This window comes from Haloferax sulfurifontis (assembly GCF_014635105.1).
Taxonomy (GTDB): Archaea; Halobacteriota; Halobacteria; order Halobacteriales; family Haloferacaceae; genus Haloferax; species Haloferax denitrificans.
Map to the genome: position 1 here is coordinate 109,304 of NZ_BMCI01000001.1, position 52,719 is coordinate 162,022.

General features: G+C 68.0%; 64 protein-coding genes and 2 tRNA genes (2 of these 66 only partly in view). 41 read left to right on the forward strand and 25 right to left on the reverse strand.

Going from position 1 to position 52,719, the window contains the following annotated elements; all coding sequences use genetic code 11:
* Both IEV64_RS00565 and IEV64_RS00570 read left to right on the forward strand, forming a co-directional pair.
* Positions 1 to 374, forward strand: partial view of a universal stress protein gene (locus IEV64_RS00565; protein ID WP_188422891.1) — the end only. It extends 535 nt beyond the left edge of the window; only the last 374 of its 909 coding nucleotides appear in the window; its start codon lies off the left edge, out of view; its stop codon occupies positions 372 to 374.
* A 191-nt stretch (positions 375 to 565) separates the two neighbouring features.
* On the forward strand, positions 566 to 1,024 hold the full coding sequence (locus tag IEV64_RS00570) for a zinc ribbon domain-containing protein (RefSeq protein ID WP_007273246.1): 459 nt from the start codon (positions 566 to 568) through the stop codon (positions 1,022 to 1,024).
* A 68-nt stretch (positions 1,025 to 1,092) separates the two neighbouring features.
* Here the strand turns inward: IEV64_RS00570 and IEV64_RS00575 are convergent, their stop codons facing one another.
* A complete protein-coding gene (locus IEV64_RS00575; RefSeq protein WP_007273245.1) occupies positions 1,093 to 1,440 on the reverse strand; it encodes a thioredoxin family protein in 348 nt (115 codons plus the stop codon).
* A 204-nt stretch (positions 1,441 to 1,644) separates the two neighbouring features.
* Here IEV64_RS00575 and IEV64_RS00580 point away from each other — a divergent pair.
* From IEV64_RS00580 to IEV64_RS00645, 14 genes are all read left to right on the forward strand, one after another.
* Positions 1,645 to 1,729 (forward strand) — tRNA-Ser (locus IEV64_RS00580).
* A gap of 23 nt (positions 1,730 to 1,752) precedes the next feature.
* Positions 1,753 to 2,256: a 30S ribosomal protein S13 gene (locus IEV64_RS00585; protein WP_004969358.1), complete on the forward strand. Its 504-nt coding sequence runs from the start codon at positions 1,753 to 1,755 to the stop codon at positions 2,254 to 2,256.
* Positions 2,253 to 2,780, forward strand: a complete 528-nt coding sequence (locus tag IEV64_RS00590) for a 30S ribosomal protein S4 (RefSeq protein ID WP_007273243.1) — start codon at positions 2,253 to 2,255, stop codon at positions 2,778 to 2,780. Before IEV64_RS00585 ends, IEV64_RS00590 begins: the two co-directional genes overlap by 4 nt.
* A complete protein-coding gene (locus tag IEV64_RS00595; RefSeq protein WP_004043027.1) occupies positions 2,777 to 3,169 on the forward strand; it encodes a 30S ribosomal protein S11 in 393 nt (130 codons plus the stop codon). The genes IEV64_RS00590 and IEV64_RS00595 overlap by 4 nt, the downstream gene beginning before the upstream one ends.
* Positions 3,170 to 3,175: 6 nt before the next feature.
* A complete protein-coding gene (locus IEV64_RS00600; protein ID WP_004061327.1) occupies positions 3,176 to 3,955 on the forward strand; it encodes a DNA-directed RNA polymerase subunit D in 780 nt (259 codons plus the stop codon).
* A gap of 144 nt (positions 3,956 to 4,099) precedes the next feature.
* Positions 4,100 to 4,184: transfer RNA gene (locus tag IEV64_RS00605), tRNA-Leu, on the forward strand.
* Between the two features lie 26 nt (positions 4,185 to 4,210).
* Positions 4,211 to 4,561, forward strand: coding sequence for a 50S ribosomal protein L18e (locus IEV64_RS00610; RefSeq protein ID WP_004043025.1), 351 nt, complete (start codon positions 4,211 to 4,213; stop codon positions 4,559 to 4,561).
* Complete coding sequence (locus tag IEV64_RS00615; protein WP_004061328.1) at positions 4,558 to 4,995, forward strand: 50S ribosomal protein L13; 438 nt, start codon at positions 4,558 to 4,560, stop codon at positions 4,993 to 4,995. Before IEV64_RS00610 ends, IEV64_RS00615 begins: the two co-directional genes overlap by 4 nt.
* A complete protein-coding gene (locus tag IEV64_RS00620; RefSeq protein WP_004969360.1) occupies positions 4,989 to 5,387 on the forward strand; it encodes a 30S ribosomal protein S9 in 399 nt (132 codons plus the stop codon). Before IEV64_RS00615 ends, IEV64_RS00620 begins: the two co-directional genes overlap by 7 nt.
* Positions 5,388 to 5,399: 12 nt before the next feature.
* Positions 5,400 to 5,594, forward strand: coding sequence for a DNA-directed RNA polymerase subunit N (locus IEV64_RS00625; protein ID WP_004061330.1), 195 nt, complete (start codon positions 5,400 to 5,402; stop codon positions 5,592 to 5,594).
* Positions 5,591 to 5,767: a DNA-directed RNA polymerase subunit K gene (locus IEV64_RS00630; RefSeq protein WP_004043021.1), complete on the forward strand. Its 177-nt coding sequence runs from the start codon at positions 5,591 to 5,593 to the stop codon at positions 5,765 to 5,767. Before IEV64_RS00625 ends, IEV64_RS00630 begins: the two co-directional genes overlap by 4 nt.
* Positions 5,768 to 5,771: 4 nt before the next feature.
* The gene (gene eno / locus IEV64_RS00635) at positions 5,772 to 6,971 is read left to right on the forward strand and encodes a phosphopyruvate hydratase (RefSeq protein WP_188422892.1); all 1,200 of its coding nucleotides are present in this window, start codon (positions 5,772 to 5,774) and stop codon (positions 6,969 to 6,971) included.
* Positions 6,968 to 7,753: a 30S ribosomal protein S2 gene (gene rpsB / locus IEV64_RS00640; RefSeq protein ID WP_004969362.1), complete on the forward strand. Its 786-nt coding sequence runs from the start codon at positions 6,968 to 6,970 to the stop codon at positions 7,751 to 7,753. Before eno ends, rpsB begins: the two co-directional genes overlap by 4 nt.
* 177 nt (positions 7,754 to 7,930) lie before the next feature.
* Entirely contained in the window at positions 7,931 to 9,091 is a 1,161-nt protein-coding gene (locus tag IEV64_RS00645) for an MBL fold metallo-hydrolase (protein WP_188422893.1), read from the forward strand.
* Between the two features lie 27 nt (positions 9,092 to 9,118).
* On the opposite strand, the gene IEV64_RS00650 is transcribed toward IEV64_RS00645, so the two are convergent.
* Entirely contained in the window at positions 9,119 to 9,937 is an 819-nt protein-coding gene (locus tag IEV64_RS00650; RefSeq protein ID WP_007273241.1) for a VOC family protein, read from the reverse strand.
* A gap of 110 nt (positions 9,938 to 10,047) precedes the next feature.
* Here IEV64_RS00650 and IEV64_RS00655 point away from each other — a divergent pair, with 110 nt between their 5' ends.
* Complete coding sequence (locus IEV64_RS00655; RefSeq protein ID WP_007273240.1) at positions 10,048 to 11,010, forward strand: zinc-dependent metalloprotease; 963 nt, start codon at positions 10,048 to 10,050, stop codon at positions 11,008 to 11,010.
* Positions 11,011 to 11,020: 10 nt separating this feature from the next.
* Here IEV64_RS00655 and IEV64_RS00660 read toward each other — a convergent pair whose 3' ends face one another.
* A complete protein-coding gene (locus IEV64_RS00660) occupies positions 11,021 to 11,248 on the reverse strand; it encodes a hypothetical protein (protein ID WP_007273239.1) in 228 nt (75 codons plus the stop codon).
* Positions 11,249 to 11,351: 103 nt separating this feature from the next.
* Positions 11,352 to 11,924 (reverse strand): hypothetical protein, encoded by a 573-nt coding sequence (locus IEV64_RS00665; protein WP_007273238.1) that lies wholly within the window; start codon positions 11,922 to 11,924, stop codon positions 11,352 to 11,354.
* Positions 11,925 to 12,046: 122 nt separating this feature from the next.
* Between IEV64_RS00665 and IEV64_RS00670 the strand changes: the two genes are divergently transcribed.
* Complete coding sequence (locus tag IEV64_RS00670) at positions 12,047 to 14,746, forward strand: AAA domain-containing protein (protein WP_188422894.1); 2,700 nt, start codon at positions 12,047 to 12,049, stop codon at positions 14,744 to 14,746.
* Between the two features lie 48 nt (positions 14,747 to 14,794).
* Here IEV64_RS00670 and IEV64_RS00675 read toward each other — a convergent pair whose 3' ends face one another.
* On the reverse strand, positions 14,795 to 17,551 hold the full coding sequence (locus tag IEV64_RS00675; protein ID WP_188422895.1) for an ATP-dependent helicase: 2,757 nt from the start codon (positions 17,549 to 17,551) through the stop codon (positions 14,795 to 14,797).
* 103 nt (positions 17,552 to 17,654) lie between these two features.
* Between IEV64_RS00675 and IEV64_RS00680 the strand changes: the two genes are divergently transcribed.
* A complete protein-coding gene (locus IEV64_RS00680; RefSeq protein ID WP_004969370.1) occupies positions 17,655 to 18,401 on the forward strand; it encodes an MBL fold metallo-hydrolase in 747 nt (248 codons plus the stop codon).
* Positions 18,402 to 18,449: 48 nt separating this feature from the next.
* On the opposite strand, the gene IEV64_RS00685 is transcribed toward IEV64_RS00680, so the two are convergent.
* From IEV64_RS00685 to IEV64_RS00695, 3 genes are all read right to left on the reverse strand, one after another.
* The gene (locus IEV64_RS00685; RefSeq protein ID WP_188422896.1) at positions 18,450 to 19,196 is read right to left on the reverse strand and encodes an isopentenyl phosphate kinase; all 747 of its coding nucleotides are present in this window, start codon (positions 19,194 to 19,196) and stop codon (positions 18,450 to 18,452) included.
* Entirely contained in the window at positions 19,193 to 20,281 is a 1,089-nt protein-coding gene (gene mvk / locus IEV64_RS00690; protein ID WP_007273234.1) for a mevalonate kinase, read from the reverse strand. Before mvk ends, IEV64_RS00685 begins: the two co-directional genes overlap by 4 nt.
* Before the next feature lie 133 nt (positions 20,282 to 20,414).
* A complete protein-coding gene (locus tag IEV64_RS00695; RefSeq protein WP_007273233.1) occupies positions 20,415 to 20,768 on the reverse strand; it encodes a hypothetical protein in 354 nt (117 codons plus the stop codon).
* Between the two features lie 152 nt (positions 20,769 to 20,920).
* Here IEV64_RS00695 and IEV64_RS00700 point away from each other — a divergent pair, with 152 nt between their 5' ends.
* The 8 genes from IEV64_RS00700 to IEV64_RS00735 all read left to right on the forward strand — a co-directional run bounded on the left by IEV64_RS00700 (position 20,921) and on the right by IEV64_RS00735 (position 26,901).
* Positions 20,921 to 21,985, forward strand: a complete 1,065-nt coding sequence (locus tag IEV64_RS00700; protein ID WP_007273232.1) for a zinc-binding metallopeptidase family protein — start codon at positions 20,921 to 20,923, stop codon at positions 21,983 to 21,985.
* 96 nt (positions 21,986 to 22,081) lie between these two features.
* On the forward strand, positions 22,082 to 22,561 hold the full coding sequence (locus IEV64_RS00705; RefSeq protein WP_188422897.1) for a 50S ribosomal protein L11: 480 nt from the start codon (positions 22,082 to 22,084) through the stop codon (positions 22,559 to 22,561).
* Between the two features lie 289 nt (positions 22,562 to 22,850).
* A complete protein-coding gene (locus tag IEV64_RS00710) occupies positions 22,851 to 23,489 on the forward strand; it encodes a 50S ribosomal protein L1 (protein WP_004969375.1) in 639 nt (212 codons plus the stop codon).
* Positions 23,486 to 24,535: a 50S ribosomal protein L10 gene (locus IEV64_RS00715; RefSeq protein ID WP_007273231.1), complete on the forward strand. Its 1,050-nt coding sequence runs from the start codon at positions 23,486 to 23,488 to the stop codon at positions 24,533 to 24,535. The genes IEV64_RS00710 and IEV64_RS00715 overlap by 4 nt, the downstream gene beginning before the upstream one ends.
* A 21-nt stretch (positions 24,536 to 24,556) precedes the next feature.
* A complete protein-coding gene (gene rpl12p, locus IEV64_RS00720; RefSeq protein WP_007273230.1) occupies positions 24,557 to 24,898 on the forward strand; it encodes a 50S ribosomal protein P1 in 342 nt (113 codons plus the stop codon).
* A 187-nt stretch (positions 24,899 to 25,085) separates the two neighbouring features.
* Entirely contained in the window at positions 25,086 to 26,369 is a 1,284-nt protein-coding gene (locus tag IEV64_RS00725) for a tripartite tricarboxylate transporter permease (RefSeq protein WP_188422898.1), read from the forward strand.
* An 83-nt stretch (positions 26,370 to 26,452) separates the two neighbouring features.
* The gene (locus IEV64_RS00730) at positions 26,453 to 26,632 is read left to right on the forward strand and encodes an HVO_2753 family zinc finger protein (protein ID WP_004042997.1); all 180 of its coding nucleotides are present in this window, start codon (positions 26,453 to 26,455) and stop codon (positions 26,630 to 26,632) included.
* A gap of 2 nt (positions 26,633 to 26,634) precedes the next feature.
* Positions 26,635 to 26,901: an elongation factor 1-beta gene (locus tag IEV64_RS00735; RefSeq protein ID WP_004969379.1), complete on the forward strand. Its 267-nt coding sequence runs from the start codon at positions 26,635 to 26,637 to the stop codon at positions 26,899 to 26,901.
* Positions 26,902 to 26,958: 57 nt separating this feature from the next.
* Here the strand turns inward: IEV64_RS00735 and IEV64_RS00740 are convergent, their stop codons facing one another.
* Together IEV64_RS00740 and IEV64_RS00745 are read right to left on the reverse strand one after the other, a co-directional pair.
* Positions 26,959 to 27,216 (reverse strand): glycine zipper domain-containing protein, encoded by a 258-nt coding sequence (locus IEV64_RS00740; protein ID WP_004969380.1) that lies wholly within the window; start codon positions 27,214 to 27,216, stop codon positions 26,959 to 26,961.
* A 119-nt stretch (positions 27,217 to 27,335) separates the two neighbouring features.
* Positions 27,336 to 28,496: a cystathionine gamma-synthase gene (locus IEV64_RS00745; protein ID WP_188422899.1), complete on the reverse strand. Its 1,161-nt coding sequence runs from the start codon at positions 28,494 to 28,496 to the stop codon at positions 27,336 to 27,338.
* Between the two features lie 123 nt (positions 28,497 to 28,619).
* Here IEV64_RS00745 and IEV64_RS00750 point away from each other — a divergent pair, with 123 nt between their 5' ends.
* The 8 genes from IEV64_RS00750 to IEV64_RS00785 are packed head-to-tail and all read left to right on the forward strand — an operon-like array spanning position 28,620 to position 34,756.
* The gene (locus tag IEV64_RS00750) at positions 28,620 to 28,910 is read left to right on the forward strand and encodes a 50S ribosomal protein L21e (protein ID WP_004061361.1); all 291 of its coding nucleotides are present in this window, start codon (positions 28,620 to 28,622) and stop codon (positions 28,908 to 28,910) included.
* 3 nt (positions 28,911 to 28,913) lie between these two features.
* Positions 28,914 to 29,270, forward strand: a complete 357-nt coding sequence (locus IEV64_RS00755) for an RNA polymerase Rpb4 family protein (RefSeq protein ID WP_004042989.1) — start codon at positions 28,914 to 28,916, stop codon at positions 29,268 to 29,270.
* A gap of 53 nt (positions 29,271 to 29,323) precedes the next feature.
* Positions 29,324 to 29,917 (forward strand): DUF655 domain-containing protein, encoded by a 594-nt coding sequence (locus tag IEV64_RS00760; RefSeq protein WP_007275170.1) that lies wholly within the window; start codon positions 29,324 to 29,326, stop codon positions 29,915 to 29,917.
* A 42-nt stretch (positions 29,918 to 29,959) separates the two neighbouring features.
* On the forward strand, positions 29,960 to 30,823 hold the full coding sequence (locus IEV64_RS00765) for a 16S ribosomal RNA methyltransferase A (protein WP_007275171.1): 864 nt from the start codon (positions 29,960 to 29,962) through the stop codon (positions 30,821 to 30,823).
* A 3-nt stretch (positions 30,824 to 30,826) separates the two neighbouring features.
* On the forward strand, positions 30,827 to 32,026 hold the full coding sequence (locus IEV64_RS00770) for a mechanosensitive ion channel family protein (RefSeq protein ID WP_188422900.1): 1,200 nt from the start codon (positions 30,827 to 30,829) through the stop codon (positions 32,024 to 32,026).
* The gene (locus IEV64_RS00775) at positions 32,023 to 32,619 is read left to right on the forward strand and encodes a HemK2/MTQ2 family protein methyltransferase (protein ID WP_188422901.1); all 597 of its coding nucleotides are present in this window, start codon (positions 32,023 to 32,025) and stop codon (positions 32,617 to 32,619) included. The genes IEV64_RS00770 and IEV64_RS00775 overlap by 4 nt, the downstream gene beginning before the upstream one ends.
* A 59-nt stretch (positions 32,620 to 32,678) precedes the next feature.
* Positions 32,679 to 33,686 carry a vitamin-B12 independent methionine synthase gene (locus tag IEV64_RS00780; RefSeq protein WP_007275174.1) on the forward strand — a complete coding sequence of 336 codons (1,008 nt, stop codon included), beginning with the start codon at positions 32,679 to 32,681 and terminating at the stop codon, positions 33,684 to 33,686.
* Positions 33,683 to 34,756, forward strand: a complete 1,074-nt coding sequence (locus IEV64_RS00785) for a methionine synthase (RefSeq protein ID WP_007275175.1) — start codon at positions 33,683 to 33,685, stop codon at positions 34,754 to 34,756. The genes IEV64_RS00780 and IEV64_RS00785 overlap by 4 nt, the downstream gene beginning before the upstream one ends.
* Positions 34,757 to 34,904: 148 nt before the next feature.
* Here IEV64_RS00785 and IEV64_RS00790 read toward each other — a convergent pair whose 3' ends face one another.
* The 5 genes from IEV64_RS00790 to rpl7ae form a co-directional block, all read right to left on the reverse strand.
* Positions 34,905 to 35,471 carry a hypothetical protein gene (locus IEV64_RS00790; protein ID WP_188422902.1) on the reverse strand — a complete coding sequence of 189 codons (567 nt, stop codon included), beginning with the start codon at positions 35,469 to 35,471 and terminating at the stop codon, positions 34,905 to 34,907.
* A gap of 215 nt (positions 35,472 to 35,686) precedes the next feature.
* Positions 35,687 to 36,151 carry a nucleoside-diphosphate kinase gene (gene ndk, locus IEV64_RS00795; protein WP_007275177.1) on the reverse strand — a complete coding sequence of 155 codons (465 nt, stop codon included), beginning with the start codon at positions 36,149 to 36,151 and terminating at the stop codon, positions 35,687 to 35,689.
* Positions 36,151 to 36,351 (reverse strand): 50S ribosomal protein L24e, encoded by a 201-nt coding sequence (locus IEV64_RS00800; protein WP_004969391.1) that lies wholly within the window; start codon positions 36,349 to 36,351, stop codon positions 36,151 to 36,153. Before IEV64_RS00800 ends, ndk begins: the two co-directional genes overlap by 1 nt.
* Positions 36,352 to 36,353: 2 nt before the next feature.
* Positions 36,354 to 36,578, reverse strand: coding sequence for a 30S ribosomal protein S28e (locus IEV64_RS00805; RefSeq protein ID WP_004042966.1), 225 nt, complete (start codon positions 36,576 to 36,578; stop codon positions 36,354 to 36,356).
* A gap of 6 nt (positions 36,579 to 36,584) precedes the next feature.
* Positions 36,585 to 36,947 carry a 50S ribosomal protein L7Ae gene (gene rpl7ae, locus IEV64_RS00810; protein ID WP_004042964.1) on the reverse strand — a complete coding sequence of 121 codons (363 nt, stop codon included), beginning with the start codon at positions 36,945 to 36,947 and terminating at the stop codon, positions 36,585 to 36,587.
* A 373-nt stretch (positions 36,948 to 37,320) separates the two neighbouring features.
* Here rpl7ae and tmcA point away from each other — a divergent pair, with 373 nt between their 5' ends.
* Positions 37,321 to 39,585 (forward strand): tRNA(Met) cytidine acetyltransferase TmcA, encoded by a 2,265-nt coding sequence (gene tmcA / locus IEV64_RS00815; RefSeq protein ID WP_188422903.1) that lies wholly within the window; start codon positions 37,321 to 37,323, stop codon positions 39,583 to 39,585.
* Between the two features lie 76 nt (positions 39,586 to 39,661).
* Positions 39,662 to 39,826, forward strand: a complete 165-nt coding sequence (locus tag IEV64_RS00820; protein ID WP_007275179.1) for a DUF8014 family protein — start codon at positions 39,662 to 39,664, stop codon at positions 39,824 to 39,826.
* Between the two features lie 112 nt (positions 39,827 to 39,938).
* On the opposite strand, the gene IEV64_RS00825 is transcribed toward IEV64_RS00820, so the two are convergent.
* From IEV64_RS00825 to IEV64_RS00850, 6 genes are all read right to left on the reverse strand, one after another.
* Entirely contained in the window at positions 39,939 to 40,673 is a 735-nt protein-coding gene (locus tag IEV64_RS00825; RefSeq protein WP_004969394.1) for a GNAT family N-acetyltransferase, read from the reverse strand.
* A 109-nt stretch (positions 40,674 to 40,782) separates the two neighbouring features.
* On the reverse strand, positions 40,783 to 41,223 hold the full coding sequence (locus tag IEV64_RS00830; RefSeq protein WP_007275180.1) for a DUF8055 family protein: 441 nt from the start codon (positions 41,221 to 41,223) through the stop codon (positions 40,783 to 40,785).
* A gap of 13 nt (positions 41,224 to 41,236) precedes the next feature.
* Entirely contained in the window at positions 41,237 to 42,901 is a 1,665-nt protein-coding gene (locus IEV64_RS00835; protein WP_188422904.1) for an FAD-dependent monooxygenase, read from the reverse strand.
* Positions 42,898 to 44,643: an electron transfer flavoprotein subunit alpha/FixB family protein gene (locus tag IEV64_RS00840; protein WP_188422905.1), complete on the reverse strand. Its 1,746-nt coding sequence runs from the start codon at positions 44,641 to 44,643 to the stop codon at positions 42,898 to 42,900. Before IEV64_RS00840 ends, IEV64_RS00835 begins: the two co-directional genes overlap by 4 nt.
* Positions 44,644 to 44,645: 2 nt before the next feature.
* Positions 44,646 to 45,530, reverse strand: a complete 885-nt coding sequence (locus IEV64_RS00845) for an electron transfer flavoprotein subunit beta/FixA family protein (protein WP_049920554.1) — start codon at positions 45,528 to 45,530, stop codon at positions 44,646 to 44,648.
* Positions 45,531 to 45,675: 145 nt separating this feature from the next.
* On the reverse strand, positions 45,676 to 46,005 hold the full coding sequence (locus IEV64_RS00850; protein WP_004969399.1) for a 4Fe-4S dicluster domain-containing protein: 330 nt from the start codon (positions 46,003 to 46,005) through the stop codon (positions 45,676 to 45,678).
* Between the two features lie 169 nt (positions 46,006 to 46,174).
* Here IEV64_RS00850 and IEV64_RS00855 point away from each other — a divergent pair, with 169 nt between their 5' ends.
* On the forward strand, positions 46,175 to 46,654 hold the full coding sequence (locus IEV64_RS00855) for a DUF456 domain-containing protein (protein ID WP_089777433.1): 480 nt from the start codon (positions 46,175 to 46,177) through the stop codon (positions 46,652 to 46,654).
* A gap of 39 nt (positions 46,655 to 46,693) precedes the next feature.
* Here the strand turns inward: IEV64_RS00855 and IEV64_RS00860 are convergent, their stop codons facing one another.
* The 4 genes from IEV64_RS00860 to IEV64_RS00875 all read right to left on the reverse strand — a co-directional run bounded on the left by IEV64_RS00860 (position 46,694) and on the right by IEV64_RS00875 (position 51,721).
* The gene (locus IEV64_RS00860; RefSeq protein ID WP_007275186.1) at positions 46,694 to 47,353 is read right to left on the reverse strand and encodes a cyclase family protein; all 660 of its coding nucleotides are present in this window, start codon (positions 47,351 to 47,353) and stop codon (positions 46,694 to 46,696) included.
* 66 nt (positions 47,354 to 47,419) lie between these two features.
* Positions 47,420 to 49,132: a glutamate--tRNA ligase gene (locus IEV64_RS00865; RefSeq protein WP_188422906.1), complete on the reverse strand. Its 1,713-nt coding sequence runs from the start codon at positions 49,130 to 49,132 to the stop codon at positions 47,420 to 47,422.
* Between the two features lie 190 nt (positions 49,133 to 49,322).
* Positions 49,323 to 50,369 carry a geranylfarnesyl diphosphate synthase gene (gene idsA3, locus IEV64_RS00870; RefSeq protein ID WP_004969403.1) on the reverse strand — a complete coding sequence of 349 codons (1,047 nt, stop codon included), beginning with the start codon at positions 50,367 to 50,369 and terminating at the stop codon, positions 49,323 to 49,325.
* Positions 50,369 to 51,721 carry a ribonuclease J gene (locus tag IEV64_RS00875; protein ID WP_004061394.1) on the reverse strand — a complete coding sequence of 451 codons (1,353 nt, stop codon included), beginning with the start codon at positions 51,719 to 51,721 and terminating at the stop codon, positions 50,369 to 50,371. Before IEV64_RS00875 ends, idsA3 begins: the two co-directional genes overlap by 1 nt.
* A gap of 380 nt (positions 51,722 to 52,101) precedes the next feature.
* On the opposite strand from IEV64_RS00875, the gene IEV64_RS00880 reads away from it, so the two are divergent.
* From IEV64_RS00880 to IEV64_RS00890, 3 genes are all read left to right on the forward strand, one after another.
* Positions 52,102 to 52,332, forward strand: coding sequence for an LSM domain-containing protein (locus IEV64_RS00880; protein ID WP_004042938.1), 231 nt, complete (start codon positions 52,102 to 52,104; stop codon positions 52,330 to 52,332).
* Complete coding sequence (locus IEV64_RS00885) at positions 52,329 to 52,505, forward strand: 50S ribosomal protein L37e (protein WP_004042936.1); 177 nt, start codon at positions 52,329 to 52,331, stop codon at positions 52,503 to 52,505. The genes IEV64_RS00880 and IEV64_RS00885 overlap by 4 nt, the downstream gene beginning before the upstream one ends.
* A 96-nt stretch (positions 52,506 to 52,601) precedes the next feature.
* A protein-coding gene (locus IEV64_RS00890; RefSeq protein WP_188422907.1) for a hypothetical protein crosses the window boundary here: on the forward strand, positions 52,602 to 52,719 show its 5' portion. 83 nt of this gene lie beyond the right edge of the window; the window shows 118 of its 201 coding nt (coding positions 1–118); its start codon is at positions 52,602 to 52,604; its stop codon lies off the right edge, out of view.

A 52,719-nucleotide genomic window follows, 5' to 3' on the forward strand; every position in this document is an offset into this window, starting at 1 on the left:
GCGGGGTTCTCGAACCGCTCGCGGTCGTCGACGAGCGCGCCGTCTCGACGGCGTCGCCCGACACGCGCCGGTCGCTCGAAACCGAGGCGAGAGCCCGCGTGAACGCCGTCGCCGCCGCGGCCGCGAGAGACGCCGTCGAGTCCGGCGGGAGCGTCCGAACCGGCGTCCCCGCGGCCGAACTGCTGGCGCACGTCGAACGGACGGGAGCCGATGCGGTCGTCCTCGGCGTCGGCGGGGACGACAGGGTTCGGCTCGCGGAGCACCGCACCGCGGGAACCGTGGCCGGGCGAGTCGTCCGCCACGTCGGGGTACCGGCACTCGTCGTTCCGAGTGCAGGCGACGACGAGGCCATCGACTTGCCCGAGCGACGATAATTCGCGCTCGCGGAGACTGTTTCGGGAGCGCCGCGCCGGGTTGCGTGGCTCACTTTATGTGTCCGTTCCACGTCGGTTCACGTGTCGATGTGCGTTCGGTCGCTCGGCGTCAGCGGCGGACGCGCGAGCGCGTTCGCTCGCCGCGTCTCACGAACGGAACTCTCATGAGCGAGAATCAACCCAATCCACGTATGTCCGCACTCACGAAACACCGCCCTTGGCTCGCCGCGATACTCGGCCTCGTACTCACGGGGCTCGGGCACCTGTATCTGCGACGCTGGCGGCGGGCCGCGCTCTGGGTGCTTCTCACGTTCGCGGTGTCCGCGCTGTTCGTTCCGCCGGAGGCGTTCGACCCGCTGACCGGCGGTGCGGCCATCCCGCCGTCGGAGTTCGCCGCGGTGCTCGGGGAACTGGTGCCCATTCTCGTGGTGAGCTTCGCGAGCGTCCTCGACGCCTTCTTCCTCGGCCTGCGGCAGGCCGCGGCGCGGGCAGAGCGCTCCGCCGTCGAAGACGCCGAGGAGTCGGCGGCCACCGTCGCCGACCCCGACGCGGACGCCGTCACGTGCCCCGAGTGCGGCCGCGAGGTCGACGCCGACATCGACTTCTGTCACTGGTGTACGACCCGACTCGACGAACCGACCGACCGCTGAGACCGCCACCGCGGGGTCGAAAGAGAGTGCCCCCGCCGGCGGCCGCGCCGAACCGACGCGACCCGACCTTACCGCTCTTTCTCGACGAAGTCGACGACCGCCTGCGCCCCTTGGAAGCCGTCGGCGAGACGGTCGACGAGGTCGCCGTCCTCGAACAGGAGGAGCGTCGGGACGCTCCGAATCGTGTACCGCTCTGCGACCGACATATCCGTCTGCGGATTTAGCATCGCGACGACCACGTCGGTGGCTTTCGCGACGTTGCCGAGGACGGGTTCGATGCTCTGACACAGCGTACAGCCTTTGGTGTAGATGTCGAGGAGGACGCGGTCGTGTTCGGCCACGAGGGCGTCGAGCTCCTCGGCGGTGTCGATTCGCACGGGCTTCGTCGTCGCGGTCGCGGACTCTGTCGAACTCATTGGCGTGAATACGTAACCACCATTATTATGATTTCGGTGAGGTGGTATACCACACCACATCGCCCGCGAGCGGCGGTGTCTCGGGCTGTCACGCGAGGTCCCTTTCGTGATGTTTAAGTAATGCCCCCGTCTCGTAACGGATGCAATCGATGTAGGGGAATGTCGTCCCCGAGTCCGGAAGGGCGAAACTAACACGACCGAAGTGTTGCGGTAGCCAAGCCTGGCCCAAGGCGCTGGGTTGCTAACTCAGTGGCGTCAAGCCCCCGGGGTTCGAATCCCCGCCGCAACGCTCACAACACGACTTCCAAAGTCATGAGTGCAGAAGAACCACAGGACGGCTCTCCGGAGGAGGAAGAGGACCTCCGTTACTTCATCCGAATTGGTCAGACCGACCTTGACGGGACGAAGACGGTAGAGCGCAGTCTGACGGACATGAAGGGTATCGGCAAGCGCACAGCGCGCATCATCGCCGACGCCGCGGAAGTGAACCGAACGGCGCTGTTCGGTAAGCTCCCCGAAGACGAGATCGACTCCGTTGTCGATGTCGTCGAGAACTTCGAGGACCACGCCCCCGAGTGGATGGCAAACCGACGGAAGGACTTCTTCTCCGGTGAGACCGACCACATCACGGGTTCGGACCTCGAAGAAAAGCGGCGGCATGATATCAACCGCATGAAGATGATCAGCTCCTACAAGGGCGTTCGACACCAGCGCGGCCAGAAGGTTCGCGGCCAGCGGACGAAGTCCACTGGACGTACCGAAGGCACCATCGGTGTCAACGTCGAGGAGATCAAGGAGGCGCAGGCTGAAGAATGACGACGGGTAACAACACCAAGTTCTACGAGACCCCGAACCACCCGTTCCAGGGCGAGCGTATCGCGCAGGAATCGGACCTCCTCTCTCGGTACGGTCTCAAGAACAAGGAAGAACTCTGGCGCGCGCAGTCCGAACTGCGCAACCTCCGCCGCGAGGCGCGACGCCTCCTCGGCGAGGCCCAGGGTGACGTCGAGGAAGCCGAGTCGCTCGGTGACGAGTTCATGGCGCGCATGCGCCGCTACGGCATCCTCTCTGCGGAGGACGACATCTCCCAGACACTCCGTCTCGACGTGACCGACATCCTCGAACGTCGGTTCCAGACGGTCGCCTACCGCAAGGGGCTCGCACAGACGCCCCAGCAGGCCCGTCAGTTCATCGTCCACGGTCACGTGACCGTCGACGGTGCGCGGACGACCGTCCCCTCCCGCAAGGTCGAGGTCGACGAAGAGGACACCGTGGCGTTCGACGAGACGTCGAAGCTCGCGGACGAACTGCACCCTGAGCGCGCGGAGGCCCAAGAATGAGCGAATCCGAAACCGGTGACAAGTGGGGAATCGCCCACGTTCACGCATCGTTCAACAACACGCTCATCACGGTGACTGACATCACGGGCGCCGAGACGATCGTCAAGTCGTCCGGCGGTTCCGTCGTCAAGCAGAACCGTGACGAGGCATCTCCGTACGCGGCCATGCAGATGGCAGAGAGCGTCGCCGACCAGATTAAGGCGGCCGGTATCGCCGGTCTGCACGTCCGCGTTCGCGGTCCCGGTGGCAACGGTAACAAGAGCCCCGGACCCGGCGCACAGGCAACGATTCGCGCCCTCGCTCGCGCCGGTCTCGAAATCGGTCGCATCGAGGACGTGACGCCGATTCCGCACGACGGAACTCGCGCGCCGAAAAACAGCCGACTCTAACACACCATGGTAAACGACTTCCAGGTCGAGTTCATCGAACGCGAAGACCGACGCGCCCGTTTCGTCGCGCGCGGTCTGACCCCGGCGCTAGCCAACGGCATTCGCCGGGCGATGGTCGCCGACGTGCCGACGTTCTCCATCGACACCGTTCGGTTCGTGGAGAACACCTCGGTCATGTTCGACGAGATGATCGGGCTTCGTCTCGGTCTGGTTCCGTTGACCACGCCTCTCGACGACTTCGAGCCCGGTGACACCGTCACCGTCGCGCTCGAAGTCGACGGGCCGGCAACCGCGTACTCCGGGGACATCGAATCCGCGGACGACATGGTCGTCCCGGCGGACGAGAACATCCCCATCATCGAGCTGAAGGAGGGCCAGCGCCTCGAGTTCGAGGCAGACGCCGTCCTCGGCTACGGTAAAGACCACGCCAAGAACCAAGGCGGGGTCGCCGTCGGCTACCGACACCTCCAGCGCGTGGAGGTCGTCGGCGACGCCGGCGAGTTCGATGAACAGGAGCCGAACATCCTCCGCGGCGTCATCGAAGAGGCCGCGGCGGAGCACGCCGAGGGGGACGCCGAAGACGGCGACCTCGTCGCGACGGAGACGTTCGGCAACGACCTGACGGAGCGGTACCCCGGTAAAGAGGTCGAAGTACACGACGTGCCCGGAGCGTTCGTCTTCAGTGTGGAGACGGACGGTTCGTTCGACGTCGACGAGCTCGTGACGCGCGCCGTCGCCTCCTTAGGTGACCGCGCGGCCGAACTCGAAGAGAAGGTCGCACTGTAAGAATGAACACTGCCCCGTCTCAACACCGACGTTCGCCCGCCCCACGAGGGGTCACAGCCACCGATAGCGTGGCGTGTGACTCCCTCACGGCGGCGGGTCGGACCGAAGGTGTTTTTACGGGGCATGAAGTACAGCGGAATGCTTGCAGGGATAGCCAAGTCTGGCCAACGGCGCAGCGTTCAGGGCGCTGTCTCATAGGAGTCCGCAGGTTCAAATCCTGCTCCCTGCACTCCGCTTTCTCTCTGGAGGTAGACAATGAGTAAGACGAACCCGAGACTCAACAGTCTCATCGCCGAGCTGAAGGCGGTCTCGCGTGAGTCCGGTGCCAACGTCTGGCAGGATGTCGCGGACCGTCTCGAAAAGCCACGGCGCACCCACGCGGAAGTCAACCTTGGTCGTATCGAACGATACGCTCAGGAAGACGAGACCGTCGTCGTGCCCGGCAAGGTGCTGGGTAGCGGTGTGCTGCAGAAGAACGTCACAGTCGCGGCCGTGGACTTCTCGTCCACCGCTCGAAAGAAGATCGAGCAGGTCGGCGACACCGTGACGCTAGAACAACTCGCTGAACAGAACCCCGACGGGTCCAACGTACGGGTGATCCGATGAGCCTCGCAGAATTCGACGCAGACGTCGTCGTCGACGCTCGAAACTGCATCGTCGGCCGCGTCGCCTCGGAGGTCGCACAGCGCGCCCTCGCGGGCGAGACGGTCGCCGTCGTCAACGCGGAAGACGCCGTCATCACGGGCTCGGAAGAGGACGTGATGGCCAAGTACAGAAAGCGCGTCGAAGTCGGTTCGGACCAGGGTCCGTACTACCCGAAGCGTCCCGACCGCATCTTCAAGCGTGCCATCCGCGGCATGCTTCCGTACAAGAAGCCCCGCGGCCGCGAGGCGCTCTCGAACGTCCGCGTCTACGTCGGCAATCCGTACGACGAAGACGGCGAGATGCTCGAAGACACCTCGCTGGACCGCCTTTCGAACATCAAGTTCATCTCGCTCGGAGAGGTCTCCGAGAAGCTGGGTGCTAACGTCACATGGTAACGAACACGTCCGGTAAGAAGAAGACCGCAATCGCCCGCGCCACCGTGCGCGAGGGCGAGGGTCGAGTCCGAATCAACTCCCAGCCGGTCGAGCTGGTCGAGCCGGAGATGGCCCGCCTCAAGATGCTGGAGCCGTTCCGCATCGCAGGCGAGGACCTCCGCTCGCAGGTCGACATCGACGTGCGCGTCAACGGCGGCGGCGTGGCCGGTCAGGCCGACGCAGTCCGCACCGCGCTCGCTCGTGGGCTGGTGCAGCACCTGAACGACGCGGAGCTTCGCGACGCGTACATGGAGTTCGACCGCTCGCTTCTGGTCAACGACGTTCGCCAGTCCGAACCCAAGAAGTGGGGCGGACCGGGCGCGCGCGCTCGTTACCAGAAGTCCTACCGCTGAGGTGATCTAACCATGATGATTCCCGTCCGGTGTTTCACCTGCGGCACAGTGATCGGCGAACACTGGGACGAATTCAAGGCCCGTGCTCGCGAGGGAGACGAGGACCCCGCTGACGTCCTCGACGACCTCGGGGTCACCCGTGCTTGCTGCCGGCGGATGATGGTGTCGCACAAGGACCTCGTGGACGTCGTGTCTCCCTACCAATGATGCAACGGTACAACCGATACGAGAAGGCACGCATCCTCGGCGCGCGAGCGCTGCAGGTATCCTACGGCGCACCGGTTCTCGTCGATTCGGAACAGACAGAACCGATATTAATCGCCGCTGAGGAGTACGACGCAGGTGTACTTCCGTTCACCGTCAAACGAGAGGGTAAGTGACAACATGACACGAATCACATCCGTAGCTCTGCGCCGCGTGCTCGACTCCCGTGGGAACCCGACGGTCGAAGCCGACGTGCTCACCGAATCCGGTGGGTTCGGTCGCGCTGCGGCCCCCAGCGGTGCGTCCACCGGCGAGTACGAGGCAATCGAACTGCCGCCGACCGAAGCCATCGCCGCCGCGCGGCGACACGCGGTTCCCCGACTCGTGGACGAGGTCCACGCGGGCAACCAGCGCGAGGTCGACGCGACGCTCTGCGCCGCCGACGGCTCCGAGAACTTCTCGGAAATCGGCGCGAACAGCGCGGTCGCCATCTCGATGGCGGCCGCCAAGGCCGGTTCCGACGTGCTCGGTGCGCCCCTGTACCAGCATCTCGGCGGCGCGTTCCGCGGCGACAACTTCCCGACGCCGCTCGGGAACGTCATCGGTGGCGGTGAACACGCCAAGGAAGCGACGAACATCCAGGAGTTCCTCGCCGCGCCGGTCGGCGCGCCGAGCGTCTCCGAAGCCGTCTTCGCCAACGCGAAGGTCCACGCCCGCGCGTCCGAGATTCTCGACGAGCGCGGCGTGCCCGCCGCGAAGGGCGACGAGGGCGCGTGGGCGCCGCCGGTATCGGACGCCGAGGCGTTCGAAATCATGGGCGAAGCGGTCTCCGACGTCGAGGACGAACTCGGCTTCGAGATCGGCTTCGGTCTCGACATCGCGGCCTCGGAGATGTTCGAAGACGGCGTCTACCACTACGGTGACGAGACGAAGACGACCGACGAGCAGATCGACTACGTCGCCGAGATGGTCGACGAGTACGACCTCGTCTACGTCGAAGACCCCCTCGACGAGAACGACTACGAGGGCTTCGCGGAACTCACAGAGCGCGTGGGCGACCGCACGCTCATCTGCGGTGACGACCTGTTCGTCACCAACGTCGACCGTCTGCAGGACGGCATCGACGTGGGCGCCGCGAACTCCATTCTCATCAAGCCGAACCAGATCGGGACGCTGACCGACGCGTTCGACGCCGTCGAACTGGCCTCCCGAAACGGGATGGACGCCGTCATCTCTCACCGCTCCGGTGAGACGGAAGACGCGACCATCGCACACCTCGCCGTCGCAACCGACGCGCCGTTCATCAAGACTGGCACGGTGCAGGGCGAGCGAACCGCCAAACTGAACGAACTCATCCGCATCGCGGACGACGCAGTATGAGCGACAACGAAAACGACGCGGTGGAGGTCGCCGACGAGGAACCCGAGACGGAGACCGAAGCGGTCGCCGAGACGGAACCCGCCGAGGCCGCCACCGAAGACGAGACAGCAGAGACCGCCGAGGCGGCCGACGACGCCGCCGAGGCCGAAGAAGAAGCAGAGCCGGAACCGGCCTTCGACGAGGACGTCATGCCCGACGAAGACGCCGACCTGCTCATCCCGGTCGAGGACTACCTGGCCGCCGGTGTCCACATCGGTACCCAGCAGAAGACCAAGGACATGGTCCGGTTCATCCACCGTGTCCGCGACGACGGGCTCTACGTGCTCGACGTCAGCCAGACGGACTCGCGAATCCGCACCGCCGCGGACTTCCTCGCGAACTACAGTCCGGAGCAGATTCTGGTCACGTCCTCCCGCCAGTACGGTCGCTTCCCGGCCGAGAAGTTCGCCGACGCCGTCGGCGCTCGCGCCCGCACGGGCCGCTTCATCCCGGGAACCCTGACGAACCCGGACTACGCCGGCTACATCGAACCCGACGTGGTCGTCGTCACTGACCCGATCGGTGACGCGCAGGCCGTCAAGGAGGCCATCACGGTCGGCATCCCGGTCATCGCGATGTGCGACTCCAACAACCAGACGTCGAACGTCGACCTCGTCGTCCCGACGAACAACAAGGGTCGACGCGCGCTGTCGGTCGTCTACTGGCTCCTCGCCAACGAGACGCTCGACCGCCGCGGCTCCGACACCGTCTACGCCCTCGAAGACTTCGAGGACGAACTGTAGTTCGGGACGACGTTTCGATTCGACTTTTCTGACGCCCGCCCGGCGAGCGGCGGCGCTTTCGCTCGGTTCAGCCGCAGTTACGAAACGCCGACCGTGCCTTGATTCCCCGCCGCGCGAGAGCCGTGTCGGCCGCGTCCGCCGCAAATGGTTTTGTGCGTCGTTCCCATAGCTAACCACATGAGCAAACTCCTCCACCAGCTCACCGTGGGCGAACTCGCAGACAGAGTAGACGCCGGCGACTCGTTCACCGTGGTCGACACGCGGCCGCCGGAGAGCTTCGAGTCGTGGCACATCGAGGGTGCGGTCAACGTCCCTTTCCACCCCGTCGACGGACTCGGCGGCGACTGGGACTGGGACCGCGTCGGCGACCTCGCCGCTGAGGGGCCGGTCGTCGCCATCTGCGGGAAAGGGCTGTCTTCCACGTCGTTCGGCTTCGAACTCGCGACGCGGGGCTACGACGACGTGGAGGTCGTCAAGGGCGGCATGGAAGACTGGAGCAAGCTGTACGAGGTGGTCGAACTCGACACCGGCGACGACGACCTGTTCGTCGCGCAGGTCCAGCGCCGCGCGAAGGGCTGTCTCGGCTACGTCGTCGGCTCGCGGTCGGCCGGCGAGGCGGTCGTCGTGGACGCGACCCGGCAGACCCACGAGTTCGAACTCGTCGCCGCCGGCGCGAGGATGACGGTCACTGGTGTACTCGACACGCACGTCCACGCCGACCACGTCTCCGGGGGGCGCGCGCTCGCCGACCGACTCGGCGTGCCGTACTACCTCGGGTCGGAGGCGGCCGACCGCGACGTCGCGTACGAGTTCACCCCGCTCGACGACGGCGAGGCGTTGACCGTCGGCGACCACGATATCGAGGCGATTCACGCGCCGGGACACACCTCGGACATGACGAACTACCTCGTCGACGGACGATTCCTCCTCACCGGCGACACGCTGTTCGTCGAGTCGGTCGGCCGCACGGAGCTCCAGTTCGGTGACGCCGACGCGGCGACGGGCGCGAAACTCCTCTACGGGACGCTCCACGACACGCTGTTGTCGCTTCCCGACGAGACGCGCGTCCTCCCCGGCCACGTCTCCGTCGGGGCGGACGGACGCTACGGCGTCGCCGCGCCGGGCGAACTCGTGAGCGCGACGCTCGGCGACCTGCGTTCGGACCTCGACCTCCTGTCGATGGACGAGTCGGCGTTCGTCTCTCGCGTCGCCGACGACACGCCCGAGAAGCCGGTGAACTACGAGCGCGTCATCGACATCAACACCGGGCGGGCCTCCGTCGGCGACGAGGAGGAGGCGACCGAACTCGAACTCGGGCCGAACAACTGCGCCGCTTGAGCCCGTTATCCGGCTCCAATCGGCGGCTCAGGGGAGTTCGACCACGCCCAACCGACCGTCGAACAGGTCGTGGTCGAACCACGCCATGCGGCGGTCGCTGTAGCGAATTTCGGGGCCGAGCGACAGCGAGTTCCGCGCCCGGTCGAGGTCGGTGACGCCGACGAGGAACGCGCACGGACCCTCGCCGACCTCCTCGATGCGCTCCTTAAGCGCGCCGTCGCCGGGTTCGCACAGGGCGAGCGGCGTGCCGGGGAGGACGGCGAACCCGGAGAACGGGCCGTTGATATCGACCGGCGATGGGTAGCGGTGCCGCCGGGCGAACAGCGCCGCGGTCGCCTCGCGGTCGGCGGTGGCGACGACGACGGTTCGGAGTCCGCGGACGGCGGCGTTTCGCACGGCGCTCGGAACGCGGTAGCTCCGCGGGGTTCGGTCGCGGATGAAAAAGGGAAGTCGCTGGTCTGTGCCCTCAAAGCACATATCCCACTCGACGAGGCGACCGTCCGGTCGAGCGCGGGAGGCCTCGTGGGGACCGTCGACGGGGAGCCCGGCGTCGATGGCAGTCTTCGCGCTGGCGGCGGCGTCGTCGGTCTCCAGACACCACGCCGCGGGGCCGGCGTCGGCCGCGAGGTAGTCGGGCCAGAAGCCGGCGTCCTCGGCGTCGGTCCCGAGCGTCGGCGCGATGAGTTCGAGGTACGACCCGTCGGGGAACGGAACGACGGCCATGTGGGTCGTTCCGGTCCCGTGTTCGCCGCCGTAAGTCGGCGTGAGACCGACCTCGTTCGCGGCCGCGCGGAGTTCGTACAGCTCGGTACCACCGAACGCGACGTGGTCGATGGTTCGGTCCATACGCCTCCCACGTCGGACTCGGTATAGTGTCTAGGGTCGTCGTGTCTGCGAATCGGCGGGTTCGAACACCCCGACCGAAGCGTTTTGCGTCCGGCCCGCCACGGTACGGTATGAACCTCTTTCGGAGCGTCAGAGCGGTCGCGGACGCTTCGGCGACCGGCTCCGGTACCATCGACTGGGACGCCGTCACCGAGGCCGCGAAGTCAGCGACCGACCCCGGCTCGCTCGACCTCACGGACGCCGAGCGCGCGGGCTACGCGGCCGACGTTCGCGACGCGCGCGACCGTCTGTCGGCCGTCGCCGAGGTCGAGTTCGACGTGCCCGAGGTCGTCGAAGTCCAGAACCGACACCACTGGATAGACGCGAACGTGGCGACGTTCCGCCGGGTGATGGCCCCGTTCGAAGAACACGGTCCCGCGGTCCTCCCCGGCGTCACGCGCGCGGTCAACACCGGGTCGTTCGCCTTCGTCCTCTCGTTTCTCGGCAACAACGTCCTCGGGCAGTACGACCCGCTTCTCCTCGCCGAGGGCGACGACGACCACGGCCTGTACTTCGTCCACCCGAACATCCGCCGGGTCGCCGACAGCCTCGACGTGGACTACCCGCGGTTCCGCCGCTGGATAGCCTTCCACGAGGTGGCGCACGCCGCGGAGTTCGGCGCGGCCCCGTGGCTCTCGACGCACCTCGAATCGCGGATGCAACGCGGGGTCGACGCCCTCGTCGACGGCGACATCGACCGCGACGCCTTCCGCGAGCTCGACACGGCGATGACGGCCGTCGAGGGCTACGCGGAACTGCTGATGGACCGAGCGTTCGACGACGACTACGAGGACCTCCGCCGGAAACTCGACGAGCGTCGGCAGGGCGGCGGCCCGATCGCGAAACTCGCGCGGCGGCTCCTCGGCCTCGGCCTCAAGCGCCGGCAGTACGAACGCGGCGCTCGCTTCTTCGAGCACGTCGCCGACGAGCGCGGCGTCGCCGCCGCGTCGCGGGTGTGGGACCACCCGGAGAACCTACCGACCGACGCGGAACTGGACGCGCCCGAGCGATGGCTCACGCGGGTGTCGCCCTGAGTGACCGCCTCTACCGGCGGTTCACGGCGGTGAACTCGCGGCTCCACCGTTTCAGGTACCACGTGAGGAGGCCGCCGATGACGAGTCCGGCGACGAGCGCGATTGCGCTCTGAAGGAGCGTCGCGCCCGCCTGCACGGCGACGAGCGCGGCCGACACGCCGACCAGCAGGATAAAGCCGATTTTGAGCCGGTTGTTGGCGAGTCGCGTCTCCTCGTCGCTCATGCTCGAACCGACCATCGTCCCTCCGAACTCGCGCCGTGCGGGGAGTGCCGCGACCGCCCGCCGAGCCTATCGTTCATAGATGAGTAATGGATGTGCGAGGGTTTGAAACCGGTGAATCCTACTGGAAGCCGCGGTCGACGCCGTCGGACTCGATGAGGTCGTCGAGGTCCGACGAGAGCAACTCGTCGGCGTCCGTGAACTCGTCTGCGAGGTCGTCGAGGCGGTCGGGTCGGGCGTCGAACTCGTAGTCCATCGGGCCGAACGCCGGGCTGTCGAGCGCCTCCATCACGTCGGTGAAGAAGTCGTCGGCGGTGGTCGGCGCGTCGGCGTGGACCTTCACGGTCTCTTCGAGTCGCCGCGCCATCGACTCGGCCTGCGACTCGTCTTCGGGCGGTCTTTGGACGGCGAACCGGCCGGCGTCATTCTCGCCGTCGTCGCGCCGACGCGGGAACAGGGGGTCGAGGCCGTCGTCGACGCGGCGGGCGACGCGAGCGCCGACGCCGCGGACCTCGTAGGGGTTCTTGGCGTACGTCTTCAGTTGGTAGACGCCGGCGTCGGGGTGGGCGAGAAAGAGGTCCTCGCCGAGGCTCCGCCGCCGGGTGCCCGCGACGGCCCGCCACGCGTCGGGGTCGCGGTCGCGGCCGTCGTCGACGACCTCCGAGAGGATGTCCTGCCAATCTCTGACGCGCATGGGTGTGCGTACCGCGCGGGAGAGAAAGAGCGTGGCGGTCGCGGGGAGTCGCGCACGCGACCCGTCGAACCGCCCGTGCCCCACCGACGGCTATTTGCCCGCGCCTCACCCACGCTTTCGACGTGAACCTTCGCGGTCCGCTCGTCGAGGTCGGCGAGCCGCGCGACGTCGAAACGAAGTACGGCGAGCGCTCGCTGGCGGAGGTGACGCTCCGCCCCGAACGCGGGACCGCAGACCCCGTGACTGTCACCCTCTGGGGGAAGTGGACCCACGCCGCCGAGCACGCCGAACCGGGGATGGACCTGCTCGTCACCGACGCCGAGGAGTCCGAGTATCGCGGCGAAACGACGTACTCGACCGGCTCGGAGTCGTTCGTCGTCGTCGAACCCGACTTCCTCGTGGACGTGACCGACATCCGCTCGTGGGTGCAGTGCTCGCGGATGTACTACCTGAACAAGCTCTCGGGCATCCCGCTGAACTACCCGGTGGTGAAAGGGACTATCGTCCACGACGTGTTCGGCGACCTCCTCCGCGGCCGCGACCTCGAGTCGTCCATCGACGAGCGCATCGACGAGCGCGGCCTCGAACTCGGCCTGCTCGGCCGCGAGGTCGACGAAGTCGCAGACGAGGTGCGCCGCAACGCCGCCGCCATCGAGGGCTGGCTCTCGCAGGGCGTCCTCACCGACGAGGACGAGTGGCGCTCGGAGTACACCCTCATCTCGCCGACGTTCGGCATCAAGGGCCGCGCCGACGCCCTCCGCCGGGGGTCGCCCGTCGAACTCAAGACCGGCAAGAACCTCAACCGCGACCCGCGGTTCCAGGACAAGATTCAGGCCGCCTCCTACGCGCTCATCCTCGAAGAGCGGGGCGTGCCGGTCGACACGGGGACGCTCCTCTACACGAAGAACACGACGCTCGACCGCACCGAGGAGTCCGGCGACCTCTCGCCGGCGAAGGACTTCTCCATCGGCCGCGGCCTCCTCGAATTCGTCGTCCGCACTCGCAACGAAATCGCGGCGATGGAACACGACGCGTCGGTGCCGACCGGCTACGAGGTGAACTCGAAGTGCGAGTACTGCTTCGAGAAGGACACCTGCATGGTCGTCTCCGGCAGACTCGACCAGGAGTCGAAGGCCGGCGCAATCGGGAAGCCGGTCCCCGAGGACGAACGCGACTACTTCGACCGCTTCTACCGCGCCGTCGAGGAAGAACGCCGGTCGGTCCACAAGGAGTACCGAAAGCTCTGGGACCAGAGCGCCGAGGAGCGCGCCGCCGACGACCGGGCGCTCATCGGCCTCGAACCCCTCGGCCAGACGGAGCGCCCCGACGGCACGTGGGAACTCCGGGCGAAGCAGACCGACGACGCGGTGTCGAAGCTCCGCGCGGGCGACGTGGCGCTCGCCAGCGACGGCCACCCCGTCGAGGGCCACGCCGAACTCGCGCGCATCGCCGAACTCGGCGACGAAATCGTCGTCACGACCGACGAACCCGTGCCGCTCCGCCGCCTCGACGTGTACCCCTCCGAACTCACCGTCGACCGCCTGCTCACCTCCCTCCACGACGCGGTGCTCAAGGGCTCGCCCGACCGGAAAGACGTGCTGTTCGGCCGCCGCGACCCCGAGTTTGCGGACCGCTCTGCGGGTCGCACGTTCATCGACAACAACGACGCGCAGGACGACGCGGTGCGCCTCGCGGTCGACGCCGACGACCTCGCGCTCATCCACGGGCCGCCGGGGACGGGCAAGACTTACACCATCGCCCGCACCATCCGCGCGCTCGTCGAGGACGGCAACCGCGTCCTCCTTTCGGCGTTTACGAACCGCGCGGTCGACAACGCGCTCGAAGCCCTGCGCGACCAAGGCTTCGAGGACAGCGCGGAGCAAAGCTCCGCTGGCGGTCGGCGATTCGCCGACAACGTCGTTCGCGTCGGCACCGAATCGGGCGTCCGCGAGGACATGCAGGACGTGCGCCTCTCGCGGAGCGGCGACCCGAACGCGCTCGCCGCCGCCCTCCGCGACGCGCCGGTCGTCGCCGCGACCACCGCCTCCTGCGGGTCGCGCGTGATGCGCGAGCAGTCGTTCGACGCGGCGCTCGTCGACGAGGCGTCGCAGATAACCGAACCGGGGACGCTCGCCGCCGTCAACCTCGCCGACCGGTTCGTCCTCGTCGGCGACCACAAACAGCTTCCGCCGGTCGTCCGCGCCGAAAACGACCTCCAGCAATCGCTGTTCCAGCGGCTCATCGAAACCTACCCCGACGCCTCGGTCATGCTCGACCGCCAGTACCGAATGTCCCAGCGGATTCAGGCGTTCGCCTCCAAGGAGTTCTACGACGGCGCGCTCCGCCCGGCCACGGGGGCCGTCGCGGCTCAGCACCTCCGCGACCTCGGCGTCGACACCGCGGACCTCCCCGCCGAACTCGCGGACCAAGTCTCCTTCGTCGACCCCGACGGCCGGCGCGTCGGCAACACGAATCCCGTCGAGGCAGACCGCGTGGCCGAGGTCGTCGCCGCCTACGAGGCCGCCGGCGTCGACACCGACGACATCGGCGTCATCGCGCCGTTCCGGGCGCAAGTCGCCGAGATCTCCCGCCGAACCGACGCGACCGTCGACACGGTCGACCGATTCCAGGGCTCCTCGAAGGAGGTCATCGTCGTCTCCTTCGTCGCCACCGGCGAGTTGGACGGCCCGCTGTTCGAGGACCACCGCCGCATCAACGTCGCCCTCACGCGGGCGAAGAAGGCGCTGTGTCTCGTCGGCGACGCCGACGCGCTCGAATCCGACCCGTTCTACGACCGGATGCTCGCGTGGGCGCGCCGGTAGGACGTCTCGGCGGCGCACCGACCGTCGTCCCGTCGCCCTGTCGCCCCGTCAGCTCACGTCGATGCCGAGGTCCGCCTCGTCGTCGCCGATTTCGGCTTTGACGCGCTCGTGGAACTCTCTGAGCGCCGCGCTCTCGTCTTCGGCGAGGACCACGTCGCTCGCGGTCAGCGTGGCGAGGCCGAACGCCCGCGGCGTCGGCGACGAGACCTGGTGGCCGACCACGTCCACGTCGCCCGCCCGAATCGCCGCGACCGCGTCCTCGATGGCGGCGAGGTTCAGCTTGTCTTCGAGAATCTCGCGGTAGGTCTCTACCATCACCGCGAACTCGTCGAGGTCCTGGGCGAACGACAGCAACATCTCCGAGGAGACCTGCTGTTGGGCGGCGGACTTCTCGTAGCCCTTGTAGCGCTTGAGAATCATGAGCGAGCGCGTCGCGTTGATGCGGAAGTAGCGCTTCAGGAGGTCGGTGCCGTCGAGGGCGGCCCGCAGGTCGTCCTCGACTTCCTCGGGGGAGAGGTCGCGGAGGACGCCCGCGAGGTCGACTTTTCGGTTGAGCGGCATCGACAGCGAAAAGCCGTTGTCTGCGACGGCGACCTGCACGTTCGCGTTCGTCCGGCGGGCCGCGTGGTACGCGAGGAGCCGCGAGAGACCGTCGTTGAACCGCCGGCCGTAGGTGCAGTGGACGTAGAAGTGCCGGCGGTAGGTGTCGCGGTCGAGTTCGGTCTCCACGACGAGTCTGTCGGGCGTCGCCACGCTCTCGGGGCCGGCGTACCTGACCTGCTCGTCGAACATCCGCGTGACGGCGCGGACGCTGTTCTCGTCGAGCGGGAACTCCCGGAGCCACGACCTGACGGCGGGCGCGCCGCCGGCGTCGAGTCGGGCCACGAGGTCGGCCTGAAACGCCGCGAGTTCGCGGCCGAGGTCGTACGAAAGCGGCAGGCGCTCGGAGAACCACGAGGGGACCGTCGGGCGCTGGGCGGTGCGGTCGACGTACACCTTCGACCCGCGGCGGTAGCGGTACGCGAAGTGGTCGCCGCCGAGGACGAACACGTCGCCTTTCTCCAGCGTGTCGAGGTAGCCCTCGTCGAGCGTGCCGACCCACTGGTCGGCCCCGCGGACCAGCACGTCGCAGGTGAAGGAATCGGGAATCGTGCCGATGTTTGTCATGTAGATGACGCGGGCCATCCGACCGCGTTTGCCGATGAGCGGCTCGCCGACGGGGTACTCCTCGTAGTGGTGTTCGCCGTCCGGCGGGTCGTTGGTGTCGCGCCAGATTTTCGCGTAGACGTTTTTGTCTTCGAGGCCGTCGTAGTCGGCCGTGAGATAGCGGAACAGGCGCTCGAAGTCGTCGTCGGAGAAGTTCCGATACGGGTAGGCCCGCCGGAGCGTCTCGCGGAGTTCCGACTCGGGGCGGATGGCGTTGATGGCCATCCCGTACACCTGCTGGGCGGCCACGTCGAAGGCGTTCTCGGGGATGAACACCCGGTCGACGAAGCCCGACTCGGCCTTCGAGAGCATCACCGCGCACTCGACGAGTTCGTCCCTGTCGAGGGCGATGACGCGTCCCTCGACCGTCTGGCCGAGCTGGTGGCCGGCACGGCCGACCCGCTGGAGGAGCGCGGCGACCGACTTGGGGGAGCCGACCTGCACGACGAGGTCGATGTGGGGCATGTCGATGCCGAGTTCGAGGCTCGTGGAGGTGGTGACGACGCGCAACTCCCCGGCTTTTAGCTTCGACTCTATCTCCTGTCTGCGCTCTTTCGAGAGGCTCCCGTGGTGACAGCCAGAGTTGGATTCGCCGATGTCGTCGAACTCCTCGCGGAGGTTGTGGAGGACGCGCTCCGCGCCCGACCGCGTGTTGGTGAACACGAGCGTGTTCGTGTGCGAGGCCACGAGGTCGTGCAGGCGGTCGTAAAACCGATTCTGGACCTCGCTTCGGGGCGTCCGAATCAGGTCGTCGGTCGGACACTCCAGTCGGACGTCGAAGTCGCGGACGAACCGCGTGTCCACGAGTTCGTAGTCACGGGGCTCGCCGTCCTCGCAACCGACGAGGAACTCCGCAACCGTGTCGAGCGGTTCGACAGTGGCCGAACAGCCGATGCGCGTCGGCGACGACTCGGCGAGGTCTTCCAGTCGCTCCAGCGACACCGACAGGTGGGTGCCGCGTTTGTTCTCCGCGAGGCTGTGAATCTCGTCGACGACGACGTACTCGACGGTTCGGAGCTTCTCTTTGAACTTCGGCGAGTTGAGCAGAATCGCCAGCGTCTCGGGCGTCGTGTTGAGGATGTGCGGCGTCTCAGACAGCATCTTCTGGCGGTCCGCAGAGGAGGTGTCGCCGTGGCGGATGGCGTGTCTGATGTCCACCGTCTCGCCGCGGCCCTCGGCGATGTCGGCGATGCCCGAAAGCGGCTCGGTCAGGTTCCGGTGGATGTCGTTGGCGAGCGACTTCAGCGGCGAGACGTAGAGGCAGTACACCGAGTTGTCGAGGCCGTCGGGCGACTCCCGGTCGCGGCGGAACAGTTCGTTGATGATGGCGGTGAAGGAGGCGAGCGTCTTGCCCGACCCCGTCGGCGCGCAGATGAGGGCGTTGTCGCCGTCGTGGATGTGCGGGATGGCCCCGCGTTGCGGCGGGGTGAAAAAGCCGCCGTTGTCGGGGACGAACTCGCCGAATCGGTCGACCCACCACTCTTGGACGGCGGGCTCCAGCAGGTCGAGGACGTCCTCGTCGGCGACCGACACCGACTCGGGGTCGAACTCGTAGTCGCCGCCTCTCGACGCGAGAAGCGAGCGGCCGCGCCGGGTCATTACCTCGGGGTTAGCCCGCGCGGGTATGAGGGTTGTGCCTGTGTCCGCGGCGGCCGCCCCGGCGAGCACAAGGACTAACGCCGCCGCCGTGGTAGCTCTGCGCATGCGCGTCACGTTCCTCGGCACCGGCAGTGCGATGCCCGTCACCGGCCGCGCCCAGACCGGTCTCCTCCTCGAATCGGACGGTAACGCCCTCCTCGTGGACTGCGGGTCGGGCGTCCTCGCCCGACTCGCCGAGACGGAGGTCGGCTACGAGGGGGTCTCGTCGGTCCTCCTCACGCACCACCACCTCGACCACGTGTCGGACCTCATGGCGCTCGTGAAAGCCCGGTGGCTCGCCGGCGCTGACAGCCTCGAAATCGTCGGCCCGGAGGGGACCGAGACGCTCGTCGAGGGACTGTTCGACGTCCACGACTACCTGCGGGGCCGCCTCGACGTGCAGATTCGGGAGGTCGGCCCGACCGAGTTCGGCATCGCCGGCTTCGACGTGATGGGATTCGAGGTCCGCCACTCGATGCCGACGCTCGCCTACCGCTTCAGCAACGAGCGTGGCGAGGCCGACTTCGTCTTCTCCGGGGACACCGAGGCGTTCTCGGCCCTCGGCGACTTCGCCGACGGCGCGAGCGTCCTCGCGCACGACTGCTCGTTCCCCGACGACGTGGACGTGTCGAACCACCCGACGCCGTCGCAGGTGGGCGAGGCGCTCGCCGGGCGGGACATCGACTCGGTCTACCTGACGCATCTCTACCCGCACGCCGACCGTGTCACCGACGACCTCCGGGCGAGCGTGAGCGACCGCTTCGACGGCGAGGTCCGAGTCGCAGAAGACGGGCTGGTCGTCGAACTCTGAGCCTGACACTGAGCCCGAGTCCGAATCCGAGCCCGAGTCCGACGCCGACTACTCCCCGCGGATGACGGTCCCCGGCGACTCGCCGGCGACGAACGCCGACAGTCCCTCGGGGCCGAAGACGTGCGCCGGCGCGCCGAGCGCGAGCAGTTTTCTGACCTTCGCGGCCATGCCGCCGGTCACGTCGGTGGAGTCCGACCCGCCGAGCGCGTCGGCCGCGTCCGCGAACGCCGTAATCTCGGGAATCACGTCGCCGTCGGCGTCGAGCACGCCGGGAACGGTCGAACAGAGGCCGACGCGGTCCGCGCCGAGGCCGGACGCGAGCGATACCACGAGGTCGTCGCCGCTGACGATGGTCGCGCCCTTGCCCGCGTGCGCGATGACATCTCCGTGGAGGACCGGGACGAAGCCCTCGTCGAGCATCGTTTCGGTCGCCGCGAGGGGAAGCGACAGCGAGCCGTCGGTCTCGCGCGCGCCGGCCGAAAGCGGGTGGACCGGCAGGGCCGCGACGCCGCGGTCCGCGAGGGCGTCGAGGACGGCGTCGTTGAGGCGTTTCATCGCGTCGTGGATGGCGCGCACGCCGCGGGCGTCGTGACTGCCGGTCTCCGATGAGACGCCGTGTTCGGCGGCGTGGTGGTGGCCGAAGCTCCCGCCGCCGTGAACGACGACGACGCGGCCCGACTCGGCGAGGGTCGCGACCGCGTCCGCGGCGGCCGCCAGCCCCGCCTCGTCGACGGTCTCCGGTTCGTCCTTGTCGGTGACGACGCTCCCGCCGAGTTTGAGGACGACGAGGCTCACGCCGAGTCAGCCCCCGTGTGTTCTCCGTCTCCAGCGCGCTCGGCCTCGCCCTCGGCGTCCGCTTCGGGCGGCACCTCGACCCTGACGCCCTCGGTGGCGAGTTCGGCGCGGAAGGCGTCCTCGCAACCGGGGGTGAATCGGAGCGCGGTCTGGGTCTCGGGCGTCGGGTCCAGAGAGACGATACAGCCGCCGCCGCCAGCGCCCGTCAGCTTCGCGCCGTACGCGCCGGCCTCGCGGGCGGCCCACACCATCGAGTCCAGCGAGCGCGAGGAGACGCCGAGGGCCTCCAGCAGGCCGTGGTTGAAGTTCATGAAGCGGCCGAGTTCGGAGAGGAGTTCCTCGGGCGCGTCGTCGGCGTCGGGGTCCGCCTCGGCCAGCAGTTCCTCGCCCCGGCGCACGATGTCGCCGACGGTCGAGACGGTGTCGGCGGCGAAGTCGTACTCCTCGCGGAGCGCGCGGACGCCGGAGACGAGCGCGCCGGTGTCGCCCGCGCCGCCGTCGAAGCCGATGACGAACGGGAGCGGCGGCGCGTCGATGGTCCGGCAGTCGTCGCCCTCGACGCGGACGGCCCCGCCCATCGCCGAACAGAAGGTGTCGGCGCGGGACGCCTGTCCGTCTTGGACCTCGTGTTCGGCTTGGTAGGCATGTTCCGCGATTTCGCGGGGCGCGAGTTCGACGCCGAGTTCGCGGGTCGCGGCGTCGATGCCGGCGACGACAACCGCCGCGGAGGAGCCGAGGCCGGCCCCCAGCGGGATGTCGCTTTCGACGGTGATGTCGAAGCCGGCGTCGGGCGCGTCGGCGGCGTCGCGGGCCTGGTCGACCGCGGCGTCGATGTAGCCCATCGCGGCCTCCACGAGCGGTGCCGGAACGTCCACGTCGGGCCGGTCGCCGGTCGAGCCGCGGTACTCGACGGTGAAGCCGTTGAGACTCAGGTCCTCGGCGCGGACGCGGACGTGGTCGTCGTCGCGGGCGGAGACGGTGACGGTCGCCCGGCGCTCGACCGCGCAGGGGACCGCCGGCTCGCCGTAGACGACTGCGTGCTCCCCGAACAGATACACCTTGCCGGGAGCGCTCGAAACGGTCATACTCCGGAGTTGCTACGGGATTCGCTTAAGGGTATCCGACTGCGGTCGAACCCGGCGGCGGGCATCGAGGATAGGGGCCGGTGGAAACAGTCGGTGACACGGCCGCGGAAAAACGGTGTTCGGAGCCGTCGGCTCAGGCGTCGATTTCGACTTCGCCGCGCTCCTCGTCGGCGTCGTCGTCGAGGTCGGTCAGCTCGTCGAGGTCGTCGTCGCCGCCGCGGATGTAGCGGACCGCCGCCGCGATGCCGACGAGCAGGACCAGCCCGACGAGAAGCCCCAGTCCGGAGCGGCCGCCCGACTCGTCCGACTCGGCGTCGTCGAGCTCGTCGCGTTCGTCGGCGTCGAACTCGGCGTCGTAGTCGTCGTACGATTCGTCGTCGGCTTCGAGTTCCGCGTCGCCGCGCTTGGAGAAAAGCGGCGAACTGTTGGTCGGGCTGAACTCGAATCCGTCGTGCAGGTGGACCTCGAAGAGGGTGAAGTCGGCCATATCCATCAGTACGCTCACAAGATGGATATGCCTTGTGGCGACGGGTCGATGCGGGTCGCCGCGGGACGCCGCGCGCGGAGACGACCGACCGGCTTCCGGTGGGGTGTGCTGGATTCGCTGTGTTCTTGTCCCGCCGCCCGCGAACGTCCCGTATGGACGACGACCGACGCGCCTTCCTCGAAGACCTGCTCACCACACCCAGTCCGTCCGGCTACGAGGTCGCCGGCCAGCGCGTGTGGGTGGACTACGTCTCGCAGTTCGCCGACGACGTGACGGTCGACGACTACGGCAACGCCGTCGCGGTCCACGAGGGAACCGGCGGGGGCCCCGAAATCGCCTTCACCGGCCACGCGGACCAAATCGGCTACATCGTCCGCGACATCGACGACGACGGCTTCGTCCGCATCGGCCCCATCGGCGGCGCGGACCGCACCGTCTCGAAGGGCCAGCACGTGACGGTCCACGGCGACGACGGCGACGTGGCGGGCGTCATCGGCCAGACGGCCATCCACCTCCGCGACGTGGGGAGCGAGGAGTACGACGACCTCGAAGAGCAGTTCGTCGACATCGGCGCGACGAGCAAGGGCGACGCGAAGGACCACGTCGAAGTCGGCGACCCCGTGACGGTCGAAGCGCGGGTCCGCGACCTCGCGGGCGACCGCGTCGCGGCCAACGGGATGGACAACCGCGTCGGCACGTGGTCGGCCGCGGAGGGCCTCCGCGCCGCCGTCGAGGCCGACGTGGCCGCGACGGTGTACGCCGTCAGCACCGTCCAAGAGGAAGTCGGCGTGCAGGGCGCGAAGATGGTCGGCTACGACCTCGACCCCGACGCGATGGTCGCCGTCGACGTGACTCACGCGACGGACAACCCCGACGTGCCCGGAAAGCGCAAAGGCCCCGTCGAACTCGGCGAGGGTCCGGTCGTCTCCCGCGGGAGCGCGAACCACCCGAGCGTCGTCGCGCTCGCCCGCGACGCGGCCGCGGAGGCCGACATCGGCGTGCAGTTGCAGGCCGCCGGCGTCCGCACGGGCACCGACGCGGACGCCTTCTACACGAGTCGCTCCGGCATCCCCTCGCTCAACATCGGCATCCCGAACCGCTACATGCACACGCCCGTGGAGGTCGTCTCCACGAGCGACCTCGACGACGTGGCCGAACTCCTCGGGTCGATGGCCGCGCTCGCGGGCGGCGTGGACTCGTTCGGCGTCGAACTGTAAGCGGGCGGACGGCGGCCCCGCGAGCTGTGCGTAGTTGTCGCATACGGCTCCGGGCGAAAGAAAACCGTTAAAAGTCGCCACACGGTGTTTCCACGTATGGCTGGAACTATCGAAGTACTCGTTCCCGGCGGGAAGGCGAACCCCGGTCCGCCGCTCGGCCCGGAACTCGGCCCGACCCCTGTCGACGTGCAGGACGTCGTCAACGACATCAACGACCGGACGGCGGCCTTCGACGGCATGGAAGTCCCCGTCACCGTCGAGTACGACGACGACGGCTCGTTCAGCATCGAGGTCGGCGTCCCGCCGACGGCGGCGCTCATCAAGGACGAAGTCGGATTCGACACCGGAAGCGGCGAACCCCAGGAGAACTTCGTCGCCGACATGTCCATCGAACAGCTGAAGAAGGTCGCAGAGCAGAAGTCCTCTGACCTGCTCTCGTACGACCTCAAGAACGCCTCGAAGGAAGTCGCCGGGACGTGTGCGTCCCTCGGCGTCACCATCGAAGGCGAAGACGCCCGCACGTTCAAACAGCGCATCGACGGCGGCGACTTCGACGACTACTTCGACGACGAGTAATCGTCTCGGACCCGCCTCGGCGGTTCGAACCGCCCTTTCCGTCGGGCCGAGCGACTCGGCCCGCTTTCTTCTCTCCACCGACCCGACCGCGCCGGAGCGACCCCCATATCGCTCGCGTGCTCGCCAGCCCGCATGTGTGGCTGTGGCACGCGAAACCCCCGAATTCGGGTGTTTCGGCTCCCGTAGTTCGACGGACTTAAGTTGAGCCTACTCGTCCTGCCGGACGAGGCAGGCAGTAGCCTGTTTCACTGACCCGTAGGAGCAATCCTGCGTACTACGGAGGTGAATAATGGCAGACACAATAGTTGACGCAGTCTCTCGCGCACTCGACGAGGCACCCGGGCGGAACTTCCGCGAAACGGTTGACCTCGCCGTGAACTTGCGAGACTTAGATCTTAACGACCCGTCGAAGCGTGTCGACGAGAGCATCGTGCTCCCGTCTGGCACCGGCCAGGACACCCAGATTGTGGTGTTCGCGACCGGTGAAACCGCGCTCCGCGCAGAGGATGTCGCCGACGAAGTTCTCGGGCCCGATGAGCTCGAAGACTTCGGCGACGACACCGATGCGGCGAAAGACCTTGCCGACGAGACCGACTTCTTCGTTGCCGAGGCTGGACTGATGCAGGACATCGGTCGCTACCTCGGTACCGTGCTCGGTCCCCGTGGTAAGATGCCGACCCCGCTTCAGCCCGACGACGACGTCGTCGAGACGGTGAACCGGATGAAGAACACGGTGCAGCTCCGCTCGCGTGACCGTCGTACGTTCCACACGCGCGTCGGCGCAGACGACATGACGCCCGACGAGATCGCGGAGAACATCGACGTCATCGTCCGTCGTCTCGAAGCGACGCTCGAAAAGGGCCCGCTCAACATCGACTCCGTCTACGTGAAGACGACGATGGGGCCGTCCGTGGAGGTGCCCGCATGAGCGAATCCGAGGTCCGGCAGACCGAGGTCATCCCACAGTGGAAGCGTGAAGAGGTCGACGAGCTCGTCGACTTCATCGAATCCTACGAATCCGTCGGCGTCGTCGGCGTCGCGGGCATCCCGAGCCGCCAGCTTCAGGCCATGCGCCGCGAGCTTCACGGCTCGGCCGCGGTGCGCATGAGCCGTAACACGCTCGCGAACCGCGCGCTCGACGAAGTCAACGACGGCTTCGAGGAACTCAAGGAGTACATCGCCGGGCAGGTCGCCCTCATCGGCACGAACGACAACCCGTTCGCCCTGTACAAGGAGCTCGAGGCGTCGAAGACGCCCGCGCCCATCAACGCCGGTGAAGTCGCCCCGAACGACATCGTCATCCCCGAGGGTGACACCGGTGTCGACCCGGGTCCGTTCGTCGGCGAACTCCAGCAGGTCGGGGCGTCCGCCCGCATCATGGACGGCTCGATCAAGGTGACGGAAGACTCCAACGTCCTTTCGGCGGGCGAGGAAGTCTCCGAGGAACTCGCGAACGTCCTGGCGGAACTCGGCATCGAGCCCAAGGAGGTCGGTCTCGACCTCCGCGGCGTCTTCTCCGAAGGCGTCCTGTTCGAGCCCGACGAACTCGCCATCGACGTGGACGAGTACCGCGCCGACATCCAGTCGGCCGTCTCCGCCGCGACGAACCTCTCTGTCAACGCGGTCTACCCGACCGCCCAGACCGCGCCGACGCTCATCGCCAAGGCGACGAGCGAGGCCAAGGCCGTCGGTCTGTTCGCCAACATCGAGAGCCCGGACTTCATGCCCGAGCTCATCTCGAAGGCGGACGCCCAGCTTCGGGCGCTCGCGGCGAACATCGACGACGAAGAGGCGCTTCCCGAGGAACTCCGCGGCGTGTCCGCGGCTGACACGGGTGCCGCCGAGGAAGAAGAATCGACTGACGAAGAAACAGCGGACGCCGACGAGGCAGACGCCGACGCCGACGACGCCGCCGCCGAAGACGACGGCGACGACGACGAAGACGCTGGCGACGCCCTCGGCTCCCTGTTCTAACAACACACAAGGTACACAACAATGGAATACGTCTACGCTGCGCTCATCCTGAACGAGTCGGACGAAGAGGTCAACGAAGAGAACATCACCGCGGTCCTCGAGGCCGCCGGTGTCGATGTCGAAGAATCTCGTGTCAAGGCGCTCGTCGCCGCGCTCGAGGACGTCGACATCGAAGAGGCCATCGAGACGGCCGCCGCCGCCCCCGCGCCCGCCGCGGGCGGTTCCGCCGGTGGCGAGGTCGAGGCCGCTGACGACGACGACGAGGAAGACGCCGAAGAAGAGGCCGCCGACGAAGGCGGCGACGACGACGACGACGAAGACGAAGAGGCCGACGGCGAGGGCCTCGGCGCGCTCTTCGGCTAACTCCCGCGAGACCCCGCCGCGTCCGCGGCGACGCTCGCTTCGAAACTCCGATTTCTTTCGATGTAACCCGCCAGCGACGGCGTCGGCCGCACGCCCGCCGACTCGGATACAGGCCACGGCGCAGTCGCCGTCAGCGTCGGCGCCGAGCGCGTAGCTTCATACCGGAAGCCGCGGCCACTGCGGCGCGATGGTCGTCATTGGCGGCGCGGTCGTCTCCCTCCTCGGCCGAGCGGCGACGCTCGCGGCTCCCGCCGCGGCCGACCCGACGGTCGCCGCCCTCCTCGGCGTGGCCGTCGGCGTCCTCCTCGGGACCTGCTCGGGGCTGGTCCCGGGTCTCCACGCCAACGCCTTCGCCCTGCTTCTCGCCGGCGTCGCGTCCGAGTTCCCCGGTCCACGGGTCGCCGTCGCGGCCGCCGTCCTCGCCGCGTCGACGGTTCACACGTTCCTCGACGTGGTGCCGGCGCTGACGCTCGGCGTGCCCGACGCCGCGCTCGCGCCGGGCGCGTTGCCGGCGCACGAACTCGTCCTCGGCGGGCGGGGGCGGGAGGCGCTTCGGCTGTCGGCGCTCGGGAGCGGCGCGGCGCTCTGTCTGGCCGTGCCGGTCGCGGTGCCGCTCACCGACGTGCTGGTCGAGGGCTACCCCGTCGTCCGCGACTACCTGTGGCTGGTGCTCGCGGGCGTCGTCGTCGCGCTCGTCTGGACCGAACCGACCCGACGGGCGACGCTGGCGGCCTGCGTGACCATCGCCGCCTCGACGGGACTCGGGCTCGCCGTCCTCGACCGGTCGTTCGGGGGACCGCTCCCCGCCGGCGGCGTGTTGGCCCCGCTCTTGGCCGGGCTGTTCGGCGTTCCGGTCCTGTTGGCGGCGCGGCGGGGGTCCGGCGTGCCGCCGCAGGGCGACGCCGCGCTCGCGACGTCACCGGGGTCGGTCGCGCGGAGCGTCGCCGCGGGGACCGGCGGCGGCGCGTTCGTCGGCTACCTCCCCGGGGTCTCGGCCGGCGTCGCCGGCACGCTCGCGCTGGCCGCCCTCCCCAGAACCGACCCTGACGAATCGGCGCGGGCCTACGTCACCGCGACCAGCGCGGCCACGACGGCGACGACGGTGTTCGCGCTGTTCGCGCTCGCCGGGTTGGGGACGCCCAGAACGGGGGCGCTCGTCGCGCTCACCGAGGCGGAGCTCCCGACCGGACTCGGCCTCGCGGTGCCGGTGACGGTCGTCTCGGGGCTCTGTGGGGCGGCGTTGGTGCCGGTCGTCGGCGACCGGGCGCTCGGGGTCGTTGGGCGGCTCGACCAGCGCCGGCTCGTCACCGCCGTCTGCGCCCTCCTCGTCGTTCTCTCGTGGGCGTTCGCTGGCATCGGCGGCGTCGCCGTCCTCGCGGTCGCCGGCGTCGTCGGTCACGTCCCCGTCCGATTCGGCTGTCGGCGCGTCCACCTGATGTGCGTTCTCATGGGGCCGCTGATACTCGGATGAGGCGTGTCCACGCGGGCCACGGATTTCCCCCGCGGGAACCCGGAAAGACAACGGTTAAAAGTCGCGCGCCGGTTTATGAACGTATGAGCGAGTCCGAACAGCGACACGCGCACCAGTGTGTGTCCTGTGGCATCAACATCGCCGGCATGAGCGCGGCGACGTTCAAGTGCCCCGACTGTGGCCAGGAGATTTCGCGTTGTTCCAAGTGCCGCAAGCAGAGCAACCTCTACGAGTGCCCCGACTGCGGGTTCATGGGTCCATAATCATGGGAAAAGTAGCCGCCAAAATCAAGGTCATGCCGAACAGCCCCGAGCTGGACCTCGATAACCTCGAGGACGCGCTCGAAGACTCCCTGCCCGAGGGTGCGAAAATCAAGGGCTTCGAACGCGACGACGTCGCGTTCGGTCTCGTCGCCCTCCTGCCGACCGTCATCGTCCCCGACGACGCCGGTGGCACCGAGGCCGTCGAGGAAGCGTTCATCGAAGTCGAAGGCGTCGAGAGCGTCTCCGTCGAGAACGTCGGCCGTATCTGAACTGACGACCGACCTTTTTCGTAGGTTCGTCCCCGGAGCGGCCGCGCTCGCCCGCCGTCAGCGGCGCTCCATGAAGTAGACGCCGAGCACGACGCCGAACGTGAGCCCGAGCATCACGCCGATGGGCAGGGAGTTACCGATGACGCCCGCGATGCCGCCGAGCAGGAAGCCGATTGCCAGCCCGATGCCGAACTGCTCGGCGCTGTGGCTCGACCCCTCGTGGTCGTCGGAGTCGACCATCACGCGGTCGGTCGGTTCGGCGTAGCTCTGCCGCTGGGTGGACTCCGCGCTCAGGGAGAACGTCTCTTGGGACATACCTCATTATTCATCGTGCTGTTCAATAACCCTTACTCGCGTTCCCAGTTTCCGGCAACGACCGGTGTGTGAGGGCGCACGAGAGCGCATGAGGCCGAGTAGGCGCGGAGTTCGACGGCTCAGAACGCCGCGTCGAACGCCCGCTGGAGGTCGGCCTTCATGTCGTCGATGTGCTCGATGCCGACGGAGACGCGAATGAGGCCGTCGGTGAGTCCGGCTTCGAGCCGTTCCTCGCGGGGGATGGCCGCGTGGGTCATCGCCGCGGGCTGTTCGATGAGGCTCTCGACGCCGCCGAGACTCTCGGCGAGCGTGAACACCTCGGTCTCCTCGACGACGGTCGAGGCCTGTTCGAGCGAGCCGTCGAGTTCGAACGAGAGCATCCCGCCGAAGTCGTCCATCTGCTCGGCCGCGAGGTCGTGTTGCGGGTGGGAGTCGAGGCCGGGGTAGAACACCTCGGAAACCGCCTCGTGGTCGTCGAGCCACGCGGCGAGTTCGCGGGCGTTGTCGCAGTGGCGGTCCATCCGGACGGGGAGCGTCTTCGTCCCGCGGAGGACGAAAAAGCAGTCGAACGGCGAGGGCGTCGCGCCGACGGAGTTCTGGTAGAAGCCGATTTCCTCGTCTAACTCCGCGTCGTCGGTGACGAGTGCGCCGCCGACGACGTCGGAGTGGCCGCCGAGGTACTTCGTCAGCGAGTGCGAGACGATGTCCGCGCCGTGGTCGAGGGGGCGCTGGAGGTACGGCGTGGCGAAGGTGTTGTCGACGGCGCAGAGCGCGTCGACCTCGTGGGCGATGTCGGCGAGCGCGCCGATATCGTTGACGCGCATGAGGGGGTTCGTCGGCGTCTCGACCCACACGAGTTCGGTCTCCTCGCGGACGGCGTCGCGGACGGCGTCGTGGTCGGTGGTGTCGACGAAGTCGAACTCGAGGTCGTACTTCTCGTACACCTGCGTGAAGATGCGGTGGGTGCCGCCGTAGACGTCGTTGCCGGCGACGACGTGGTCGCCCGCTTCGAGGAGGTTGAGCACGGTGTTTATCGACCCCATCCCCGAGGCGAAGGCGCGGCCGTGCGAGCCGTGTTCGAGCGCCGCGAGGTTCGATTCGAGGTCGGTTCGCGTCGGGTTGCCCGTGCGGGAGTACTCGTAGCCGCGGTGGTCGCCCGGTCCGTCTTGGGCGTACGTCGAGTTCGCGTAGATGGGCGTCATGAGCGCGCCCGTCTCCTCGTCGGGCTCCTGTCCCGCGTGGATGGCGCGCGTCTCGATGCGCCGCTCGTCTTCGGACATACGAGAATCGCCGCGCCGACTCGGGTTAAGTCCGTCCCTCCCGCGCGACCACGCGGGAGACACACACGCGCGGTTCGTAACGTGCAATTTATAATGGCGACGCAAGTATTCGTTCTCACGACTATGCCGAGCTCCAACGGTCCGATGAAGGGGACGCGAGGAAAGCTCTCGAACAAGCCGCGCGAGCGCGGCACTTCGCCGCCGCAGCGCGCTATCGCGGAATTCGAGGAGGGCCAGAAGGTCCACCTCAACATCGACCCGAGCGTCCGCGAGGGTCGTTTCCACCCGCGCTTCAACGGTCTCACCGGTGAAGTCACCGGGAAGCAGGGCCGCGCGTTCAAGGTCCAGATTAACGACGGCGGCAAAGAGAAGACGGTCATCGTCCGTCCCGCTCACCTGCGCGCCCAGCAGTAAGCGATGACCATCTTCAAAGAAAAGCTCGACGAGGAGTATCTGACGACCTCCGAGGTCAAGGAACTGCTCGCCGAGGTTGAGGCGGAACGCGCCGCCGACGAAGAGCGCGAGATGCGCTACGAACTGGCCCGTGCGATAGAACACGTCAACCGGTTCGCCCACCTCGACCCCGAGGAGTCTCGCGAACTCGTCGAGGAGCTCGCCGAGCTCGAGAAGGTCGACGGTCCGACCGCCATCAAAATCGCGGACCTCCTCCCACAGTCGCGCGACGAACTCCGCGCGGTGTTCGCCCAACAGCGCTACGCGCTCTCGGGCGACGAACTCGACGAAATCCTCAACGTCGTCGCGAAGTACGTCTGACCGCGTGACAGCGCGGCCAACTATTTAAATATCGGCTCGCCGTAACTACTGGTATGACACGTACGGAGAGCGGTGACGCCGACGCCACGACCGAGTACGTCGTCGTACTCGACGTACTCCGCCACGGGCGTCAGGGAGACGACCGACGGCGCTTCGACGCGGCACCCATCGCGTACGCGCTCGGAGAGTCGGACTTCCGTCTCCTCGAGTTGACCCTCGTCGAAGACGCCGACGTGAGCATCGGCGACCGACTCGTCGTCTCGCCGGTCGCCGACCGCGAGCTGATTCAGTCCGTCGAAGAACTCTCGTACGGCGACCTCTCGAACACGGCGACGGCCGAAGTCGACTACGTCGTCGAGGACATCGTCGAGGCCGACGAACCGCGTTTCGTCGACTTCTACAACGACGCACAGCCCATCACCCTGCGGCTCCACCAGCTCAACTTGCTCCCCGGCATCGGCAAGAAGCTCCGCGACAAGATTCTCGAATCGCGGAAGCGACAGGGGCCGTTCGAGTCCTTCGAGGACCTCGAAGAACGCGTCTCCGGGCTCCACCGCCCGAGGGAGGTCATCGTCGAGCGCATCCTCGACGAACTCCGCGACAACGACGTGAAGTACAAGACGTTCGTCGGACGCGACGGGCAGTAGCGGAACGGGACTTTTACCCGCTCCCGCACGATACCTCTCCCAATGACGAGCGACGGTAGCGAACAGGTCCGCGGGACCGCCGCGCGCGACCCGGACGCACTCATCCGGCGGGCGGGCGCTCGCGGGAACCCGGACCACGACCAGCACTTCCTCGTCGACGACCGCGTCGTCGACCGAATCCCGACGTATCTCCCCGAGGAGGCCGACCGCTCGCACGTCCTCGAAATCGGCGGCGGGCCGGGCGTCCTCACGGACCGACTGCTCGGCGTCGCCGACCGCGTGACCGTCGTCGAACAGGACCGAACGTTCGCAGACCACCTGCGACGCGAGTTCGCCGACGAGGTCGAGTCGGGGCGGCTCACGGTCGTCGAGGGCGACGCGCTCGACGTCGACCTGCCCGAGTTCACGGCGTGCGTCTCGAACCTCCCGTACGGCATCTCCTCGGAGATTTCGTTCCGTCTGCTTCCCCGAGGCAAGCCGCTCGTGTTGATGTTCCAAAAGGAGTTCGGCGAGCGGATGGCCGCCGAGGCGGGCACCTCGGAGTACGGTCGCCTCTCGGTGAGCACCCAGCACTACGGCGACGTGGAGGTCTGCGAGCACGTCCCCCGCGAGGCGTTCGCCCCCAAGCCCGCGGTCCAGAGCGTCATCGTCCGCATCACGCCGCGCGAGCCGGACTACGAGGTCGACGACGAGGCGTTCTTCCTCGACTTCGTGAAGGCGCTTTTCACCCAGCGGCGCAAGACCATCAGAAACGGCATCCGCAACACGGCGCACATCTCCGGGCTGTCGGACCCCGAGGCCGTCGTCGAGGCCGCGGACGAAGACGTCCTCCGAAAGCGCGCCGGCAACATGGCTCCCGCGGAGTTCGCCGAACTCGCGCAACTCGCCGCGTCGGTCGGCCTGTAATCCATGACGCTCCCCGCACCCGCACTCGCCGCGGCGCTCCTCCGCCTCGCCTCGACGGAAACGCCCCTCCAGAGCGACGCCATCCTCGACATCGCGTCGCTGTTCCCGACGTTCGAACTCCGGGTCGTCGCGAGCGTCCTCGTGACCGTCGCCGTCGTCGCCGTCTGGCGACTCGGCGCGCGACTCCACGACAAGGAGGTCGAGGCCGTCTCGATGCCGGTGTGGCATCTCTCGGTGACGGTCCTCCGTCTCGTCGTCGTCGCCGGCGGCGGGGCGTTCGTCTTCGCGGTCTGGTCGCTGTCGGGCGACATCGGCACGATTTCGGCGCAGTACGACCTCAACAGACAGACGTTCGTCCGCATCGCGCTGTCGGCGGCGTTCGTCGTCGGCGCGTACGTCCTCACGAGCGTCCTCGGCCGGTTCATCGGCGAGATTGCGAGCACGCGCCCGGAGATTTCGGACCACCAGCGCGAAATCATCTACCGCATCGCGCAGGTGACGACCTACCTCGCGACGCTCGCGGTCATCCTCGGCATCTGGCGGGCCGACCTCGGCGGCTTCCTCGTCGGCGCGGGCTTCCTCGGCATCGTGGTCGGGATGGCCGCGAGACAGACTCTCGGGGCGCTCATCGCGGGCTTCGTCATCATGTTCTCCCGGCCGTTCGAAATCGGCGACTGGGTCGAGGTCGGCGACCACGAGGGCATCGTCACCGAGATCACGGTCGTGAACACGCGCATCCAGACGTTCGACGGCGAGTTCGTGATGATTCCGAACGACGTGGTGAGTTCGGAGAGCCTCGTCAACCGGAGCCGAAAGGGGCGGCTCCGCCTCGACATCGAGGTCGGCGTCGACTACGAGGCCGACGTCGACCGCGCCGCCGAGGTGGCACAGGCGGCCGTCGAAGACCTCGACGAGGTGCTTTCGGTGCCGAAGCCGCAGGTCGTCGCCAAGCGGTTCGGCGACTCGGCGGTCGTTCTCGGTGTGCGCCCGTGGATAGACCGCCCGAGCGCCCGCCGGTGGTGGCGCGCGCGGACGGCGACCATCTCGGCCGTCAGCGAGGCGTTCGACGAGGAGGGAATCACCATCCCGTTCCCCCAGCGCGCGCTGTCCGAGCGCGACCCCTCGGGTCCGATTCCGCTCACCGACTCGCGGCCCGAAGCGAGTCCCGAGGCCGACGGCGGCGTCAAGGGGGCCGACGAATGACCGACCTCGCCGAGCGCCGCGGCATGAACACCTCGGTCTACCAGCCCGCGGAAGACTCCGGCCTGCTCGCGCAGGCCGCGGTCGGCCGCGTCTCGGGGCGCGTCCTCGAAGTCGGCACCGGCTCGGGCTGGGTCGCAGAACGGCTCGCGACGAAGACCGACGCCGACGTGGTCGCCAGCGACCTCAACCCCCACGCCTGCCGGCAGGCGGCCGACCGCGCCGCCGCCCTCCGCGCCGACGGCCACCGCGGGTTCGAGGTGGTCCGCGGGAGCCTCGTCGAGCCGTTCCGCGACGACGCCTTCGACGCGGTGGCGTTCAACCCGCCGTATCTCCCCGAGGACCTCGAAGCCGCGCGCGACGACTGGATGGAAGTCGCCCTCACCGGCGGCGAGGACGGTCGCGAAATCATCGACCCCTTCCTCGACACCGTCGGGCGCGTCCTCAAACCCGGCGGCATCGTCTTCCTCCTCGTGAGTAGCTTCACCGGCTACGACGAGGTGCTCGCCCGCGCCGAGGCGAACGGCTTCGGCCACGAGGTCGTCGTGCAGGAGTCGTACCCCTACGAGACGCTCACGGTGCTCGCGTTGGGATAACCAATGCGCATATATTGATACAGGAAATATTATACACCGTCATTTCTTAGCCAGGAGTGATGACTGAACTCGTCTCGACGACACCGGGACTGTATCCCCTCCCGGATTGGGCGAAACAGGAGCTTTCGGACCTCAAGGGCCACCAGAAACACGACCTCATCTCCGGTAACGAGGGCGCAGACATCGTGGGTGCGTACGACCGCGCCCGCGAGGAAGTCGTCTCCGAGCAGACCGACGCCGGCCTCGACCGCGTCGTCGAGGGGCAACTCCGCTGGGACGACATGCTCGCGCACCCGCTGACGGTCCACGAGAACGTCGAGACCGGCGGCATCGTCCGCTACTACGACAACAACAACTTCTACCGCGACCCGCAGGTCCGCGGCGAACTCACTTTCTCCGGCGACGTCGCGGCCGAGCTCGACGCCACCGCCGACCTCCTCGGCGACGAGTCGTTGCAGGCGGTCCTCCCCGGCCCGTACTCGCTTTCGGACCTCGCGACCGACGAGCACTACGGCGACGAGGCAGAGTTCCTCGACGCCGTCAGCGAGTTCCTCGCGGGCGAGGTCGACGCCTTCCCGGACCACGAGACGCTGTTCCTCCTCGAACCCTCGCTCGTGTTCTCGCCGCCGGGCGAGGACGTCGACGAGCGCGTCCCCGAGGCCATCTCGGCCGTCTCCGAGGCGACCGACGCCGACGTGGTCGTCCACACCTACTGGGGCGCGCTCGACGAGAAGGTCTACGCTCACCTCATGGACGCCGACGTCGACGCCATCGGCTTCGACTTCGTCGCCGGCGACCGCGACCAGACGCTCTACAACGTCAACGAGTACGGCACGAAAGACGACATCGCCCTGGGCCTCGTCGACGGCCAGAACACGCTGGTCGAAGACCCCGAGACGGTCCGCGAGCGCGTCGAGTGGACCCTCGACAACGTCCAGAGCCAGACGTTCGACACCGCCTACGTGACCTCCAACACCGAACTGTTCTACCTGCCGGAGAACCGCGCGACGGAGAAACTCGCCGCCCTCGCGGCCGCCACCGAGGACGAACTGGAGGTGGAAGCATGAGCCGCGACGCCGAGAACCGCGAGCAGTTCCGCCCCGAGAACCACGACAACGAGCACTTCCTGCTCACGACCGTCGTCGGTTCCTACCCGAAGCCCAAGTGGCTCAACCGCGCCAACGACCTCGCGGAGGACCCCGACTCCAAGTTCACTCAGGAGCACCTCCACGAGGCCCACGACGACGCCTGTCGCGTCATCACCAACGAACACGAGCGCTCCGGCCTCGACACCGTCGTCGACGGCGAGATGCGCCGCGAGGAGATGGTCGAGTACTTCGCCCACCGTATCCCCGGCTACGAGTTCAACGGCCCGGTGAAGGTGTGGGGCCACAACTACTTCGACAAGCCCTCGGTCGTCGGGGAGGTCGAGTACGACGAGCCGTGGCTGGTCGACGAGTTCGAGTTCACGAGCGACGTGGCTTCCAAGCCCGTCAAGGTGCCCATCACGGGCCCGTACACGCTTGCGAGCTGGTCGTTCAACGAGCACTACGACTCCGAGGCGGACCTCGCGTACGCGCTGGCCGACCTCGTCAACGAGGAGATCGAACAGCTCGTCGAGGCGGGCGCGACCTACATCCAGATCGACGAGCCCGCGCTGGCGACGACGCCGGACGACCACGCCATCGTCGGCGAGTGTCTCGAACGCATCGTCGCGGGCGTCCCCGACGAGGTCCGCATCGGCCTCCACGTCTGTTACGGCGACTACTCCCGCATCTACCCCGAACTCAACGACTACCCCATCGACGAGTTCGACGTGGAACTCTGCAACGGCGGCTACGAGCAGATAGACGTGTTCACCGACCCCGAGTTCGAGCCGGACCTCGCGCTCGGCGTCGTCGACGTTCACACCGCCGAAGTCGAGACCGTCGAGGAGATAAAGGAGAACATCAAGCAGGGCCTGAAGGTCGTCCCGCCGGAGAAGCTCACCGTCTCGCCCGACTGCGGCGTGAAGCTCCTCCCCCGCGAGGTCGCCTACCAGAAGATGGAGAACATGGTGCAGGCCGCCCGCGAGGTCGAAGCCGAACTCGACGCCGGCGAAATCGACCTCGACGCGCCCGTCCCGCAGGCCGACTGAGCGACTGACGCCGCGTTTCGTTCTTTTTCGTCCGTCTCGACCCGTGACCACAGAGCCGCGGGACTGCACCGCCTTCGGTCGCGTCTCGGTCGGTGGTGGTGACGCGACGACTTGAGGGCGTGACGACGTGACGACTCGCCGGCGCGACTCAGGCGCGCTCGGTCTCGAACGAGCGACCGAGTGCGGCATCGTCGTCGCCCCGGCGGTGGCCGGAGGCGTCGCCGCTTCCGACGCGCCAGCCGCCGTCAGAACTGCGCACCAGCGGAAGCTCCGCGCCGACGGCGTCCGAAATCTCCTCGGGGACCACGTCGCACGCCGCGGCGATGCGCTCGAACCGCGACCCGCCGGTCAGCGCCTCCGGAACCGGCACCCAGACCGCCGCGGTCCGGTCGTCGGGCGTCGCGAGCGCGAGGTCGAACCGCACGCCGTCCCGCCGGGAGAACCGAGCGAGGCCGCTCGCGCCGCGCCGCCGCTCGGGGACGACGTTCGTGACGACGCCGGAATCGACGTGGTCGAGCGCGCGCAGGCCGGCCACGCGGAGTTCCACGTCGCGGATGTCTGTTGGGCCGAGGACGACCGGCCGCACGAGCATCGAGAGCGTCGCCGCCAGTCGCGCGGTCGTCCACGCCGCAATCGCGGTCGCGCCGAGCATCGCCGCCGCGCCGCCGACGAACACCACCGCGAGCGCGAGGACCACGAGTTCCACTTCGACCATGTGACACGATTCGCCGGGCGACAAGAAAACCGTTGTTCGCCGCGCGGTGGACGGTCAGGCCGCGGTGAGGGTCGTCGCCGAGCGTGGATGACCGATGGTAGAATCCCGCACACCGCCCCGACGAGAACGCCCTCTCGGCGGCTGGAGCGCGGACGAGAGGGGAGACGTGGCCGTCGCTCCTCTCGGAAGAAAGCGTGAGAACCGCGAGACGAGACTTACTCGTAGAGCCAGGTCTCGTCGACGCGCTCGTAGTCGACGAGTTCGTCCTCGTCGAAGAAGAGCGCGATTTCGCGCTCGTTCGCGCCCTCGTCCTCGTGGTCGGAGCCGTGGATGACGTTCCGGCCGAGGTCGAGACCGTAGTCGCCGCGGATGGTTCCGGGGGCGGACTCTGCGGGGTCCGTCTCGCCCATCATGCGGCGGACCTGTCGCGTCGCGTCCTGTCCTTCCCAGACCATCGCGAAGACGGGACCGGACGTGATGAACTCGACGAGACCCTCGAAGAAGGGCTTGCCCTCGTGCTCGCCGTAGTGGTCGTGGGCGAGCTCCTCGTCGATCTGCATGAACTTGCCGGCGACCATCTTGAGACCGCGGTCCTCGAAGCGGGAGACGATGTCTCCGATGAGGCCGCGCTGGACGCCGTCGGGCTTGACCATCACGAAGGTTCGCTCAGCGTCGGACATCAGTTGTCCTCCGACTTGCCGCTCGCGCGGCGGCCGGCCTCCGTCCACTCGAGGTCGCGGGCCTCGCGGCCGAGGAAGTAGTTTTTCTCGGCCTTCGAGTCCTTGAAGTGGAGGATGGTGCCGTCGGTCTTGACGTACATCGTGCCCGTGCCGGGCTCGATTTCGTCACCGCTGTAGTCGCACGTGCGCTTTTCGACCATTGTTACTGCCCTCCGATGGAGTCGGCGTCACGCTGGGTCTCGCGGAGCTGGAGGATGTCGCCCTCGCGGACGGGACCCAGCACGTTTCGCGTGATGATACGGCCCTGGTTGGAGCCTTCGCGGATGCGGCACTTGACCTGCATGGCCTCGCCGTGCATCCCAGTCTTTCCAACGACTTCGATGACTTCGGCAGGCGTCGAGTCGCTGGCTTGTTCGTCCGCGCTCATGGTCGGTTATCGAAGGTCCTCGACCTTAGTCGCGATGTCCTCGACATCGTCGGACGCGTCGCCGGCGTCGACGATGGCGGCCGCGGCACTGCCGACTTCGAGGCCGGCGGCGTGGCCGATGTCGTCCTGCGTCTCGACGAAGATGAACGGAATGCCCTTCTCGTCGGCGAGTTCGGGCAGGTGCATGACGATCTCCTCGGGGGAGACGTCTTCCGCGATGAGGACGAGCTGGGCGTTGCCCCGCTCGATGGACTTGGTCGTTTCGTTGGTTCCTTTCTTCACGATACCAGTATCTCGGGCGACCTCGAGCGCCTCGACGGCGCTGTCAGCGAGGTCGGCCGGTACGTCGAAGTCTACGTAAACAGCCATTGTTGTTCACCTATATCCTGCTCGCGGGCTCGACTCCCTCGCCGGTATCACACCGGTCGGTCGGTCGCGACCGGTCAACGATTTCCCTACGGCGAGGAGGTTCATCAACCCCGGACAGGCTGTAACCATCCTTTGCTCCGGCCCCCATAAAAGCGCTTTCAAAATCGTAGCGCCGTGCGACGCGTCCGCACGACCCGCGAATCGCCCGATTTCCCGCCGACCGAAGCGCCCCGAACCTCCGTGTCGGTTGCTCACACAACGCACCTCTAGCGGGTGTGACGCCCCATCAAAACTGGCTCTGTACCGACCGGAGCACGGGGGGCGCTCGAACCCGACCGAAGGAAGTGAATAGCCGCGCCAGCGTATCGCCTCTATGACCGAACTCGGCGACGACCCCGACGTCGAGGCGCTCGCCGCCGCCCGCCGCGAGGAGGCGCTGGCGACGAACCAGCGACGCCTCATCGTCCTCGCCGGCGACCGGGACGCCGGCATCGACGCCGCCTTCGACGCGGTCCGCGGGGCCGACGTGCCCGACGACGAGGTGACGTTCGTCACCGCCCGCGAGGGCTTTCGCTTCCACCGCGTCGAACCGAAGCGCGCCTCGTCGCTCCTCGGGACGACCCGGTCGCTCGTCGTACTCGACGCCCACGAGGACTTCTCGGCGAACGCGCTCGGCCGCGTCGCCGGCGCGGTCGACGGCGGCGGCCTGCTCGTTTTGCTCACCCCCGCTCTCGACGGCTGGCCGGCCCGCCGCGACTCGTTCGACGAGCGACTGGCCGTCCCGCCGTTTGCCGTCGGCGACGTGACGGGTCGCTTCCGCGGCCGACTCGTCTCGACGCTCCGGGACCACCCCGGCGTCGCCCTCGTGGACCTCGATTCGGGGACCGTCGAGCGCGACGGCGCGTACCGACAGGGAATCAGCTTCGACGCCGCCCCGCCGCGGGTGCCGAGAGAGGTGGACCGACGGTTCCCGCGGCGCGCCTACGAGGACTGCCTCACCGCCGACCAGTCCGAGGCGCTCGCCGCGCTCGAAGCCCTGACGGAACCGGGGACCGCCGTCGTCGTGGAGGCCGACCGCGGCCGCGGGAAATCGAGCGCGGCGGGCCTCGCCGCCGGGAGCCTCGCCGCCGAAGGTGCCGACGTGGTCGTGACCGCGCCCGGGAAGCGGAACGCCGCCGAGGTGTTCGCCCGCGCCGAGCGACTCCTCTCCGAACTCGGCGCGCTCCGAGGCGGCGGCGCAGACGACTTCGACATCGCGGCCGACCGCGGCGGGCGCGTCCGCTACGTCCCGCCGATAGAAGCCGGCGCGGCCGGGGCCGACGCCGACGCACTCGTCGTGGACGAGGCGGCCGCCCTGCCCGTCAGGCTCCTCGAATCGTTCCTCGCCGCGCCCGCGGTCGCCTTCTGTACGACCGTCCGCGGCTACGAGGGCGCGGGCCGCGGGTTCGCCGTCCGCTTCCGCGACCGCCTCGACGACGCGGACCGCGAGGTGACCGACGCGCGCCTCGACGACCCGATTCGCTACGCCGCCGGCGACCCCGTCGAGTCGTGGACGTTCCGCGCGCTCCTCCTCGACGCCCGGCCGCCGGTCGACCAACTCGTCGCGGACGCGACGCCCGAATCCGCCTCCTACCGGGCGCTTTCGCCCGACGACCTGCTGGCGGACGAGCACCTGCTCCGCGAGGCGTTCGGCCTGCTCGTCCTCGCGCACTACCGGACCGAGCCGGACGACCTCGCCCGCCTCCTCGACGCCCCGAACCTGACGCTCCGTGCGCTCACCCACGAGGGTCGGGTCGTCTCGGTCGCGCTCCTCGCCCGCGAGGGCGGCCTCGACGCCGACACCCGCCGGCACATGTACGACGGCGGGCGGGTCCGCGGGAACATGCTCCCCGACGTGTTCACGAGCCAACTCCGGGACGAGGCGGCGGGAGTCCCCGTCGGCTACCGCGTGATGCGCATCGCCACCCACCACGCGGTCCGGTCGTCCGGCCTCGGCTCGCGGCTCCTCTCGGAGGTACGCGACGAGTTCGCGGGCGACGCGGACTACCTCGGCGTCGGCTTCGGTGCGACCCCCGACCTCCTCTCGTTTTGGCGCGACAACGGCTACGGCACGGTCCACCTCTCGACCACCAGAAACGACACCAGCGGCGAGTACTCGGCGCTCATGATGCGCCCGCTGTCGCCCGCCGGTCGCGACCTCCGGGACCGCCACGCGAGGTGGTTCCTCGGCCGCGTCGGCGACGTGCTCGGCGACGCCCTCTCGGACCTCGACGCCGACGTGGCGCGGGCCGCCCTCGCCGCCGTCGACACCGCCGCCGAACCGGACCTCTCCGAGTACGAGTGGCGCGTCGTCGTCGGCGCGTCGTACGGGCCGGGACTCTACACGACCGCCCCTGGCGCGTTCCGGCGACTCGGACTCGCGCACCTCACGAATCCGGACCGGGCCTCGCTTGCGCCCCGGGAGGAGCGACTGCTGGTCCGGAAGGTCTTCCAGACGCACCCGTGGGACGCCGTCGCCGACGAACTCGACTTCCACTCGACCGCGGGGGCCATGCGCGCGCTCGGCGACGCCTACGAACCGCTCGTGGACGAGTACGGCACCGACGCGGCCCACGCCGAGCGCGAGCGGTTCCGGTGACGTCGCCCGTGGGAACGGCCGCGGCGATCGCCCGCTCGCCGACACACCGATAGTCGTCGGCGCCGACGCTCCCCGTATGGCCGAGTGTAGCGAACCCGACTGCGAGAACGTCGCGGCGGTCAGGCTCTACGTGCCGTGGGACGCCGACAGGAACGTCTGTACGGCCCACGCGAGGGCGCTCGTCCAGCGGGACGGCGTCGTCGCCGAGCCCCTCGACGGGGCCGCAGACGACTGGTCGTAAGCCGGTCGGGTGGTCGCGCGACCGGTCGCACGCGGGGCGGTCGCAGACCCACGCGTCGCTGGCGGGAGACGACGCGCAGAAAATCAGGGTCGGAGACGGAGCGAGTCCGCGCTCACCGGAGCGACACGGCCATCATCACTTCGTCGACGTAGTCGCCGTCTATCTTGTAGTGGCCGTCGCGGACGGCTTCGGTCTCCCAGCCGTGGCCTTCGAGGAACGCGATGGCCTCCTCGTTGGTCGCCGGGATGCTGTTGTAGAGCTTCTCGAAGCCGCGCTCGCGCGCCCAGTCGACGCCGCGGTCGAGGAGTCTACTCCCGACGCCGTTACCGCGGAACTCCGGTCGCGTGCCGACCGTCAGGACGGCGGTGTGGCTCAGCTTCTCCGCCTCGGGCAGGTCGAGGTGGACCCAGCCGGCGAGCTCGTCGCCGACGGTGGCGACGAACACCATCCGGGAGTTCACGTCGTTGTGCCGGAGGACGACCTCCTCGTGGTCGAGCAGGTCGGCGACCGTCTCGGCCTCGATGTACCGGCCCTCGTCCGCGACCTCGTGGATGGCGTCGACGAGGCTCTCCAAGTCGACGTTCTGGGCCATCCGAATCGTCACGTCGAGGTCGCCGAGTTCGACCGTCTCCGCCTCGCCGGGCGCGTACGCCACCTCGACGTGGTTGCCGACTTTTCGGATGTAGCCGTCGCGTCGCAGAACGGTCAGATGCGCCCCCAGCGCCGCCGGCTCGAAGTTGAGCGCCCGGCGTACCTCGTCCTCGCGGACGGTCCCGTTGCGCTCGATGTACTCGTAGATGTCTTTGCGGTCTTTGTGTCCGAAGTTGAGACTGTCAGTTACTTCCATGGTACACAATCACACTCATGATTTATAATTGTTGTTCGTGTTCGACTCGCCGACAGTCGGCTTCGCTGACGCCTGAAGCGGGACCGCGACCGCGGGGCGCGGGCCGCCCTCAGCGCCGCTCGGGGACGCAGGTCAGGAGTTGGGCGGTGTCGACCACGTCGTGGGTCCGAAGCAGGACTTCGGCGGCCTCACGCACCGTGAAGTCCGCGTCGAGGTCGACGCCGTAGCACCGGGCGTACATGGCGAGCCAGTCGTTCATCGCCCGGTGGAGGAGTTCGAACTCCTCGCCGGTGAAGGAGACCAGTCGGTCGCCCGTCCGCGCGCTGACGTAGAGCGAGACCGCCGGGCCGACGCCGTCGCGGGCGCATTCGAGCGCGCGCCGGCCCGCGGCCGACGACGGCGGCGGGTCGAACGACTCCCGCGCTTCCCGCGCCTCGGCGGCGAGGGCTCTGGCGCGCTCACCGAACCGCACGTCTTCCGGGTGACGCTCCTCGGCCCCGCGGCCGTCGGCGACGGGGCGAGAGGCCGGGTCGGTCGCGTCGCCGCTCATCTTCGCACCCCCGTCACCCCCACTTGAACTCGACGCCCTTGTCGCCGCGCGGGTGGCTCCAGTCGGTGTCGGCGACGACGGCGCAGGTGCCGCACTCGACGCAGGGTTGGGTGTCGAGGCTGACGACGCGCTCCTCGGAGCCGTTGGTCCGGACGACCTCCTCGCGGTAACAGCCGCCGCCGAAGTCGACCGCCGAGACCGGACAGGCCGCCACCGCGGCCCCGCTCGCCTCGTAGGACTCGTCGCGGAGCGTGATGTGCGGGTTCCCGATGTCGGTGTCGTAGGTCAGCGCGCCGATACGGGCTTCGAGGTCCGGCGGCGTCACCGAGCTCGTCTCGCGCACCCGCGTCCCCAACTCCTCGGCGATGACCGTCGGGAGCGTCACGTAGGGCGTCCGCGTGTCCGGCATCAGCGCCGACAGCGTCGGGACGTTGTAGAGGCGCTCGAGCCGCCCGGAGAGCGCGCGGACGCCGGCGCGCCCGACCGCCGAGGTGAGCACCGAATCGACCACGCTGGTCACGCCGTCGTCCTCGGCGACGCCGCGGAGCAGTTCGTAGCCGCGTGGCCGGAGCTTCTTCATCACGCCCTCGCTCCGGAGTTTGCGGGCGTAGCGGGTCCCCGCCTTCTCCGGTTCGTTGCGCGATTTGGCCTGCGCGTACGACTCCGCGGCGAGCGCGCCGGCGGTGACGGCGTGGTTCATGCCCTTGATGATTGGCCCCTGCGCCTGCATCTGGCCGGCCGCGTCGCCGACGAGGAGCAGGCGGCCGAAGTGCGGTTCGCGCAGGGCGACCTTCTTCGAGTCGGGCACGAGCTTCGCGCTGTACTCCAGTTCCGTGTAGTCGTCACCGAGCCACTGCGCGAGAAGCGGGTGGGTCAAGAGCCCGTCCAGTAGCTCGTGTGGCTCCGCCTCCTCGGCGACGAGGCTGTCGAGGTGGAACACCGTCCCGAGCGACAGCGTGTCGCGGTTCGTGTAGAGGAAGCCGCCGCCGCGGACGCCCTCGAAGAGGTCGCCCGAGAACAGGTGGGCCGCGCCCTCGTCTTCCGCCACGTCGAACCGGTCGGCGATGGCGTCTTCCGGCATGTCGACGACGGCCTTGACGCCCTGGAACCACTCGTCTGGCTCGTCCCAGTCCATCAGGCCCGCGTCGCGGGCGAGTTCCGAGTTCACCCCGTCGGCGGCGACGATGATATCGGCCGTTATCGGGTCGAGTTCGTCGAGCGTGACGCCGACGATGCGGCCCTCCTCGCGGAGCAGGCCGTTGACGTGGACGCCCGTCAGGAGACCGCCGCCGGTCTCGCGGGTCCGCTCGTGGACGCGGTCTTCGAGCCACGAGTCCATCTTCCGCCGGAGGACCGAGTCGGACCACTCGGTGTCGTGTTCGTGGAGGTCCGTGAGGTCGAACGACTCCACCTTGTCGCCGGCGATGTTGTGGATGCGGTACTTCGTGATGGGCCGCTCGGCGGCCGCCTCGCGGAAGCCCGGAAAGAGGTCGTCGATGGTGTAGGGCGCGGACTCCTCGGCGTAGATGAGCCCGCCCGAGACGTTCTTCGACCCGGCCTCGACGCCGCGTTCGAGGACGAGCGTCTCGATGCCGTAGTTGGCGAACGTCGCGGCCGCCGCCGCGCCGCCGGGACCCGCCCCGACGACGAGCGCCTCGTAGTGCTCGTAGTCGCTCATCGCGACTCACCTCGGTCGTCCGCGGCCGCTCCAACGCCATCGTCGGGTGCTCCGGCCGGCGGCGTCGATGCCGCGCGTCCCCCGTCGCTGGCGACCGCCGCCTCGAACCGGCCCTCCTTGAGCGCCGTCGTCAGCCTCGGCAACACCTCGAACAGGTCGCCCTCGATGAAGTAGTCCGAGAAGTCGCGGATGCGGGCGTCGGGGTCGGTGTTGACGGCGACGATGGTGTCCGACTCGTCCATGCCGACCTTGTGCTGGACCGCGCCGGAGATGCCCGCCGCGACGTAGAGTTTCGGCGCGACGACCTGCCCCGTCTCGCCTATCTGTCTGTCCTCGTGGGTGTACTGCTCGACGTGGCCGTCGAAGTTGAACGACCCCGTGACGATGCCGCGGGTGACGCCGACCTCGGCGTCCTCGAACTGGTCGGCGAGGTCCAAGGCGAGTTCGATGCCCTTCGTCGGGTCGTCGCCGATGCCGCGGCCGACCGCGACGATGACCTCGTGGCCGGTCAGGTCGATGCCCTCGTCCAGTCGGTCGAAGTCGGTGACGGTGACGCGGAACCAGTCGTCGTCGAGCGGGGCGTCGTGTTCGACCACGAGCCCCTCGCGGTCTGGGTCCGGGTCGGGCACGTCGAAGCTCCCGGGGATGACCGACGCGCCCTGCGGGTGGAACTCCCGCGTCGGGTTGTCGATACAGAGAATCGTCGAGTACTCGAAGCCCGAGAAGTCCGGGCGCTTCATGTGCAGGACGCGCTGGAACTCCTTTTTCTCGCCGGCGACGCCGGTCTTGACCGGGTTCGAGATGACCTCTTCTGTGATGTACAACCCCGAGCAGTCGCTGGCGAGGCCGGAGTCGAGTTCGGCCTGCACGAGCGCCGAGAGGTCCCGGCCGTTGTTCGTCGCCGGGAACAGCACGTACCGCGGCTTGTCGTAGTCGCGCCACGACTCGTCGCGGCCGTCCGTGACCTCGAAGTTCTGGTGGGTGGCCCCCGCGCGGGCCATGTCGCAGAATATCTCGGTGTACGGCTTGTGCTGGAAGCGTTCGAGCCGGGCGTCCTCGCGGACGACGACCACGTCCGCGCCGTGGGCGATGACGTCCTCGACGTGTTTCGACACGTCGGAGCCGATGAGCACCGCGACGACCCGCTCGTCGGTCGTGTAGTCGTCGTTGTAGGTGTCCATCAGCTCGCGGGCCTTCCCGAGCATCTCCTTGGACACGTCCACGAGTTCGCCCGCCTGCGTCTCGCAGTAGACCCACATGTCGCGGTAGGTCCCCCCGTGGAGCGACCGGACGTGTCGCTTGTCGCGGGTCGGGTGGTCGAGGTCGGGGTGGCGCTCCTCTGGCGTCCGGTCGTCCACCTCGACTTCCGTGTCCTCCTCGTCGCTTCCCTTCACCGAGTCGATGCGGTTGCTGATGAGTCGCTTCACCGGGTCGCGGTCCTCACCGGCCTCCTCGCGTTCGAGGAGCGCTTCGAGTTGCGAGACCTCCTCGACGCTCTGGAGGGTGTTCCCGATTTCTGCGGTACTCATCGACGCGAGGTCCAGTTCGCCCGCGTCCGCCGGCTCCTCGTCGTCCTCGGAGAACTTCTCGATGCGGCTCTCGATGAGCGCGACGGCCGGCGCGCGGTTCTGCCCGCGGTGTTCGGCCTGTAGAATCTCCTCTAGCTCGCCGAGGTCGTCGATGTCCTTGATGGCCGGGCCGAGCTCCGAAATCTCGTAGTCGCCGGGGTCGAAGTCGGTCACGCTCAGTCACCCCCAGCGGCCGCGGCGTCGCCGCCGTCGCCGTCGCCCACCGCCGACTGCATCGCGGTCAGCACGTCCTGCATGGCTCCCGTATCGTCCGGGTCGACCATCGTGGCCTCCCGCTCCGCCGGGGCCTTCGGAATCGGGTCGACCGACGAGACGATGGTCGGCGAGCCGTCGAGGCCGATGTAGTCCGGGTCGACGTTGATGTCGGCGTGGTCCCGCACCGTCAGGTGCTCCTCGTAGTTTTCGGCGCGTGCCTTCGTCTCCTCGCGTAAGTCCTTCAGCGTCAGGCGCTCGCCCGCCGTCCGATACGACGGCTCGAACTCGGGGTCCGCGACGACGAACGCCGGAAGCTCCGTCTCGACGGTCTCTATCTCCTCGATGTCGCCTTCGACCAGTCGCTTGGCGCGCAGGGTCCCCGCCTCCTCGTCGATGTCGAGGGAGACGACGTGGGTGACGAGCGGCATGTCGAGACACCAGTTCGTCTGCGGGCCGGTGTGGCCCGTCTCCCCGTCGGCGGTCTTGAACCCGGCGAACACCACGTCCGGCTCGCCGAGCGTCTCGATGCCCGCGCTGAGGGTGATGGCCGTCGCCCACGTGTCGGCGGCCGCCATCTCGCGGTCCGAGACGAGGTGGAGGTCGTCGGCGTACACCGTCTCCATCGCCTCCTGTAACACCTCCTTGTACCCCGGCGGCCCCATGCTCATCACGCTCACCCGTCCGCCGTGTCGAACCCGCGTCTGGAGCGCCGCCTCCAGCGCGAAGCGGTCGTTCGGATTCATCACCGTGGGCGTCTTCCCCCGTTCGAGGTGCCCGTCCTCGTCAAACGATACCTGGCCCTCCCGGAAGTCGGGAACGCCTTTGGTAAGTACCACCATGTGCATTGAGAACACTCTCCAGTTAATGCTAGCTCATATTCATAATAATCTTTTGTACTAGGTGGCCGGAACGTCTGCGCCGCTCGGCGGCGTCGCTGGCGGCGGCGTCGCTGGCGGCGGCGTCACCCGCAAAAAATCGGGGTTTCTTCCCTCAGATGCGTCCCGCTCGCCCGGGGTCGACGTCGATGGCGTCGACCGGGCAGACGTCGACACAGAGCATGCAGTCGATACACTGGTCTTCGTGGGTCGGTTCGGCCTTGATGTCCGACTCGGGGTGGTCGGGCGTGTCGACCCACGTGAACACGTCCACGGGGCAGTCCTCCAGACACGCCCCGTCGGCGAGACAGATGTCGAAGTCCACCGCGACGTGCGTGCCGTGGATGCCGAGTTTCTCCGGCGGTTCGACCGGTCCCCAGACGGCCACGCCGTTTTCCTCTCCGACCTTCTCTCTGTTTGCCTCGAACTGCGGGTCGATAGCCATGACTCTTAGTGACATATTCCGGTAGAGGCAATAAACTATCCCCCGAACGGGCGCGAAACCGGGTCGCGCGGCGCGCGAATCGGTGGCCCGTTACACTCACCGTTTCCCGCCGCAGTCTCGACGCGCCCACTCGGTGGGGTGAATAGCCCCCGGCCCGAACCACCCCGGTATGGACGTGTTCCTCTGGATTGCGCTCGCCCTCCTGGTCCTCGGCGTCGTCGGGAGCGTGCTCCCGCTTCTCCCCGGCGCGCTCCTGTCCGTGCTCGGTGTGGTCGTCTACTGGGTGGCGTCCGGCTTTTCGGACCCCGGTCCCATCGCGTTCGTCGGGCTGACGCTCGTCGGCCTCGTCGCGCTCGTCACCGACTACGCCGGCGGGATGGTCGCCGCACGGTTCGGCGGCGCGTCGACTCGAACGTCGATTATCGCCGGCGTCGCCGGCTTCCTGCTCATGTTCCTCATCGGCCCGCTCGGCATCTTCGTCGGCGTCGCGGGCACCGTCTTCGCCCTCGAATACCTCGACCATCAGGACGCCGAAGAGAGCGGTCGGCGCGCCCTCGTCGCCACCGTCGGCGTCCTCGCCACCGCGGCGGTACAGGCCCTGTTGACGTTCTCGATGCTCGTCGGGTTCGTCCTGACCGTGGTGGTCTGAGCGCCGACCGGTTTCGCGTTCCCCCCGGTTCCCGCCGACTCACCGCTCGTCTCGACGCCGAATCAGCCCCGTCTCCGCGTCGGCGACGACCCGGGCGGGCGCGCCGTCGGCGTCCACCCGAAGCGGCATGACGTAGAGGTCGAACGTCCGGTCGGTCGGGAGCGCGTCCAACCCGCGGAGGTTCTCGACGACGAGGAGGCCCGCCCCGAGAATCGCGTGGTGGGCGGGCACGTCGTCGCCGCCGGTCGGGTCGGGGCTGAGCGCGTCGATACCGACAGACAGCCCCCGGTCCGCGCAGGCACGGGCTGTCTCCGGCGCGAGCGCCGGGTGGTCGGTCATGCGCTCGGTTCCCCACTCGTCGTCCCAGCCGGTCCGGAACACGAGGAAGTCCACACGCGGTTCGAGGTGTTCTGGAATCGCGTCCGGTCCGATTCGGCCGCGGGCCCCCGCGTCTCGGCAGTCGATGGCCCGAGCGGTGAACCGGAGGTCCTCGACCGGGAAGTCGTCGAGCGTCGCGCCGTCCGGCTCGGTGTGGGCGGGGGCATCGACGTGCGTGCCCGCGTGGGTTCCGAGCTCGAGCCGCGAGACGCGGTAGCCGTCGGCGTCGAAGTCGGCGTGCGACTCGACTGTGACTGGCGGGTCGCCGGGGTACGTCGGCATCCCCGTTTCGACGCGGCGGGTGAGGTCGAGGAGGGTCATACGACTCCTTAGGCGCGGGTGGGTAAAACGAGTGTTCGTGTCGAGAGCGACTGTCCGTCGCTCGGCTTACTTGTGCGCGAAGTAGACGACCGTCTCGTCGTCGCCGCGGTCGTCCACGCGGACGAAGCCGACGCGCTCGAACTGGACGAGTTCGTCCTCGGGCACGTCGCCGAAGTCGGGCTCAGCGACGCCCGTCACGTCGCCGTCCATGGTGCGCATGCGGACCGAGACGCCGTCGGTCGGGACCCAGTGAATCACGGCCACGTCGCCCTCGCGGACCACGTCGAGGTCGTCGCCGGTGGCGACGAGCGAGTCGCCCTCGCGGCGGACCGCGCCGAAGCCCTTCAGCCAGACGCGCTCGCCCTCGGCGGGCACGTCGCCCGATTCGAGGCGGACGCTGTCGCCGACGGGGATGTCGCGGGTGCCGCGCTCCTCGAAGCTCGGGTGAAGCGGCGGGTGGGCGCTGTCGGGGCCGCCCTCGACGGCGAACTCCTCTCCATCTCGGACGAGGAAGTAGCGGTCCGTCTCGTCGTCAACGAGGTCGCGGTTGTTCGCGTAGACGGTCGACATCGAGAGGTCGACGTTCGACGTGGAGGTGCCGAGGCCGACCATCGCGTCCACGATGGCCTGCCCGCGGATGCCGCGGCGACGGAGGCTCTTGATGGTCGGCACGCGCGGGTCGTCCCAGCCTTCGACCTCGCCCGCGTCGATGAGCTCCTTGATGCTCGACGTGGACATCTTCACGTCGTAGGCGTCGACCTGCACGTGGCCCCAGTGGACGACCTCGGGGTAGTCCCAGCCGAAGTAGTCGTAGACGAACTGCTGGCGCTTCGCGGAGTCCTGCAGGTCGATGCCGCGGATGATGTGGGTGACGCCCGTGAGGTGGTCGTCGACGCCGGACTGGAAGTCGAGCATCGGCCACGCGCGGTAGTCGGCCGCCTCCTCGCGGGGGTGCGGCGTGTCTATCATGCGGAAGGCGACCCAGTCGCGGAGCGCGGGGTTCTTGTGTTCGATGTCGGTCTTGACGCGGAGGACCATCTCGCCCGAGCTGTACTCGCCTGCGACCATGTCCTCGAACTCCTCGCGGGTCGTCTCGGAGTCCTTGTCGCGGTGCGGACACGGCTTCCCGTCGTTCTTCAGGTTCGAGAACGCCTCGCCCGAACACGAGCAGGTGTACGCGCCGCCCATCTCGATGAGTTCGCGGGCGTAGTCGTAGTACGTCTCCACACGGTCCGAGGCGCGAATCACGTCGTCGGGCTCGAACCCGAGGTAGTCGATGTCGTCGAGGATGGCGTCGTACGCGGTCAGGTCCGGCCGCTTTGTCTCCGGGTCGGTGTCGTCGAACCGGACGATAAAGGAGCCGTCGTACATCTCCTTGTACGTCCCGATGACCGCGGGCATGCGGGCGTGGCCGAGGTGCCACGGGCCGTTGGGGTTCGGCGCGGCGCGCATGCGGACCTCGTCGTAGTCCTCGGCGTTCGGGAGGTCGGGAAGGAGCGAGTCGTCCGCTTCCTCCTCGGCTTCCATCTCGGCGAGTTCCTCGGGCGCGAGCTCTTCGAGTCGCTCGCGCTTTTCGCCCGCCGACAGCCGATTGACCTCGGCGACGACGGGGCCGATGAGGCCCGGAATCTCGCCGCCGTGCTGTCGGAAGTCGGGGTTCTCGCCCATCAGCGGGCCCATAATCGCGCCCACGTCGGCGTCGCTGTCGTGTTTGACCGCGTTGAGAAGCGCGTGCTTCTCGGCCTCTCGCTCGATGCGCTCTCGAAGCTCGTCGTCCATTACCGTTCGCTTCCGCGGCGCGCCTAAAAACAGGCCCGGATTGCGGGGACGGGTCCTCGCGCGGGCAGGGGTACGTCATATGTTAGCACTTCGGAGTAGATATGAGTTACGGCGGGGCTCGGGGACCGAACGGGTCGAAGAGAAAACCGCACGGCCGGCGTCCGCGGTTCGCGGCGGGCGCGCCGCGCGCTCAGTAGCCGCGGGTGATGAGGTAGTCCGCGATGTCGCACAGCAGGTCGCGGGCCTCGTTGTCCGGGAGGACGTCGAGCCGCGACTTGGCCTGCTCGGTGAGGTCTTCGGCCATCTCGCGGGCGTAGTCGATGCTTCCCGCCTCGTTCAGTTCGGCGACAGCGGCTTCGACGGCGTCTTCGGTGAGTTCCTCGGCCGTCTCGGCGTCGACGAGGTCGTCCACGTCGATGCCCTGCTGGCGCGCGTGAAGCGAGATGATGGTCTCTTTGTTCTCCACGAGGTCCGAGCCGCGCTGTTTGCCGAGCTGGTCGGACGGCACGGTCAGGTCGAGCACGTCGTCCTGAATCTGGAACGCGCTCCCGGACTCGATGCCGTACTGGTAGAGCGCCTCGACGACCTCGTCGTCGGCGCCCATGATGACCGCCGGAACGGCGGCGGCGGTCCCGTAGAGAACCGCCGTCTTCAGCTCGACCATCTGGAGGTACTCGTCGGGGAGCACCTCGGTGCGGCGCTCGAACTCGATGTCGAGCGCCTGCCCCTCGCAGATCTGCGTGCAGGTGGTCGCGAGCCGGCGGACGGCTTCGAGGCCGTCGGCGGGGTCCGCGCCCGTCTTCGTCAGGAGTTCGAACGCCTTGGCGTACAGCGTGTCGCCGGCGAGGATGGCGGTCGAGGTGTCGTACTCCTTGTGGACCGCCGGAACGCCGCGACGGAGGTCGTCGTCGTCCATGATGTCGTCGTGGATGAGCGTGAACGACTGGATGACCTCGATGCTCACGGCGGCGACCAGCACGTCGATGGCGTCGCCCGCGAGCGTCGGGAACGCCCGGTAGTCCTCCGACATCGGTTCGACGTCCGCGAGGGACTCCGCGGTCAGGAGGGAGACGGTCGGCCGGAGGCGCTTGCCGCCGGCTTTCAGGAGGTACCGGGTGGCCTCGTAGAGCCGTTCGGGCTCGGCCATCGGCACGTCCTCGTCGAGCGCGTCGTTGACGAGCTCGCGTCGCTCGCGAATCGCCTCGAGCACCCGCTTTTCCGTCGCGTCGGGAGTCATCACTCCACCAGCTGGATCATGTTGCCGTTCCGCGTGACGTGGAGGTCGCGACCGAGGGCGTAGCCCTGACTCTCCGCGAGGTCCACGTACGGAGCGAAGCCTTTCAGGTTCTGGTGAGCCGGGATGACGTGCTGGGGCTGGAGCGCCTGCAACATCTCGTAGTGGCCCTCCTCGCGGAGGTGGCCCGAGACGTGAATCTCGTCGTAGATGCGCGCGCCCTGCATGCGCAGGAGGCGCTCGGACTGGTAGCGCTGGCCCTCGTTCGTCGGCTCCGGGATGACCCGCGCCGAGAAGATGACCTTGTCGCCGTCGTCGATCTCGTACGGCGTCTCGCCGCGGCCCATGCGGGTGAGCATCGCGCGCGGCTCGCCTTGGTGGCCCGTGACGATGGGCAGGTAGTTCTCCTTGCCCTCCTTCATGATTCGCTTGAAGGTGCGGTCGACGGACTTGCGGTGGCCGTACATCCCGAGGTCGTCGGGGAGGTCGACGAAGCCGAGGCGCTCGGCGGTGCCGGAGTACTTCTCCATCGAGCGGCCGAGGAGGACCGGCTGGCGGCCGATGTCCTTGGCGAACTCGACGAGCGAGGAGACCCGGGAGATGTGCGACGAGAACGTCGTCGCCACGATGCCGCCGTCGTAGTCCTCGACGGAGGTCATCACGTCTTTGAGGTGGCGGCGCGCGACGGACTCGGAGGGCGTGCGGCCCTTCCGGCCGGCGTTCGTACAGTCTTCGATGTACGCGAGCACGCCGTTGCCCTCGCGGCCGATCTCGCGGAAGCGCTTCATGTCGATGGGGTCTTCGAGGACCGGCGAGTGGTCCATGCGCTTGTCGAGACCGTAGACGATTGCGCCCTCGGGCGTGTGGATGACCGGGTTGATGGCGTCGATGATGGAGTGGGTGACGTGGACGAATTCGAGTTCGACCTGTCCGGAGTCACCGATGGACATCGTCGACCCGGCTTCCATCTTGACGAGGTCGTTGTTGACGTTGAACTTGTTCTCGCCTTCGATCTGCTGTTTCACCAGTTCGATGGTGAAGGGCGTGGCGACGACGGGGGCGTCGTAGCGGTGGGCGAGCTTGGAGATGGCCCCGATGTGGTCGAGGTGACCGTGCGTGGGGACGATGGCCTGCACGTCTCCTTCGAGGTCGCTCATGACCCGGTCGTCCGGAATAGCGCCCATGTCGATGAGGTCGAGGCTGTGCATCTTTTCGGTCTCGACGTTGTCGTGGATGAGGACCTGCGACAGGTTGAGACCCATGTCGAAGACGACGACGTCGTCTCCGGCACGGACGGCCGTCATCTGACGGCCGACTTCTTCGTATCCGCCTATGGTTGCGATTTCGATTTCCATGGTTTGTGTCTCGATATTCCGAGCATCGAAAGCCACGATGTGGCGAAGGTGCTCACGGAAAGACGGGTGTCTGGGGGCCACCGGCCCCGGCGTCTTGCAGCTCGTCGGTCGAATGACCCCGCGTGCGAGACGGCCCGAATCGGTCGAACTGGGCGCGCCCGCACTTACCCGCGGGTTTCTGGTACTGAGTTCTACTCACGGGGGGACTAAAAACTACGTGGGTTCACCGCGTCCGTACGCTCGCACCCGTGCGAGTCCCTCGCGCGATTCGCGGTCACCCGTCTGTTCGACGACGATTTCGCCCCCGAACGACCGGGTTCGAAGCGATTTCGCACTGTCGGTCCGGCACATTTAAGACAACTACGAGACGGATTTGATGCATGAGCGGCCGACCCCTCGACGTCCTCGAAGCGTCACTCGACGAGCCGGTGACGGTTCTCCTCAAGGACGGAAACGCGTACTTCGGCGTCCTCGCTGGTTACGACCAGCACATGAACGTCGTACTCGAAGAAGCGCTGGACGAAGACACCGTGCCCGGGGATATCGAACTCGAGCAAGTCCAAGACACAACCATTATACGCGGCGATAACGTCGTCACCATCAAAGCATGACGGGTGCAGGAACCCCCAGCCAAGGAAAGAAGAACAAGACGACGCACGTCAAGTGCCGTCGCTGCGGCGAGAAGTCCTACCACGTGAAGAAGAAGGTCTGCTCGTCTTGCGGCTTCGGTAAGTCGAAGAAGCGTCGGAGCTACGCCTGGCAGTCGAAGTCCGGCGACAACTAACGACTCTCGACGGTCTCCGACCGTCTCTGTCTTCTCTCTCGCCGTCTGCGGCGAGAACGAACCCGCGTTCCTGACTCCCGGTTCGTCCTCGCGTCCGTGACACTCGCTAGCACCGAGTACGTGTCCTCGACACTCGCCGACTGCGTGCGCTCTTCCTCGCGTGTCGTCGCCGCCGCGGTCGCCTTCGTCACTGTCTCTCCGACGAGCGCTGTCG

Bases quoted from the DNA above. Each gene is read 5' to 3' on its own strand.
- IEV64_RS00585 (WP_004969358.1), top strand. From the start codon at position 1,753: ATGAGTGCAGAAGAACCACAGGACGGCTCTCCGGAGGAGGAAGAGGAC.
- IEV64_RS00695 (WP_007273233.1), bottom strand. From the start codon at position 20,768: ATGGCCGACTTCACCCTCTTCGAGGTCCACCTGCACGACGGATTCGAG.
- IEV64_RS00590 (WP_007273243.1), top strand. From the start codon at position 2,253: ATGACGACGGGTAACAACACCAAGTTCTACGAGACCCCGAACCACCCG.
- IEV64_RS00595 (WP_004043027.1), top strand. From the start codon at position 2,777: ATGAGCGAATCCGAAACCGGTGACAAGTGGGGAATCGCCCACGTTCAC.
- rpl7ae (WP_004042964.1), bottom strand. From the start codon at position 36,947: ATGGCTGTTTACGTAGACTTCGACGTACCGGCCGACCTCGCTGACAGC.
- rpl12p (WP_007273230.1), top strand. From the start codon at position 24,557: ATGGAATACGTCTACGCTGCGCTCATCCTGAACGAGTCGGACGAAGAG.
- IEV64_RS00875 (WP_004061394.1), bottom strand. From the start codon at position 51,721: ATGGAAATCGAAATCGCAACCATAGGCGGATACGAAGAAGTCGGCCGT.
- IEV64_RS00680 (WP_004969370.1), top strand. From the start codon at position 17,655: ATGCGCGTCACGTTCCTCGGCACCGGCAGTGCGATGCCCGTCACCGGC.
- IEV64_RS00885 (WP_004042936.1), top strand. From the start codon at position 52,329: ATGACGGGTGCAGGAACCCCCAGCCAAGGAAAGAAGAACAAGACGACG.
- IEV64_RS00705 (WP_188422897.1), top strand. From the start codon at position 22,082: ATGGCTGGAACTATCGAAGTACTCGTTCCCGGCGGGAAGGCGAACCCC.
- IEV64_RS00775 (WP_188422901.1), top strand. From the start codon at position 32,023: ATGACCGACCTCGCCGAGCGCCGCGGCATGAACACCTCGGTCTACCAG.
- idsA3 (WP_004969403.1), bottom strand. From the start codon at position 50,369: ATGACTCCCGACGCGACGGAAAAGCGGGTGCTCGAGGCGATTCGCGAG.
- IEV64_RS00730 (WP_004042997.1), top strand. From the start codon at position 26,453: ATGAGCGAGTCCGAACAGCGACACGCGCACCAGTGTGTGTCCTGTGGC.
- mvk (WP_007273234.1), bottom strand. From the start codon at position 20,281: ATGACCGTTTCGAGCGCTCCCGGCAAGGTGTATCTGTTCGGGGAGCAC.
- IEV64_RS00850 (WP_004969399.1), bottom strand. From the start codon at position 46,005: ATGGCTATCGACCCGCAGTTCGAGGCAAACAGAGAGAAGGTCGGAGAG.
- IEV64_RS00750 (WP_004061361.1), top strand. From the start codon at position 28,620: ATGCCGAGCTCCAACGGTCCGATGAAGGGGACGCGAGGAAAGCTCTCG.
- IEV64_RS00770 (WP_188422900.1), top strand. From the start codon at position 30,827: ATGACGCTCCCCGCACCCGCACTCGCCGCGGCGCTCCTCCGCCTCGCC.
- IEV64_RS00740 (WP_004969380.1), bottom strand. From the start codon at position 27,216: ATGTCCCAAGAGACGTTCTCCCTGAGCGCGGAGTCCACCCAGCGGCAG.
- IEV64_RS00650 (WP_007273241.1), bottom strand. From the start codon at position 9,937: ATGGACCGAACCATCGACCACGTCGCGTTCGGTGGTACCGAGCTGTAC.
- eno (WP_188422892.1), top strand. From the start codon at position 5,772: ATGACACGAATCACATCCGTAGCTCTGCGCCGCGTGCTCGACTCCCGT.
- IEV64_RS00845 (WP_049920554.1), bottom strand. From the start codon at position 45,530: ATGCACATGGTGGTACTTACCAAAGGCGTTCCCGACTTCCGGGAGGGC.
- IEV64_RS00620 (WP_004969360.1), top strand. From the start codon at position 4,989: ATGGTAACGAACACGTCCGGTAAGAAGAAGACCGCAATCGCCCGCGCC.
- IEV64_RS00735 (WP_004969379.1), top strand. From the start codon at position 26,635: ATGGGAAAAGTAGCCGCCAAAATCAAGGTCATGCCGAACAGCCCCGAG.
- IEV64_RS00575 (WP_007273245.1), bottom strand. From the start codon at position 1,440: ATGAGTTCGACAGAGTCCGCGACCGCGACGACGAAGCCCGTGCGAATC.
- IEV64_RS00710 (WP_004969375.1), top strand. From the start codon at position 22,851: ATGGCAGACACAATAGTTGACGCAGTCTCTCGCGCACTCGACGAGGCA.
- rpsB (WP_004969362.1), top strand. From the start codon at position 6,968: ATGAGCGACAACGAAAACGACGCGGTGGAGGTCGCCGACGAGGAACCC.
- IEV64_RS00865 (WP_188422906.1), bottom strand. From the start codon at position 49,132: ATGGACGACGAGCTTCGAGAGCGCATCGAGCGAGAGGCCGAGAAGCAC.
- IEV64_RS00610 (WP_004043025.1), top strand. From the start codon at position 4,211: ATGAGTAAGACGAACCCGAGACTCAACAGTCTCATCGCCGAGCTGAAG.
- IEV64_RS00725 (WP_188422898.1), top strand. From the start codon at position 25,086: ATGGTCGTCATTGGCGGCGCGGTCGTCTCCCTCCTCGGCCGAGCGGCG.
- IEV64_RS00800 (WP_004969391.1), bottom strand. From the start codon at position 36,351: ATGGTCGAAAAGCGCACGTGCGACTACAGCGGTGACGAAATCGAGCCC.
- IEV64_RS00790 (WP_188422902.1), bottom strand. From the start codon at position 35,471: ATGGTCGAAGTGGAACTCGTGGTCCTCGCGCTCGCGGTGGTGTTCGTC.
- IEV64_RS00855 (WP_089777433.1), top strand. From the start codon at position 46,175: ATGGACGTGTTCCTCTGGATTGCGCTCGCCCTCCTGGTCCTCGGCGTC.
- ndk (WP_007275177.1), bottom strand. From the start codon at position 36,151: ATGTCCGACGCTGAGCGAACCTTCGTGATGGTCAAGCCCGACGGCGTC.
- IEV64_RS00675 (WP_188422895.1), bottom strand. From the start codon at position 17,551: ATGACCCGGCGCGGCCGCTCGCTTCTCGCGTCGAGAGGCGGCGACTAC.
- IEV64_RS00715 (WP_007273231.1), top strand. From the start codon at position 23,486: ATGAGCGAATCCGAGGTCCGGCAGACCGAGGTCATCCCACAGTGGAAG.
- IEV64_RS00745 (WP_188422899.1), bottom strand. From the start codon at position 28,496: ATGTCCGAAGACGAGCGGCGCATCGAGACGCGCGCCATCCACGCGGGA.
- tmcA (WP_188422903.1), top strand. From the start codon at position 37,321: ATGACCGAACTCGGCGACGACCCCGACGTCGAGGCGCTCGCCGCCGCC.
- IEV64_RS00600 (WP_004061327.1), top strand. From the start codon at position 3,176: ATGGTAAACGACTTCCAGGTCGAGTTCATCGAACGCGAAGACCGACGC.
- IEV64_RS00660 (WP_007273239.1), bottom strand. From the start codon at position 11,248: ATGGTCGGTTCGAGCATGAGCGACGAGGAGACGCGACTCGCCAACAAC.
- IEV64_RS00880 (WP_004042938.1), top strand. From the start codon at position 52,102: ATGAGCGGCCGACCCCTCGACGTCCTCGAAGCGTCACTCGACGAGCCG.
- IEV64_RS00630 (WP_004043021.1), top strand. From the start codon at position 5,591: ATGATGCAACGGTACAACCGATACGAGAAGGCACGCATCCTCGGCGCG.
- IEV64_RS00755 (WP_004042989.1), top strand. From the start codon at position 28,914: ATGACCATCTTCAAAGAAAAGCTCGACGAGGAGTATCTGACGACCTCC.
- IEV64_RS00805 (WP_004042966.1), bottom strand. From the start codon at position 36,578: ATGAGCGCGGACGAACAAGCCAGCGACTCGACGCCTGCCGAAGTCATC.
- IEV64_RS00665 (WP_007273238.1), bottom strand. From the start codon at position 11,924: ATGCGCGTCAGAGATTGGCAGGACATCCTCTCGGAGGTCGTCGACGAC.
- IEV64_RS00760 (WP_007275170.1), top strand. From the start codon at position 29,324: ATGACACGTACGGAGAGCGGTGACGCCGACGCCACGACCGAGTACGTC.
- IEV64_RS00645 (WP_188422893.1), top strand. From the start codon at position 7,931: ATGAGCAAACTCCTCCACCAGCTCACCGTGGGCGAACTCGCAGACAGA.
- IEV64_RS00655 (WP_007273240.1), top strand. From the start codon at position 10,048: ATGAACCTCTTTCGGAGCGTCAGAGCGGTCGCGGACGCTTCGGCGACC.
- IEV64_RS00615 (WP_004061328.1), top strand. From the start codon at position 4,558: ATGAGCCTCGCAGAATTCGACGCAGACGTCGTCGTCGACGCTCGAAAC.
- IEV64_RS00825 (WP_004969394.1), bottom strand. From the start codon at position 40,673: ATGGAAGTAACTGACAGTCTCAACTTCGGACACAAAGACCGCAAAGAC.
- IEV64_RS00835 (WP_188422904.1), bottom strand. From the start codon at position 42,901: ATGAGCGACTACGAGCACTACGAGGCGCTCGTCGTCGGGGCGGGTCCC.
- IEV64_RS00765 (WP_007275171.1), top strand. From the start codon at position 29,960: ATGACGAGCGACGGTAGCGAACAGGTCCGCGGGACCGCCGCGCGCGAC.
- IEV64_RS00780 (WP_007275174.1), top strand. From the start codon at position 32,679: ATGACTGAACTCGTCTCGACGACACCGGGACTGTATCCCCTCCCGGAT.
- IEV64_RS00625 (WP_004061330.1), top strand. From the start codon at position 5,400: ATGATGATTCCCGTCCGGTGTTTCACCTGCGGCACAGTGATCGGCGAA.
- IEV64_RS00700 (WP_007273232.1), top strand. From the start codon at position 20,921: ATGGACGACGACCGACGCGCCTTCCTCGAAGACCTGCTCACCACACCC.
- IEV64_RS00570 (WP_007273246.1), top strand. From the start codon at position 566: ATGTCCGCACTCACGAAACACCGCCCTTGGCTCGCCGCGATACTCGGC.
- IEV64_RS00830 (WP_007275180.1), bottom strand. From the start codon at position 41,223: ATGAGCGGCGACGCGACCGACCCGGCCTCTCGCCCCGTCGCCGACGGC.
- IEV64_RS00820 (WP_007275179.1), top strand. From the start codon at position 39,662: ATGGCCGAGTGTAGCGAACCCGACTGCGAGAACGTCGCGGCGGTCAGG.
- IEV64_RS00785 (WP_007275175.1), top strand. From the start codon at position 33,683: ATGAGCCGCGACGCCGAGAACCGCGAGCAGTTCCGCCCCGAGAACCAC.
- IEV64_RS00860 (WP_007275186.1), bottom strand. From the start codon at position 47,353: ATGACCCTCCTCGACCTCACCCGCCGCGTCGAAACGGGGATGCCGACG.